General features: G+C 69.8%; 48 protein-coding genes, 2 tRNA genes, 1 pseudogene and 1 riboswitch (1 of these 52 running past the window's edge). Of the genes and pseudogenes, 26 read left to right on the forward strand and 25 right to left on the reverse strand.

Going from position 1 to position 57,671, the window contains the following annotated elements:
- The first annotated feature begins 230 nt into the window (after positions 1–230).
- A complete protein-coding gene (locus ACWDRB_RS00005; RefSeq protein ID WP_397374313.1) occupies positions 231–446 on the forward strand; it encodes a hypothetical protein in 216 nt (71 codons plus the stop codon).
- 147 nt (positions 447–593) lie between these two features.
- Here ACWDRB_RS00005 and ACWDRB_RS00010 read toward each other — a convergent pair whose 3' ends face one another.
- Entirely contained in the window at positions 594–1,415 is an 822-nt protein-coding gene (locus ACWDRB_RS00010; RefSeq protein WP_449891200.1) for an oxidoreductase, read from the reverse strand.
- Between the two features lie 215 nt (positions 1,416–1,630).
- Between ACWDRB_RS00010 and ACWDRB_RS00015 the strand changes: the two are divergent.
- Both ACWDRB_RS00015 and ACWDRB_RS00020 read left to right on the forward strand, forming a co-directional pair.
- Positions 1,631–1,711: pseudogene (locus ACWDRB_RS00015) on the forward strand (helix-turn-helix domain-containing protein); the annotation flags it as partial.
- Between the two features lie 190 nt (positions 1,712–1,901).
- The gene (locus tag ACWDRB_RS00020) at positions 1,902–2,294 is read left to right on the forward strand and encodes a MarR family transcriptional regulator (protein WP_397374311.1); all 393 of its coding nucleotides are present in this window, start codon (positions 1,902–1,904) and stop codon (positions 2,292–2,294) included.
- Positions 2,295–2,309: 15 nt separating this feature from the next.
- Here the strand turns inward: ACWDRB_RS00020 and ACWDRB_RS00025 are convergent, their stop codons facing one another.
- Positions 2,310–2,918, reverse strand: coding sequence for a TetR/AcrR family transcriptional regulator (locus ACWDRB_RS00025; protein ID WP_449891201.1), 609 nt, complete (start codon positions 2,916–2,918; stop codon positions 2,310–2,312).
- Between the two features lie 74 nt (positions 2,919–2,992).
- On the opposite strand from ACWDRB_RS00025, the gene ACWDRB_RS00030 reads away from it, so the two are divergent.
- On the forward strand, positions 2,993–4,180 hold the full coding sequence (locus ACWDRB_RS00030; protein ID WP_449891202.1) for a cytochrome P450: 1,188 nt from the start codon (positions 2,993–2,995) through the stop codon (positions 4,178–4,180).
- Positions 4,181–4,238: 58 nt separating this feature from the next.
- Here ACWDRB_RS00030 and ACWDRB_RS00035 read toward each other — a convergent pair whose 3' ends face one another.
- Positions 4,239–5,198: a PaaX family transcriptional regulator gene (locus ACWDRB_RS00035; protein ID WP_449891203.1), complete on the reverse strand. Its 960-nt coding sequence runs from the start codon at positions 5,196–5,198 to the stop codon at positions 4,239–4,241.
- A gap of 369 nt (positions 5,199–5,567) precedes the next feature.
- On the opposite strand from ACWDRB_RS00035, the gene ACWDRB_RS00040 reads away from it, so the two are divergent.
- On the forward strand, positions 5,568–6,551 hold the full coding sequence (locus ACWDRB_RS00040; protein ID WP_449891204.1) for a cellulose-binding domain-containing protein: 984 nt from the start codon (positions 5,568–5,570) through the stop codon (positions 6,549–6,551).
- A 50-nt stretch (positions 6,552–6,601) separates the two neighbouring features.
- Here ACWDRB_RS00040 and ACWDRB_RS00045 read toward each other — a convergent pair whose 3' ends face one another.
- Positions 6,602–7,276 carry a DedA family protein gene (locus tag ACWDRB_RS00045; protein ID WP_449891205.1) on the reverse strand — a complete coding sequence of 225 codons (675 nt, stop codon included), beginning with the start codon at positions 7,274–7,276 and terminating at the stop codon, positions 6,602–6,604.
- Between the two features lie 123 nt (positions 7,277–7,399).
- Positions 7,400–8,029: a TetR/AcrR family transcriptional regulator gene (locus ACWDRB_RS00050; RefSeq protein WP_449891206.1), complete on the reverse strand. Its 630-nt coding sequence runs from the start codon at positions 8,027–8,029 to the stop codon at positions 7,400–7,402.
- A gap of 100 nt (positions 8,030–8,129) precedes the next feature.
- Here ACWDRB_RS00050 and ACWDRB_RS00055 point away from each other — a divergent pair, with 100 nt between their 5' ends.
- The 5 genes from ACWDRB_RS00055 to ACWDRB_RS00075 are packed head-to-tail and all read left to right on the forward strand — an operon-like array spanning position 8,130 to position 13,186.
- Complete coding sequence (locus ACWDRB_RS00055) at positions 8,130–8,327, forward strand: ferredoxin (protein ID WP_350722003.1); 198 nt, start codon at positions 8,130–8,132, stop codon at positions 8,325–8,327.
- Entirely contained in the window at positions 8,324–9,520 is a 1,197-nt protein-coding gene (locus ACWDRB_RS00060; RefSeq protein WP_449891207.1) for an NAD(P)/FAD-dependent oxidoreductase, read from the forward strand. Before ACWDRB_RS00055 ends, ACWDRB_RS00060 begins: the two co-directional genes overlap by 4 nt.
- Before the next feature lie 17 nt (positions 9,521–9,537).
- Positions 9,538–10,755 carry a cytochrome P450 gene (locus ACWDRB_RS00065; protein ID WP_449891208.1) on the forward strand — a complete coding sequence of 406 codons (1,218 nt, stop codon included), beginning with the start codon at positions 9,538–9,540 and terminating at the stop codon, positions 10,753–10,755.
- A 14-nt stretch (positions 10,756–10,769) separates the two neighbouring features.
- Complete coding sequence (locus ACWDRB_RS00070; RefSeq protein WP_449891209.1) at positions 10,770–11,726, forward strand: SDR family NAD(P)-dependent oxidoreductase; 957 nt, start codon at positions 10,770–10,772, stop codon at positions 11,724–11,726.
- A gap of 41 nt (positions 11,727–11,767) precedes the next feature.
- Positions 11,768–13,186, forward strand: coding sequence for an MFS transporter (locus tag ACWDRB_RS00075; RefSeq protein ID WP_449891210.1), 1,419 nt, complete (start codon positions 11,768–11,770; stop codon positions 13,184–13,186).
- Positions 13,187–13,294: 108 nt separating this feature from the next.
- On the opposite strand, the gene ACWDRB_RS00080 is transcribed toward ACWDRB_RS00075, so the two are convergent.
- Positions 13,295–14,323, reverse strand: coding sequence for an ArsR/SmtB family transcription factor (locus tag ACWDRB_RS00080; RefSeq protein WP_449891211.1), 1,029 nt, complete (start codon positions 14,321–14,323; stop codon positions 13,295–13,297).
- A gap of 113 nt (positions 14,324–14,436) precedes the next feature.
- On the opposite strand from ACWDRB_RS00080, the gene ACWDRB_RS00085 reads away from it, so the two are divergent.
- Positions 14,437–17,412, forward strand: coding sequence for a BTAD domain-containing putative transcriptional regulator (locus ACWDRB_RS00085; RefSeq protein WP_449891212.1), 2,976 nt, complete (start codon positions 14,437–14,439; stop codon positions 17,410–17,412).
- A gap of 59 nt (positions 17,413–17,471) precedes the next feature.
- On the opposite strand, the gene ACWDRB_RS00090 is transcribed toward ACWDRB_RS00085, so the two are convergent.
- On the reverse strand, positions 17,472–18,653 hold the full coding sequence (locus ACWDRB_RS00090; RefSeq protein ID WP_449891213.1) for an MFS transporter: 1,182 nt from the start codon (positions 18,651–18,653) through the stop codon (positions 17,472–17,474).
- Positions 18,654–18,845: 192 nt separating this feature from the next.
- Here ACWDRB_RS00090 and ACWDRB_RS00095 point away from each other — a divergent pair, with 192 nt between their 5' ends.
- Together ACWDRB_RS00095 and ACWDRB_RS00100 are read left to right on the forward strand one after the other, a co-directional pair.
- A complete protein-coding gene (locus tag ACWDRB_RS00095) occupies positions 18,846–19,034 on the forward strand; it encodes a hypothetical protein (RefSeq protein ID WP_449891214.1) in 189 nt (62 codons plus the stop codon).
- A gap of 312 nt (positions 19,035–19,346) precedes the next feature.
- Positions 19,347–20,747 carry an FG-GAP-like repeat-containing protein gene (locus ACWDRB_RS00100; RefSeq protein ID WP_449891215.1) on the forward strand — a complete coding sequence of 467 codons (1,401 nt, stop codon included), beginning with the start codon at positions 19,347–19,349 and terminating at the stop codon, positions 20,745–20,747.
- A gap of 468 nt (positions 20,748–21,215) precedes the next feature.
- Here the strand turns inward: ACWDRB_RS00100 and ACWDRB_RS00105 are convergent, their stop codons facing one another.
- Both ACWDRB_RS00105 and ACWDRB_RS00110 read right to left on the reverse strand, forming a co-directional pair.
- Complete coding sequence (locus ACWDRB_RS00105) at positions 21,216–21,869, reverse strand: TetR/AcrR family transcriptional regulator (RefSeq protein ID WP_449891216.1); 654 nt, start codon at positions 21,867–21,869, stop codon at positions 21,216–21,218.
- A complete protein-coding gene (locus tag ACWDRB_RS00110; protein WP_449891217.1) occupies positions 21,866–22,759 on the reverse strand; it encodes an alpha/beta fold hydrolase in 894 nt (297 codons plus the stop codon). Before ACWDRB_RS00110 ends, ACWDRB_RS00105 begins: the two co-directional genes overlap by 4 nt.
- A 238-nt stretch (positions 22,760–22,997) precedes the next feature.
- On the opposite strand from ACWDRB_RS00110, the gene ACWDRB_RS00115 reads away from it, so the two are divergent.
- Entirely contained in the window at positions 22,998–24,125 is a 1,128-nt protein-coding gene (locus ACWDRB_RS00115; RefSeq protein ID WP_449891218.1) for a suppressor of fused domain protein, read from the forward strand.
- Between the two features lie 30 nt (positions 24,126–24,155).
- Here ACWDRB_RS00115 and ACWDRB_RS00120 read toward each other — a convergent pair whose 3' ends face one another.
- The 3 genes from ACWDRB_RS00120 to ACWDRB_RS00130 all read right to left on the reverse strand — a co-directional run bounded on the left by ACWDRB_RS00120 (position 24,156) and on the right by ACWDRB_RS00130 (position 30,554).
- On the reverse strand, positions 24,156–26,795 hold the full coding sequence (locus ACWDRB_RS00120; protein WP_449891219.1) for an AfsR/SARP family transcriptional regulator: 2,640 nt from the start codon (positions 26,793–26,795) through the stop codon (positions 24,156–24,158).
- A gap of 155 nt (positions 26,796–26,950) precedes the next feature.
- Positions 26,951–28,336: a glycoside hydrolase family 6 protein gene (locus tag ACWDRB_RS00125; protein WP_449891220.1), complete on the reverse strand. Its 1,386-nt coding sequence runs from the start codon at positions 28,334–28,336 to the stop codon at positions 26,951–26,953.
- Between the two features lie 28 nt (positions 28,337–28,364).
- Positions 28,365–30,554, reverse strand: coding sequence for a glycoside hydrolase family 9 protein (locus tag ACWDRB_RS00130; RefSeq protein ID WP_449891221.1), 2,190 nt, complete (start codon positions 30,552–30,554; stop codon positions 28,365–28,367).
- Positions 30,555–30,848: 294 nt separating this feature from the next.
- Between ACWDRB_RS00130 and ACWDRB_RS00135 the strand changes: the two genes are divergently transcribed.
- From ACWDRB_RS00135 to ACWDRB_RS00170, 8 genes are all read left to right on the forward strand, one after another.
- Complete coding sequence (locus tag ACWDRB_RS00135) at positions 30,849–32,132, forward strand: ABC transporter substrate-binding protein (RefSeq protein ID WP_449891222.1); 1,284 nt, start codon at positions 30,849–30,851, stop codon at positions 32,130–32,132.
- On the forward strand, positions 32,119–33,057 hold the full coding sequence (locus ACWDRB_RS00140; RefSeq protein ID WP_449891223.1) for a carbohydrate ABC transporter permease: 939 nt from the start codon (positions 32,119–32,121) through the stop codon (positions 33,055–33,057). Before ACWDRB_RS00135 ends, ACWDRB_RS00140 begins: the two co-directional genes overlap by 14 nt.
- Before the next feature lie 2 nt (positions 33,058–33,059).
- Positions 33,060–33,881 carry a carbohydrate ABC transporter permease gene (locus ACWDRB_RS00145; protein WP_363965129.1) on the forward strand — a complete coding sequence of 274 codons (822 nt, stop codon included), beginning with the start codon at positions 33,060–33,062 and terminating at the stop codon, positions 33,879–33,881.
- Positions 33,878–35,212 carry a GH1 family beta-glucosidase gene (locus ACWDRB_RS00150; protein WP_449891224.1) on the forward strand — a complete coding sequence of 445 codons (1,335 nt, stop codon included), beginning with the start codon at positions 33,878–33,880 and terminating at the stop codon, positions 35,210–35,212. Before ACWDRB_RS00145 ends, ACWDRB_RS00150 begins: the two co-directional genes overlap by 4 nt.
- 17 nt (positions 35,213–35,229) lie before the next feature.
- On the forward strand, positions 35,230–36,201 hold the full coding sequence (locus ACWDRB_RS00155; RefSeq protein WP_449891225.1) for a LacI family DNA-binding transcriptional regulator: 972 nt from the start codon (positions 35,230–35,232) through the stop codon (positions 36,199–36,201).
- The gene (locus tag ACWDRB_RS00160; protein ID WP_350722032.1) at positions 36,198–37,160 is read left to right on the forward strand and encodes an aldo/keto reductase family protein; all 963 of its coding nucleotides are present in this window, start codon (positions 36,198–36,200) and stop codon (positions 37,158–37,160) included. The genes ACWDRB_RS00155 and ACWDRB_RS00160 overlap by 4 nt, the downstream gene beginning before the upstream one ends.
- Positions 37,161–37,242: 82 nt before the next feature.
- On the forward strand, positions 37,243–38,244 hold the full coding sequence (locus ACWDRB_RS00165) for a LacI family DNA-binding transcriptional regulator (protein ID WP_449891226.1): 1,002 nt from the start codon (positions 37,243–37,245) through the stop codon (positions 38,242–38,244).
- A gap of 98 nt (positions 38,245–38,342) precedes the next feature.
- Positions 38,343–39,554 carry a hypothetical protein gene (locus ACWDRB_RS00170; RefSeq protein WP_449891227.1) on the forward strand — a complete coding sequence of 404 codons (1,212 nt, stop codon included), beginning with the start codon at positions 38,343–38,345 and terminating at the stop codon, positions 39,552–39,554.
- A gap of 61 nt (positions 39,555–39,615) precedes the next feature.
- Here ACWDRB_RS00170 and ACWDRB_RS00175 read toward each other — a convergent pair whose 3' ends face one another.
- Together ACWDRB_RS00175 and ACWDRB_RS00180 are read right to left on the reverse strand one after the other, a co-directional pair.
- Positions 39,616–40,761, reverse strand: coding sequence for a sensor histidine kinase (locus ACWDRB_RS00175; protein WP_449891228.1), 1,146 nt, complete (start codon positions 40,759–40,761; stop codon positions 39,616–39,618).
- A gap of 2 nt (positions 40,762–40,763) precedes the next feature.
- Positions 40,764–41,420 carry a response regulator transcription factor gene (locus ACWDRB_RS00180; RefSeq protein WP_449891229.1) on the reverse strand — a complete coding sequence of 219 codons (657 nt, stop codon included), beginning with the start codon at positions 41,418–41,420 and terminating at the stop codon, positions 40,764–40,766.
- A gap of 119 nt (positions 41,421–41,539) precedes the next feature.
- On the opposite strand from ACWDRB_RS00180, the gene ACWDRB_RS00185 reads away from it, so the two are divergent.
- The gene (locus ACWDRB_RS00185; protein WP_449891230.1) at positions 41,540–42,625 is read left to right on the forward strand and encodes a serine hydrolase domain-containing protein; all 1,086 of its coding nucleotides are present in this window, start codon (positions 41,540–41,542) and stop codon (positions 42,623–42,625) included.
- A 182-nt stretch (positions 42,626–42,807) separates the two neighbouring features.
- Positions 42,808–44,379, forward strand: a complete 1,572-nt coding sequence (locus tag ACWDRB_RS00190; protein WP_449891231.1) for an alpha/beta fold hydrolase — start codon at positions 42,808–42,810, stop codon at positions 44,377–44,379.
- A gap of 131 nt (positions 44,380–44,510) precedes the next feature.
- Here ACWDRB_RS00190 and ACWDRB_RS00195 read toward each other — a convergent pair.
- From ACWDRB_RS00195 to ACWDRB_RS00245, 11 genes are all read right to left on the reverse strand, one after another.
- Positions 44,511–44,598: transfer RNA gene (locus ACWDRB_RS00195), tRNA-Leu, on the reverse strand.
- 145 nt (positions 44,599–44,743) lie between these two features.
- Positions 44,744–44,819, reverse strand: a tRNA-Pro gene (locus ACWDRB_RS00200).
- 169 nt (positions 44,820–44,988) lie between these two features.
- The gene (locus ACWDRB_RS00205; RefSeq protein ID WP_449891232.1) at positions 44,989–46,044 is read right to left on the reverse strand and encodes a mechanosensitive ion channel family protein; all 1,056 of its coding nucleotides are present in this window, start codon (positions 46,042–46,044) and stop codon (positions 44,989–44,991) included.
- A 17-nt stretch (positions 46,045–46,061) separates the two neighbouring features.
- Positions 46,062–47,057 (reverse strand): ribonucleotide-diphosphate reductase subunit beta, encoded by a 996-nt coding sequence (locus ACWDRB_RS00210; RefSeq protein ID WP_449891233.1) that lies wholly within the window; start codon positions 47,055–47,057, stop codon positions 46,062–46,064.
- Between the two features lie 10 nt (positions 47,058–47,067).
- A complete protein-coding gene (locus ACWDRB_RS00215) occupies positions 47,068–49,257 on the reverse strand; it encodes a ribonucleoside-diphosphate reductase subunit alpha (RefSeq protein WP_449891234.1) in 2,190 nt (729 codons plus the stop codon).
- Positions 49,258–49,382: 125 nt separating this feature from the next.
- Positions 49,383–49,577: riboswitch (cobalamin riboswitch) on the reverse strand.
- Between the two features lie 4 nt (positions 49,578–49,581).
- Entirely contained in the window at positions 49,582–50,529 is a 948-nt protein-coding gene (locus tag ACWDRB_RS00220) for a tripartite tricarboxylate transporter substrate-binding protein (RefSeq protein WP_449891235.1), read from the reverse strand.
- Between the two features lie 76 nt (positions 50,530–50,605).
- Positions 50,606–51,376, reverse strand: a complete 771-nt coding sequence (locus tag ACWDRB_RS00225; RefSeq protein WP_449891236.1) for an SAM-dependent methyltransferase — start codon at positions 51,374–51,376, stop codon at positions 50,606–50,608.
- 58 nt (positions 51,377–51,434) lie between these two features.
- Positions 51,435–53,255 carry a glutamine--fructose-6-phosphate transaminase (isomerizing) gene (gene glmS / locus ACWDRB_RS00230; protein WP_350722052.1) on the reverse strand — a complete coding sequence of 607 codons (1,821 nt, stop codon included), beginning with the start codon at positions 53,253–53,255 and terminating at the stop codon, positions 51,435–51,437.
- Between the two features lie 13 nt (positions 53,256–53,268).
- Complete coding sequence (locus ACWDRB_RS00235) at positions 53,269–53,544, reverse strand: hypothetical protein (protein WP_394491059.1); 276 nt, start codon at positions 53,542–53,544, stop codon at positions 53,269–53,271.
- Between the two features lie 80 nt (positions 53,545–53,624).
- On the reverse strand, positions 53,625–54,371 hold the full coding sequence (locus ACWDRB_RS00240) for an ABC transporter permease (RefSeq protein ID WP_449891237.1): 747 nt from the start codon (positions 54,369–54,371) through the stop codon (positions 53,625–53,627).
- On the reverse strand, positions 54,361–55,194 hold the full coding sequence (locus tag ACWDRB_RS00245) for an ATP-binding cassette domain-containing protein (protein WP_449891238.1): 834 nt from the start codon (positions 55,192–55,194) through the stop codon (positions 54,361–54,363). Before ACWDRB_RS00245 ends, ACWDRB_RS00240 begins: the two co-directional genes overlap by 11 nt.
- A 58-nt stretch (positions 55,195–55,252) precedes the next feature.
- Here ACWDRB_RS00245 and ACWDRB_RS00250 point away from each other — a divergent pair, with 58 nt between their 5' ends.
- Together ACWDRB_RS00250 and ACWDRB_RS00255 are read left to right on the forward strand one after the other, a co-directional pair.
- Positions 55,253–55,861, forward strand: coding sequence for a TetR/AcrR family transcriptional regulator (locus ACWDRB_RS00250; RefSeq protein WP_449891239.1), 609 nt, complete (start codon positions 55,253–55,255; stop codon positions 55,859–55,861).
- Between the two features lie 64 nt (positions 55,862–55,925).
- On the forward strand, positions 55,926–57,671 hold the 5' portion of the coding sequence (locus ACWDRB_RS00255) for an N-acetylmuramoyl-L-alanine amidase (protein WP_449891240.1). 426 nt of this gene lie beyond the right edge of the window; the window shows 1,746 of its 2,172 coding nt (coding positions 1–1,746); the start codon lies at positions 55,926–55,928; its stop codon lies off the right edge, out of view.

Raw genomic sequence — 57,671 nt, forward strand, 5'->3', positions numbered from 1 at the left:
GGACGCGTCCCGCGGGGATGTGCAGGACGGCGGCGATCGGGGCGGGGGTGTCGAACTTCTGCATCGTGTGCTCCTTGTGCGGTGTTCTTTCGATGCCCCAACGATCGCCGACCGCTCTGATATGGGGCTGTCGCCGTCCTGACGCCGCCGCTGACATCCGGCGGGCCTCTTGCGTTCGTTCAGGGCGAGGCCGGAGGAACTTCGAGAGGGTCAGGGTCGTCATCTCTAACATGGGCGACAAGGAACATAACGATCGGTTCCGGCACCTGCCGGAGCGGCCGGACCCGGCGACGTGGCGGTCTGGTCGGGATGAAGCGCCGTTGCCGCAGGCGATAGCCGAGCCCGCGGATGTGAAGGACACCGGCCTGCGCTGGGTGGCGCCCGAGCTCGAAGCGGCACGGCAGATCAGCGATGCGATCGTACGCCGCCGCGGTTCCCGCGACTGAGCCGCCGCTGTCCACCATCACCGATCTCGATGAGGCCGTCGGTCAACGCCGTAGCGCCAGATTCGGGATGGTCACGTCGAAGCCCACGGCCGGCGACGTGAGCACGAGCGCGATGAGCGCCCACCATCTGCGAGACAGCGTGGCGGCCTACTTCGTGACGTTCGTGAGGAGCTTGTCGAATTCGCGGTCCGGCAACGTCCTGTTGAGCTCCAGGAGCCTTTCGGCCATGTAGCCGACCGCGTAGCGCGTCTCGGGCTTGTCGGCTTCGATGGCCTGCCGGATGGCGGTGGCGACGACACCTGGGTCGCTGGCCGGGGTGTTCTCGCCGAGCTGTGTCTCGGCGCGTTGGGCCATGGCTTCGGCCATCTCCCCGTACGCGGTCGTGCCGGAGATCTCACGGAGGTCCTGTGCCGTGTGGTCTTCGAACTCGGTCTTGACGATGCCGGGCTGGATGATCACGACGTCGATGCCGAACGGCTCCACCTCCATGCGCAGGCTGTCGGAGTAGGCCTCCAGCGCGTGCTTGGTCGCGTAGTACCAGCAGCCGAGCGGCAGCGCGATCTCGCCGCCGATGGAGGAGACGTTGACGATCGTGCCGGACCCCTGCTCGCGCATGTACGGCAGGGCGAGCTGGATCAGCCGGGCCGGGGCGAAGACGTTGACCTCGAACTGGTCGCGTGCCAGGTCGATGAGGATGTCCTCGGCCGCGCCGTGCAGGACGGTGCCGGCATTGTTGATCAGGACGTCGATGCGGCCCTGTTCGGCGACAATGGCGCCGATGACGTGTTCCAGGTCCTCCGGCCGGCGTGCGTCCAGCGCCAGGGCGTGTCCGCCGGCGTCGCGGATGTCGTCCATCTTGTGTACGCGCCGCGCGGCGCCGTAGACGATGTGGCCGGCGCGGATGAGTTCGAGTGCGGTGGCCTTGCCGATGCCGGCGGAGGCGCCGGTGACGAGTACGACCTTTTTCATGGTGGAACCTCCTCTTCGGTCTGGGTGAACGCTAGGGTCGTGTTCTGAGATGAGACAACTTGAAGAATTCATTTGCGCAGGTCAAAGGCCATGTATTGGTGCAATGACTTTGTAGCTGAGTGCAACTGCCTTGCAGCACCGAGGGCTCGACCGGGGAGGATGACATGCCGGGAGACCGGCTGACCGCCGAGGATCGTCGCCGCATCGCCGAAGGCCTGGCGGCCGGCTTGACCTACGCGGAGATCGCCCGCCGGCTGGGACGGTCCAGGTCCACCGTCACCCGCGAGATCGCCAGGAACGGCGGCCCGCACGGCTACCGGGCGGCGCGCGCCCAGCATGCGACGAACTGGCGCGCCCGCCGCCGCAAGCGCGCTCCCCACGCCGGCGTTCCGCACACCACCGACAACCGTGACGTCCGCACAGCCCGGGAGTTCGAAGAACAGTTCGTCGCCATGATGATCGAGGGCGGGATGGCACCCATGACAGATGACAGCCAGGGTGTTCGCCGCGCTGTTCCTCAGCGAGGGCGGCAGCCTGACCGCCACGGAACTCGCCCGGCAACTCCATGTCAGCCCGGCGACGATCTCCAATGCCATCAAGTGGCTGGAGCAGCGGCAGATGGTCGCCCGGGAGCGGGAGGCGCGCCGGGTGCGGTACTTCGTGGACGTGGACGTCTGGTACCACACGTGGGCGGCCAGCGCCAGGTCGATCGCGATCTGGGCCGACACCACGCGACACGGCGTCGGGATCTTCGGCAGCGACACACCCACCGGCGACCGGCTCCGTACCACCACCCAGTTCTTCGAGCTCCTCGGCCACGACATGGGCCAGGCGGCCGAGCACTGGCGGCAGGCCCTCTCCATGCAACGCCAGCGGTGAACTCCGGCGGTCGCGTCAGGAACCGTCGAGGCTCGACAGCCCGTTGACCGCGATCTCGATCCCTCGCCGGCCGGCGGTCAGGACGTCCTCGTTGGAGCCGCCCTGCTGCTGGGCGACGAGCCCCGCCACGGCCAGCGCGCCCATGAAGCTGCCGACCGCCGCTCCCGCCGACACGGGATCCAGCTCGGGGTAGACCTCGCACAGGGCCCCGGCCAGCAGGGGCTGCTCCTGGAGGATGAGCGTCAGCCCGCGTGCCCGCAGCGCGGGCTCGGTGAACACCAGCCGGGCCCGCAGCGGCGACAGCGCGAAGTCCAGCTCGTCGCCCTCGGCCAGGCTGCGCACCAGGGCCTCGAACATCCGGCCCAGCAGATCCCCCAGGGGCTCCCCCGGTTTCCGCCCGGCGATCACCTCGAGCATGATCTGCCCGCGATCCTCGGCGTTCAGGAAGAGCACTTCCTCCTTGCTCGCGAAGTACGCGAAGAAGGTCCGGGGTGCCACGTCGGCCGCCGCAGCGATCTCGGCGACAGTGGTCTGCTCATAGCCCCGTTCACTGAACAGCCGCACCGCGGCCTCCAGCAGCGCACGACGAGTGCGGGCCTTCTTGCGTTCGCGATGACCTTCCACAGCGCAACCCTACAGCATGCCCTGCGTTTATGCATAGCTTGCAATTTCGCAGTCTATGCGCTTTTCTTGCGGGCATGGACATCCTCGAGAGTCTGCCGGTCGAACGGGAGGACCCGTTCCAGCCGCCTGCTCTACTGAAAGAGCTCCACGGACCGCTGCACCCGATGACCTACGCCGACGGGCGGCTCGGCTGGCTGGTCACCGGCTACGCCGAGGCACGCGCGGTGCTCGACGACCCGCGCTTCAGCAACACCCAGCAGGGCGCCGCCCCGCCGATCAAGGAGCTGGCGCCGCCCGAGGGGCTGACGGATCTGGTGATCCCGCCAGGCTTCTTCATCGCGATGGACGACCCTGAGCACTCCCGTTACCGCAAGCTGCTGACCGGGCACTTCAGCATGCGGAAGATGCGAAGGCTGGAGCCCAGGATCCAGGAGATCATCGACGGTCAGCTCGACGAGATGGCCCGCTCCGGGGCTCCCTCGGACCTGGTCAAGACGTTCGCACTGCCGATCCCGTCGCTGGTGATCTGCGAGCTGCTCGGCGTGCCGTACGGCGAGCGTTCACGCTTCCAGGACGCCACCGCGCGGGCGGTGAACCTCGACAACACCATCGAACAGCGGGGTGCCGCGAGCGCCGAGCTGATGGGCTACCTGTCCGAGCTGGTCGGGCGCAAGCGGGCCGAGCCCGGCGAGGACCTGCTCAGCGAGCTGGTCACCGGTGGCGAGCTCAACCACGAGGAGCTCACCGGTGTGGCCACGCTGCTGCTGACCGCCGGGCACGAGACCACCGCGACCATGCTGAGCCTGGGCACGTTCCTGCTGCTGTGCCGCCCCGAGCAGGCCGACCTCGTACGCACGGATCCCGCCGTCGCCGAGACCGCGGTCGAGGAACTGATGCGCTATCTCAGCATCACGCACATCGGCCCGATCCGGGTCGCCAGGGCCGACGTGCCCCTCGCCGGGCAGACGATCAAAGCCGGCGAAACCGTGACGATCTCCCTCCCGGCCGTCAACCGCGACGCGACCCGCTTCCCCGCCCCCGACCGCTTCGACGTCACCCGCCAGGCCACCCAGCAACTGGGCTTCAGTCACGGCATCCACCAGTGCCTGGGCCAGCAGTTGGCCCGGCTGGAGATGCGGCTGGCCTATCCGGCGCTGCTGCGCCGCTTCCCCGGGCTGCGACTGGCCGTGCCCGCGAAGGAGGTGCCGCTACGGCCTCGGGCCGCCATGTACGGCGTGGCCGCCCTGCCGGTCACCTGGTAGTGGCGCCCGCCGGCAGCCTCCTCCGGCGCTCCGACTGACCCGCGGCGCCGGACAGGGTTCATCCCGGCCGTCCGCTGATGCGTTCCCACTCACGCATCCCGTCCGGCTCCCACCTCGCGTGTTGCCGCTGGAAGAGCGTCGCGGCGCGAGCGCCGCTCCACTGGGGAGGCAGCAGCTCGGCGGGCAGCGCGGGATCGACCAGCGCAAGCCGGCGCCACGCGTGCACCAGTTGCGTCAGCCTGACCAGCGGATCGTTCGAAGGCGGCCGCGTGAACTCAGCCAGGAACGCCTCGTACTGCCGCGCGACCTCGTCAAGGTCCCACGCCTGGCGGACAAGCGTCGACACCTCACCGCCGGCGAGGTACTCCGACAGGAAGACCTGCGCCTCCTCGCGAACCCCCGCTTCGTCAAGGACGAACTCGGCCTCGCCGACCCGGTCGGTGTGCGTGCTGACCCACACCCCCGGCGCCGGGTTGCCGAACCCCGCCCATCGCAGTCGCGTGCGCAGCAGGTGGCGTCCGGCCCGATTCGTTTCCGCGGCTCGGGCCAACACCACCAGCCACCGGCCGTCCCACTCCGGCTGAGTCGCGGTGAAGCCGAAGATCCGTTCAGCGCCAAGGTCGAGGAACTGCGTGAACGCCGGGCTGAGGTGCCACCACGTGTATCGCCCTTCACGTTCGGGAGTGAGCCAGCCGTCCGCGGAGGCACGCGCAAGGGCCTGCCGGCAGGCTTCCTCCTTCACGTCGAAGCGGCCCAGCGCATCGACGAAGGCCGAAGTGGGCGCCGGCAGCCCCGTCGGCCTCACATGATTGCCGAGAACCGTGATCAACAGTCCCCGCGCACCGCCCGTGCCTGCGGCGTAGCGGCGGGACAGGACGAACCTCTCCTCGGCGGCGTCGTCGAACGGGCCGGCCGGCGTCGTTTCGTCCCGAGGCTCAGACATGCCGGTGCCGTGGATCAGCTCTGCGGCTGCGGGCGACGTCTGAGCGCATGGGCGGATTGTAGTGCGGTCGGCCACTCGATCACCGATCGGCCGCGCCTGGCAGGGAACCATCCTGAAGATCGCGCCGGCACCACTGTGGAACTTTCATCGTCACAGCTTCGCGACCAGGCCGCCACCAGCCGAAATGCCCTGAACGTATGACGCAGACATTGACCACCGTCGCGCAAATGTCTTACGTTCGTCCGCGTACGGCAGGTGTCGGTGGAGGCAGAGATGGCTTCGATCACGGGCGGGCTCGCCGTTGCCGCAGGTGCCACGCTGATCGGGCCGACCGCCGATCTCGAGGCGGAGTCCGCCGATGACAGATCGCTCCCGCGCCGTAACTGTTGACGCCCACCTGTGATCGCAAGCCCACCACGGAAGTACGCAGTTGAGGGAGAAGCGATGCACCTATCTCGGTTACGTCTCCTCGTCGCCGTCATCGTCTCAGCAGCGGCGACCGCCGCCGTCAGCGGGGTTGTGACGAGCGCGCATGCCGCGACCGGTTGCCGCGTCACCTACTCGGTGGCCTCTCAGTGGACGGGAGGTTTCACCGCCAACGTGAGCCTGACCAACCTGGGTGATCCCATCACCGGCTGGACGCTGACCTGGTCGTTCGGCGCCGGCCAGCAGGTGACCCAGGCATGGAGCGCCACGGTCGCCCAGAGCGGTACGCAGGTGACCGCTCGCAATGCCGGTTGGAACGGCACCCTCGCCACCGACGGCAATGCGAGCTTCGGTTTCAACGGCTCGTGGAACAACAGCAGCAACCCCGTACCGTCCGCCTTCGCCCTCAACGGCGTGACCTGCACCGGCGGTACGGGCGAACCAACGCCGACGGTCACCCCGACCGGCCCTCAGCAAGCCAACTCGATGGGCTTCATCGGCTGCTCCATGGCGGAGAACGTCGCCCAGGGATACGTCGCGGTCGGCGGCAAGCGCATGTGGGGCCCGTACGGGACGGGCGGTCTGGTCGTGCAGTCGTGGACCGACCCCGACTCCAGCGCCTGGCAGAAGTTCGACCAGCAGGTGAGCAGGTTCGGCAGGCCGACGGCCGTGTGGGTGCAGATCTGCGTGTTCAACGCCAACGCGACCTATGACGAGGTGAAGCGGCTCATCGCCAACGCGCGCCGGCACGCCGCCTCCGGCGCCAAGATCTACATCACCGGTCAGCCCCTCTACGATCCCGGCCAGACGTGTTTCCTGGCAGGCGCCACCGGCCCGCAGCTGACCGACAGCCTCGCCAGGCAGGCGGCCGCCGACCCGACGCAGAACGTGACCTACTCCGGGACGTTCCGGCTCAGGAGCAACGAGGTCGCCGACGGCTGCCACGCCAACACGGCAGGCCAGCAGTCGCTCGGCAGGCAGGCCCAGGCGTTCTGGGGATAGCCGACGAGCCAGGTCGGCGTATCCGCAGGCGCGAAGGATTCGGCGACCTTTCAGCGCCTCGCCTCGAGATCGGGACCCGGGTCCTCCGGGCCGCTGGGCACTGTGGTCATCGCCGACGTCTTCGCGCGGGCATCCTTGCGGAGCTTGCGGATCACGATGACCACGGCGACCACCAGGAGCAGCCCGCCCAGGATGATGAGCATCAGGTTGTCGGCGTTCTTCAGGCCTGCGGCGACCGCGATGCCGACCAGCAGGGGCATCGCCGTCGAGCAGGCGGCGCCTGCGGCCACCGGTGGCAGGAATGTGCGGTAGGGCATGTGCGCCGCTCCGGCGACGGCGGGTACGAAGCTGCGGACGAGCGGTATCAGCCGGCCGGTGAACACGGCTTGGCGACCGTGTCTTCGGAGCAGGGCCGAGGCTCTGTCCCAGCCGTCCCCGCCGTACTTGCGGATGAGCTTGGTATTACGCAACGGAGGGCCGACGCGGCGGCCGAGCTCGAACCCGATCACATTGCCGACCAGGGCGCCGACCGTGACCGCCGCCCACATGAGCAGAAACTCCGGCACCGAGTTGATGGTGGCCGCCGCGATCAGCAGCGCCGCCTCCCCCGGAAGCAGGAACCCGACGCCGATGATGGCCTCTCCCAGCGCGATCGCTCCTGCTCCCGCCAGCATCGCGGGCTCGGGCAACGACTGCAACCACTCAAGCACATTGAAGAACGCCATGACCGGCACCTCTCAGATGGATCTCTCCGGAATCAACTGGCAGCATGCTGACAATTATTTAAGCGCACATCAGGGTTCACCCTGATATCAACCCCGACATTGACTACCGATGGAGAGGGAGGGTCAGCCGAACAGGCTGCCCGCCCGTGGCTTCTTCACCACGGGCGCGGCCGGCGGCTGGACGGTCGCCGTGGCGGGCGAGAGGCCGTCGAGGACGAAGCCCAGGTAGCGGCGCCAGCCCTCGGTCTCGGGGTCCATGGTCCAGAGCACGCTGGTGAGCATGGCCATGATCCGGCCCAGGTCCTCCGGGACGAGGTCGGCCCGGAGCAAGCGGGCCTGCTGGGCCCGGCGCATGAGCACGATCATGGCCTCGAAGAACGCGGTGGACAGGTCGGGCGTGAGGGAGTCGGCGCTCTTGGCGGCGGCGAGCGTGCTCATCTCGCGGGTCACCATGGCGAGCGCGGCCTCGATCAACGTGGTCAGGCCCTGCAGCGGGTCCTCGTCGTCGAGCGCCCGCTCGATCGCCGGCATGAGTTCCTCGGCCACCCGCTGATCGAGAACGGCCTTGATCAGGTCACCGCGGCGCGGGAAGTGGCGGTAGAGCGTCCGGATGCCCACCCCGGCGCGGCGGGCGATCTCCTCGAGTGACACCTCAGGGCCGTCGTCGGTGAAGGCCGCGTGGGCAGCTCGCACGATGCGTTCGACGTTGCGCGCGGCGTCGGCCCGCAGGTGCCGCTCAGTCTCTGTGGCCATCAGCAGAGCATATCAACTGGCAGGTTCCTGCCAGTTGTGCTAGCTTCTGCCCCACGAGGGGAACTGGCATCACACTGCCAATTGCTCGGGGAGGAGTCCGATGAAGGTGAACGTGGCCGCCGACAAGTGCGTCGCCGCAGGTCAGTGCGTGCTGCTCGCGCCGGACGTGTTCGACCAGCGGGACGAGGACGGCGTCGTCGTCCTGCTGGACGAGACTCCCGGCCCGGAGTCGCACGACGCGGTCCGGGAGTCGGCCATGGTGTGCCCGGCCGCGGCCATCCACCTGGCGGAGTCGTGAACCGGTTGGTGATCGTCGGGGCCTCGGCCGGCGGGCTGGCGGCGGCGGAGTCGTTGCGCCGGGCGGGATTCGAGGGCGTGATCACGCTCGTCGGTGACGAGCCTCGGCCGCCCTACGACCGGCCGCCGCTGTCCAAGCAACTGCTGACCGGGCAGTGGGCGCCGGCCAGGCTCGCGCTGCGTTCGGCTGACGACCTCGACGCGCTGGGGCTGGAGCTGCGGCTGGGCCTGCCGGCGACCGGGCTGGACCCGGGCCGGAAGAACGTGATGCTGGCCGACGACACCCGCGTCCCTTACGACGCTGTGATCATCGCGACCGGCGTCCGTGCTCGCCTCCTGCCCGGCGCCGATGGTCTGGCTGGAGTGCACACGCTGCGCACCCTGCCGGACGCGCTGGCGCTGAAGGAAAGACTCCGGCCGGGACGGCACCTGGTGATCGTCGGCGCCGGGTTCGTCGGCGCCGAGGTGGCCGCCACCGCCCGCGCTCTCGGGGTCCGGGTGACGTTGCTGGAAGCGGGGCCGACGCCGCTGGGACAGGCCGTCGGCGAGGAAGCCGGACGGTTCCTGACCCGGCTGCACCATGACCACGGCGTTGCCGTGCGCACAGGAGCCGTGGTCACCGAGATCCTCAGCGCCGAGGGCACGGTGACCGGCGTGCGTCTGTCCGATGCGACCGTCCTGCCGGCCGACGACGTGCTGGTGGCCATCGGCTCGGTACCCAACACCGAATGGCTGGCAGGCAGCGGTCTGGCCGTCGACGACGGACTGGTATGCGACCAGTTCTGCTCCGCCGCGGAGAACGTGTACGGGGTAGGTGACGTGGCCCGCTGGCACAACCCGCTGTTCGGCACCGCGATGCGGATCGAGCACCGCACCAACGCCGCCGAGCAGGGTATGGCCGTCGCCCGCAACCTCCTCGGCGAACCCCGCCCGTTCGCCCCCGTCCCGTACTTCTGGTCCGACCAGTACGACGTCAAGATCCAGGCCTACGGCCACCTGCGCGACCATGACGAGGCACTCGTCATGGACAGCGACTTCTCCCGGCGGCAGCTCCTCGTCGCCTACCGCAGAGGCGAGCGCGTCGCCGGCGTGCTCGCCATCGGCAAATCGCCCAAGATCCTGCGCGCCTGGCGCTCCCTCATCGCGGCCGGCAGCCCGTGGACCGCCGCTCTCACCAGCCCGACCGCCGCATGACCCAACAGGAGGTTTCCATGAGCACCGCGACCGATGCCAACGCCGCGGACCTTCCGATCTTCCCTGGCGATCGTGAAGCCCGCTGCCCGTTCAACCCACCCGCCGAGTACACGCGCTGGCGCGAGGAGGAGGGCCTGCGCCAGGTGAACTGGAACGGTCACACCGTCTGGGCGGTGAGCCGGTACGAGGACATCAAGACCGCCATGGCCCACCCGGCGATCAGCGCGGAGGTCCTCGGTGTGCTGCAGGGCCACGGGAAGCACGAGGGCCCCAACGCGCCGGAGACCTTCCCGAGGATGGACGATCCGGAGCACGCGCGGCTGCGCCGCATGCTCACCAAGGACTTCACGGTCAAGCGGGTCAACGCGATGCGCCCGGACATCGAGGCGATGGCGAACGAGTTCATCGACGCGATGGTGGAGAAAGGGCAGCCGGGTGATCTCGTCCAGGACTACGCGCTGCCCATCCCGTCGCTGGTGATCTCGCTGCTGCTCGGGGTGCCGTACGCCGACCACGGCTTCTTCCAGGGCATCACCGGCAAGCTGATGAACATGAACACCCCGCCCGAGGAGAAGCTGAAGGCCTCCCGGGAGTTCTTCGGCTACATGATGGAGCTGGTGGCCCGCAAGGAACGCGAGCCGAGCGATGACCTGATGAGCCGGGTGATCCGCGAGCACGTACAGACCGGGGAGCTGCGCCGGGAGACCGCGGCGATGAACGGGGTCATCCTGCTCAACGCCGGCCATGAGACCACCGCCAACATGATCGCGCTCGGCACGGTCGCGTTGCTGCAGAATCCGGACAAGGCGGCCGTGCTCCGCGACACAGACGACCAGAACGTGATCGCGAACGCCGTCGAGGAACTACTGCGCTACCTCACGATCGTGCACAGCCTCATCGCCCGGATCGCCAAGGAGGACGTCGAGATCGGCGGCACGCTCGTCCGGGCCGGCGAAGGACTGATCATGAACCTGCCGGCGGGCAACTGGGATCCCGCGTTCACCGACCGGCCGGAGGTCCTCGACCTCGACCGCCCTGCACGGGGGCACATAGCTTTCGGCTACGGCGTGCACCAGTGCATCGGTCAGACCCTTGCCCGCGCCGAGCTCCAGATCGCGCTGCCCACCCTGCTGCGCCGGCTTCCCGACCTTCGCCTCGCCGTCCCGATCGAGGAGATTCGCTTCCGCAACGACATGAGCATCTACGGCGTCCATGCGCTGCCCGTCGAGTGGTGAGGAGGAGGCGCGACATGACCGAACTCACCTTCGACGGCAGGACCGCCATCGTCACCGGTGCCGGCGGCGGGCTCGGCCGGGAGTACGCGTTGCTGCTGGCCGCCCGTGGCGCGAAAGTCCTGGTCAACGACATCGGCGGCTCGGTGACCGGCGACGGCCGCGACGTCGGTCCGGCCGAGACCGTCGCCGCCGAGATCCGCGCCCGCGGCGGCGACGCGATCGCGGACACCGGCGACGTGGCGACGCCGGACGGCGGCGCGGCACTCGTCCGCGCCGCGCTCGACACGTACGGCAGGATCGACATCCTCGTCAACAACGCGGGCATCCTGCGGGACGCGCTGCTCGAGGACACGACTCCCGACGTGCTGGACCCGGTCCTCGACGTGCACGTCAAGGCTCTGTTCCACGTGACCCGGCCGACGTGGAAGGTCATGCGCGAGCAAGGTTACGGCCGAGTCGTCAACACCACCTCGGCCGCCGGACTGCTCGGCAGCCCGCACAAGAGCAACTACGGCACCGCGAAGGCGGGAGTGGCCGGCTTCACCCGCGTCCTCGCCGTCGAGGGCGCCGAGCACGGCATCAAGGTCAACGCCATCGCCCCCATCGCCGCCACCCGCATGCTCGTCAGGCACCTCGGCGAAGGCTCCCGGCTCGACCCCGCGAACACGGCCATGGTCAACGCCGTCCTCGGCAGGCTCGATCCCGCGCTGGTGGCGCCGGTGGTGGCGTTCCTCGCGCACGAGGACTGCCCGGTCACCGGCGAGATCTACACCGCGGGCGCCGGGCAGGTCGCTCGCTTCTTCATCGGCAGGACACCCGGCTACCACCACCCGGACCTGTCCGTCGAGGACGTCCGGGACCACCTCGCCGAGATCCGCGACGAGACCGGCTACACCGTCCCGGCCGGTCCCGGCGAGGAGATCGCGCAGTTGCTGCGGGCCGTCACCCAACCGGGCCTCGTGCCCGAGTAGCGATGCGTACCGACGTAACCCTTGGGGAGGAGCCGACTCCCGTGCTCCCCCGGCGCACGAGGCCCACGCTCGTGCTCGCGTTCCTGGCGCTGGCCGGAGTGGTGTTCGCGATGCTGCAGTCGCTCGTCGCTCCGGCCCTGCCCGTCATCGCAGGCGAGTTGTCCGTGTCAACGGCGGACATCAGCTGGCTCGTGACCGCCTACCTCCTGGCCGCCGCGATCGCGACCCCGGTCGCGGGCCGGCTCGGCGACATGTTCGGCCGCCGCCGGGTACTGCTCATCGTCCTCGGCGTGCTCGCCGTCGGCACTCTGGTCGCCGCGCTGGCCGAGACTCTCGCTGTCCTGGTGACCGGCCGGGTACTGCAAGGGGCCGGGGGCGCGATCCTGCCGCTGGCGTTCGGCATCGTCCGGGACACGCTGCCGCCCAAACGGGTCGGCATCGCCGTCGGTCTGCTGTCGGCTCTGCTCGGCACGGGCGGTGGCCTCGGCACGGTGCTGGCGGGACCGATCGTCGCCACCCTGAACTGGCACTGGCTGTTCTGGTTCCCGCTGATCCTGATCGGTCTCGCCATGGCGGGGGTGGCGTTCGGTGTCCCGGCACTCCCCGTTCGCGCTCCGGGCCGCATCGACGTGCCGGGGGTGCTGCTGCTGTCCGCCGGTCTGGTCTGCCTGCTGCTGGCGCTCAGCAAGGGCGGCGGCTGGGGGTGGGCGAGCGGCCTGACGCTGGGCCTGTTCGGCGGGGCCGCCGTGACCCTGGCCATATGGGTCGCGGTCGAGTTGCGAGTCCGCGTCCCGCTGGTGGACATGCGCATGTTCGCCGGCCGGGGCGTGTGGACGACCAACCTCGCCGGCACCGCCTTCGGCGTCGTGACGTTCGGCTCGTTCCTCCTCGTGCCGCTGCTGCTCCAACTGCCCACCGCGACCGGCTACGGCCTCGGCAAGTCCGTCAGCGAAGCCGGCCTGTTCCTCCTGCCCGCGACCGTGGCGATGGTGGTGTTCGCGCCGCTGTCCGGTGCCCTGAACCGCCGCTTCGGCGCCAAACTCCCACTGGTGACGGGCATCCTCATGGCGACGTCCTCGTTCGCGCTGCTCGCCGTCGCTCACGACGCGGCGTGGCACATCCTCACCGCGGTCACCCTCATGGGCATCGGTATCGGTCTGGCGTCCGCCGCCATGACCAACGCGATCCTCGCCACCGTCCCGCCGTCCCAGACCAGCGTCGCCACGAGCATCAACACCCTCGCCCGCACCATCGGCGGCAGCATCGGCACCGCCGTCCTCGCCGCGGTCCTCTCCGCGAACACCTCCCAGGGCATCCCCACTGAGGCCGGGTTCACCGTCAGCTTCTGGATCTGCTCGGGTGTGCTCGTCCTCGCGGTCCTCGCCGCCCTCGCGCTTCCCACTCGCCGGCATCGTGACAACCCTGGACCTCGATCAGCGACACCCGTCGAATCGACATGACAACGAGGACGAGAACGGCGCGGTGGAGATGTTCGCATGGGGATGGCTGACCCGGACTGGCCGATCACGTCCGCAGTGGTACGGCGGCGATGCCGCCGCCGGAGCCGATCACCAGCGCGGGCGCCGATCTCCAGCGGGCCTGTCGGCCGTGGCGCCCGCCAGCAGGGCCGCACCCAAGGGGGTGATGGTGTGGAGGACCTGGGCGCCCGTCCTCCGGCTGACGATCAGGCCCGCCTCACGCAACACCTGGGTGTGCTGGCTCACGCCGGAGGCGTGGATCCGCTGGCGCCGAGCGAGCTCGCCGGTCGTCGCTCCGTCGACGGTGGCACGGAGGATGGCGGCGCGGGTGGGACCCAGCAGCCGGGCGACAGGAGCACCGGACGTCGGCAGCTCCTTCGTCGCCGCCGACGGCTGAAACCGCTGGATCGGATAGACCAGCACCTGCGGCAGTTCGGGATCCGCCAACGGCACGGGCGCCCCCCAGCAGAAGTACGAGGGGATCAGCACCATCCCTCGTCCCCCGAGATGCACGTCCCGGTCCACCGGATGATCCATCGACAGCACGGGCGGCTCCCAGCGCATGATCGGCCGGAAACCGGCCAGCATGCCGCCGGCCCCGCCGTCCAGGAACGCGCGTCCGCGTACCGCCCGGTCGGCATCCACCATGCTGTGGATGTCGGGCCAGTACGGGGCGATGGCCGTGTCGAAGTAGGTGTGCAGTCCGTGCTGCAGGTCGTGGAAGGCATCCCGACGGCCGTCGGCCAGTCCCCAGGCCCATGACGGCGTACCCGTCCTGCCCGCCAGCTTGTCCAGCTCCCGGCGGAGCAGTCGCCGTGGTGTGCTCAGTACGGCGTCCACCCCCGCGTCCAGCCCGAGAACGCCGTCAGGCGGGGTGAGGAAGTCGGGGAAGTAGGAGGAGGTGCTGGGGAAGAGCGGCGCGAGGACCCGTCGCACCGCGGCCGTGCCGCCCGTCCTGGCCAGATCGTGCCGGGTACGGCTCCGCCAGACGGCGAACGCGCTTCCGCCCCTGCGCCCCACCAGGCGGTACATGCTCAGCGCGATCTCCCACAGTGGATCCGCCGTCGTGGCGATCCGCGTCCGCGCAAGGTCCTCACTCGTGAAATGGATCCGCAACATTCGACTTCGCTGTTCACGCTGGGCTTTTCAGTCATGACTGCAGAGCGTGGACGCTTGTCACACCCACGAACATGATTATTGACAAACGGGGTGAAAATCGTAAAGGGCCATCCATGACCGTGCGGTTCCATGTTCTCGGGCAGATCGAGGTGACCGTGCACGGGGACGTGGTGGATCTGGGCTTACGCCAGCGCGATTCGCTCGCGCTGCTGCTGCTTCGTGCCAACCGCACGGTCACCGTGGACCAGCTGGTCGAGGTGTCCTTCGCCGATCCGGTGCCCGAGTCGGCCTGGCGGCAGGTCCGGAACACCGTGGGACGGCTGCGCAGGACCTTGGCCGCGGCCGGCTGCCCCAGCGTGATCAGGACCAGGCCGGGCGGCTATCTGCTCGAGACCGGACCGGAAACCCTTGACCTGCTCGAATACGCCGGCCACGTCGAGGCGGGCCGCCGCGCCGCCGCCGAGGGCCGGCATGCGCAGGCTGTCACGTCCCTGCGGGCGGGGCTGGCGCTGTGGCGGGGTCCCCTCCTTTCCGGCATCGACGCCACCGTCCTGGAGGCGGAGAAGACCGGCATGGAGGAGGCCCGCCTGGCCGTTCTGGAGGAGTGCCTGGAGCTGGAGTTGCGCCTCGGCCGGCACCGCGAGCTGCTGTCTGAGCTGGCCACGCTGACCGGCGAGCACCCCATGCGCGAGCGGATGTGGGAGCTGCGCATGCTGGCCCTCTACCGGTGCGGCGCCAAGGCCGACGCGCTGGCGCTCTACCAGGCCGCCCGCCGAACCTTCGTGGAGGAGCTCGGACTCGAGCCCGAGCCACGCCTGGCGCGGTTGGAGCAGGCCATTCTCATCGGTGATCCCTCGCTCGACCTCGACCGGAAGCCCGATCGGCCCCGCCCGGGTCAGTTGCCGCCCGACGTACCGGACTTCACCGGGCGGGATCGGGCTGCGGCCGAGTTGGAGGCGGCGCTGCGGCCGGAGGTCGGGCCCGCGGTGGCCGTCCTGATCGTCACGGGCAAGGCCGGGGTGGGCAAGACCACACTGGCCTTGCACATCGCGCACCGCGTGCGGGCGCGGTTTCCGGACGGCCAGCTGTTCGCCCGGCTGCGTGCCGTACAGGATCGGCGGGTGGTGCCCGGGGAGGTTCTCGCGCAGTTCCTGCGCGCGCTGGGTGAGCCGGTGCAGGACCTTCCCGCCGACGTGCACGAGCGTGCGGCCAGGTTCAGGGAACTCCTGTCGGAGCGGCGCGTCCTGGTCGTGCTGGACGACGCCGTCGACGAGGCGCAGGTGCGGCTCCTGCTCCCGGGCGGCGCGGGCTGCGCCGTGCTGGTGACCAGCAGATCGAGACTGTGCGCCCTGCCCAGCACCGGCCGCGTGGAGCTGGGGGAGCTCGAAGCCGCCCAGTCCGTACGGTTCCTCGCCAAGGTCACGGGCACTCACCGTCTGCGGGCCGAACCGCAGGCCGCGGACGAACTCGTGCGGCTGTGCGGGAACCTGCCCCTGGCGCTCAGGATCGCCGGTGCCCGGCTCGCCGGCCGGCCGCACTGGCGGATCGGTCACATGGTGGAGCGGCTCAGCGACGGGCGGCGGCGGCTCGACGAACTCGCGCACGGCGATCTGGAGGTGCGCAGCAGCATCGCGCTGTCGGCTGAAGGGCTCGACCCGGCCGCGCTCCGACTACTCTCGGGACTCGCGCTGACCGACACCCCGGACCTGCCCGGCTGGACCGCGCTCGCCGCGAACGGGTCGCCCGACCTCGTCGACAGCCTGGTCGACGCCCAGCTCCTGCAGGTCGCCGGGCCCATGCGGTACCGCTTCCACGACCTGGTCCGCCTGTACGCCCGTGAGCTCGGCGAGCCCGAGGCCGTCCCCCGCGTGCTCGCCGGCTGGCTGGCGCTGGTCGAACGGGCACATCGCGCGGTCTACGGCGGCGACTACGCGGTCCTGCACGGCACCGCCGCCCGATGGCAACCACCGGGCCAGGACATCGTCGACACCGAACCCCTGGCCTGGTACGAAACCGAACGCCCGAACATCGTCGCCGCCGTCCGCCAAGCCGCCGCACTCGGGCTCGACGAACTGTGCTGGGACCTGGCGGTCAGCGCGGCGTCGCTGTTCCAGACCCGCGGACACTACGACGAATGGGAGGAAACTCACCGCGTCGCGCTCGCCGCCACCCGCGCGGCCGCCAACACCCGCGGCTCCGCCGCCCTGCTCACCGGGATCGGCCTGCTGGAGGCGTACCGGCACCGGTACGGATCGGCCGCCGCCGCCGTGGAGGAGGCCCTGGAGCTCTTCGAAAGCTGCGGCGACCGGCACGGCTGGGGCCTGGCGAACGGGGTGGCCGCGTTCACCGCAGGCATGCGAGGCCTGTACGCCGAGGCCGTCGAGCAGTGCGAGCGCGCCCTCCACGCGGTACGCCAGGTCGGCGACGCCGGGGCGGAGATCCTCGTGCTGCGCCTGCTGGGCCAGCTCCTGCTGGACGTCGGCCACCTCGACTCCGCCCGCCCGTACCTGGACAAGGCCCTTGCCGCGAGCCGGGCCGTCGACCCGCACATCCATCCAGAAGTCGCCTACCGGATCGGCGAGCTGCTCCTCGCCTCAGGACGGCTGGAGGAGGCGGAGCAGGCGTTCACCGACCTGCTCGCCACCGTCATCGGCCTCGGCGACCAGCGGGGCGAGGCTTTCGCCCGCTACGGCCTGGGCTGTCTGCACATCGAGCGGGATCGTCTCGCCGCAGGTGAGGAATACCTCCATCACGCGATCGAGCTGGCCGGTGTCGTCGACGAGCCTCTGGCAGAGGCCAAGGCGTGGCTGGCGCTCGGCGCGGCGAGCAGGTTGCGCCGTGACCACGAAGGGGCGCTGCACAGGTTCGGCCAGGCCGAGCGGCTCGCACAGGCCATCGACTCGCCGATCTGGCAGGCCCGCGCCCTGCACCAGGTGGCCGAGGTGCACGACGAGCGTGGCTGTGAGCCGTCGGCCGCCGCGGCCCGTTCCCGGGTACGCGATCTCATCGCCGCCGTCGGGGGCGTTGCCCCCGACATCGAAGCGGGAGTCCCCGCCCGGCGGGTCCATCGGACACGCCGGGCGGGCTGAGCGAACTCACTACCACTCGACCGGCGCGTGCCAGTCCGTTGCGGGTCTGAATTCCATGATCACTCCTCCTTTCCTGCGTACTCGTAGGTGTGCCGGGTCGCCCGCCGCCAGGCGACGCCGGCAGGAACGGCGGCCAGCACTCCGACCGCCGCGAACGTCACGATGCTCGCCGCAGGTCCAACCGCCTCGGCGAGCAGGCCGGAGCCCAGGATCCCGAGGCCTTGCGCGGCGAACAGCCCCGACGCCGCGATTCCGACCGCTTGACCGCGGTACTCGACGGCAACTGCCATGACGAACGTCGCGTTCGCGACCACCTGGTAGGCGGCGAAGACCCCGGACAGCACGAGCAGCACCAGCGACGACCAGACCGGCGGCTCGAACACCATCGCCAGCAGAGGCACACCGGTGAGCACCGTCAACGGGCCCAGTAACCGGGACCGGAGCTCGGCCGCCACCAGGCGGGTGAGCAGCAGGCCGCCGACTGCCGAGCCGACCGACTCGGCGGCCAGGAACAGGCCGGCGGCCACCGTTCCCGCGCCGATCTGACCCGCGTACGGGACCGCGAGGCCGAGCGGCGCGACGTAGAAGCCGTAGGTCCAGGCCAGCGACACCAGCGCGCGTAGCTTGCAGTCGCGCCGGACGAGCCGCATCCCTGCCCGGGCCGAGCTCAGCATCGTCGCGTCCCGCCTGCTCGCGGGGCGCGGCCGGAGGCCGAATCGGAACAGCAGCGCGGAGACGGCGAACGTGCCCGCGTCCACCAGCAGCGCCATGTGCGGCCCAGCCGCGCTCACCAGCACACCGCCGAGGGCGAATCCGCCGAAGTAGGAGATCTGCGCGGCCGTGGACATCACCGCGAGCCCCATCGTGTAGCGATCGCCGGTGAGCATGACCGACATGTTCGCCGACCGCGCGGCGCGCGCCGGCGCGTTCGCCGCCTGCACCAGGAACACGAGCAGCCACAGCACGGGCAACGGCACACCGGGGATCGCGACGGCGGCGATGAGCGCGGCCCGGACGAGGTCGCACGCCACCATCACCTCCCGTCGCGGATACCGGTCCGCGAGCCCGCTCAGCAGCGGGCCGCCGAGCAACTCGGGCACGTACGTGAGCGCGACGCTGATCGCGGTGAACACCGGCGAGCCGGTGCCGGCGTAGACGAGGATGGCGAGAGCCAGCCGCGCGACCTGATCGCCCGCGGTCGAGAGACTCTGGGCCGCCAGCAGCACGCGGAACTCCCTCACCGCGAACACCTCACGAAAACCCGGCGGACGCTGTCCCATGTTCGCCTGCCCCCAAACGCCGATGCGCTCCGAGCGGCAGCATCGCCCGCCGCTGTCATATCGGCGTCATAACCCTGCGGCTATGACGCGGCTATGACGCCTCCCGACGACTCTGGGCAGCAATCCAGATCCGCTCCAGACAGGGGGAGAAACATGCGAATCGTCACCGGAATTGTCGCCGCAGCCATGGGTGTCGCGCTGCTGATCGGCCCGACGGCTCAGGCCGCGTCCGCGGCCTCGGACAGGGGCGGGCTCGGCGGCAGCAGCGGGCTCGGTCCGAGCAGCGGAATCGGCGGGGGCAAGGGGTACAGCCGGGGCAACGCGGGCAGGTTCGGCGGCTAGTCATTGCTCCATCGTGCGGCCCGTTGTGAGTGGCGGGGGCGGGCAGCCATCCCGCTCCCACGACGCAGGGATCCCAGCGGGCCGCACAAGTAGCCCGGTAACCGGCGGTGCCGGGGAGCCCGCCTGGTCACGCCTCTGAAGCCGAGCCCGGGATCCGAGTCTCGGCCTGCCTGCGTGGAGCTGGCCGTGTCGACCATGACGTCCGCCCCTGGCTCCGACGCATGGGCATTACGGGGACCATCGCCGGCGTGATGAACACCTTCCGAAGGCGTGTCTCAAAACTTCCGAACCTCTCCACAGAAAGGGTTACGCATGCGTATCCGATTGTCGGCCCGTCGCGCTCTGGCACGGGTGCTGGCCGTCACGGTCGCCGCCACTTCCGGTCTGGTCATCGTGTCTTCCAACGCCGCGGCTCCTGCTCAAGCCTCCACCATCAGACAGCGGATGGTGGAGATAGGGAACCGCGAATACAAGGACGACAGCAGGAATCACGAGATCGGCGGTCACAACTGCAACTTCTATTCGGGTCAAATGGGCGCGGGTGACCCCTGCGGCACGCAAGGCTGGCGCGCGACCGACTGGTGCGCGCATTTCGTCAAGTACATATGGCGCGAAGCGGGCGGCGTCGAGGACGTCGAGACGATCGGCGGCCGCGTCATCAATTTCAAGGAGTACGGCGAGCAGCATGGGACATGGCATCCGATCGGTGACGGATACTCGCCCCGGCCCGGCGACGCCGCCGTATATCCGGACACCGACAATAATGGTTTTCCAGAACACATCGGCATGGTCCTCGCCAACTCCGGCGGAGTCGTCACCACCGTCGAGGGCAACATCCCCGACCGGATCGGCCTGCGGGAGAACTCGCGGCTCATGGGATACGTGTCGCCTGTCATCCCCGACGACAAGAACAGGATCCCGGACGTGAGCGGTGACGGCTTCGCCGACATTCTCGCGACCAGGCAGGACGGCACGCTGCACTATTTCGCGAACAACTTCAACGTCTCACAGACGGCCCCGTACGGAAACAGCCGTCAGATCGGCAGCGGCTGGACCGACATGAAACATGCCGCACTCGGTGACGTCAACGGCGACGGCTACGCCGACATCCTCGCGATCAAATCAGACGGGACCCTGCGCTACTACGGCAACAACTTCAAAGCCTCCCCCACCGCCCCTTACGGCAACGGCTACCAGGTCGGCAGCGGCTGGGCCGGCATGACCCACTTCGCTGCCGCAGACGTCAACGGCGACGGCTACGCCGACATCCTCGCCGTCGACGAAACGGGAAACCTCCGCTACTACGGCAACAACTTCAACGTCTCCCCCACCGCGCCCTACGGCAACGGCTACCAAATCGGAACCGGCTGGGCCGACATGAACCACCTCACCGCCGCAGACGTCAACGGCGACAGCTACGCGGACATCCTCGCCATCAAACCAGACGGGACCCTGCGCTACTACGGCAACAACTTCAAAGCCTCCCCCACCGCCCCTTACGGCAACGGCTACCAAATCGGAACCGGCTGGGCCGACATGAACCACCTCACCGCCGCAGACGTCAACGGCGACAGCTACGCGGACATCCTCGCCATCAAACCAGACGGGACCCTGCGCTACTACGGCAACAACTTCAAAGCCTCCCCCACCGCCCCTTATGGCAACGGCTACCAAATCGGCAGTGGCTGGAGCGCCATGACCCACGTCCTCTGACCGACCTGGGTCGGCATCGGTGGTGCCTTACAAGGTGATACCGGTGAGGTTTCATGAGTGGCTGGGCGGCGCAAACGGTCGCGTTTTCGCCGCCCAGCGCGCTCCCGTAGGACGGATGGATGGCGAAGTTGCGGGTGGCGGGTGTGCCGACGACCGCTGGGGATGGCGGGCTTCGAGGACGCCCCTGATTTCGTCCAACGCCTGAGCGCTTGCCTCCGCCGAGGGTCCCTGCTCGAATTCGCCGGCCTTCGACGCCTCCTGCCGAGCTCGACCGTACCGCCCTCGGCCTTTCGCTCGGCGCGTAGCTCCGGCTCGTCCTCTGCGGCGGCGGCCAAGACCGCGAACATGAACCGGCCTTCCTCGGTGTCCAGGTCAAAGTCCTCGGTCAGCGAGACGACCCAGCTCGGTGACCACGGTCGGCACGCGCGCTGCCGAGCGGCCCCACCGGTGATCTTGCTGGTTGCCTGGTCAGTCGGCGGAGTGCTGGAAGCCGCGCAGCATCGCGGTGACCCCCATCTCGAAGTGGTCGTCGAGGGTGGTGGCGTCGGCGGCTTCGGCGAGCACGTTGTAGTCGGGACTGCCGGGCCGCGGTTTGCGGCTGCGCCGCTCCGCGCCGAGCCGGGTCACGGCGATGGCCAGGGCGTGGCCGATGGTGAACTCGCGCAGGCAGCGTGCTATGCGCAGGGCGAGCGCCGGGGGGATGCCGTCGGCATGGAGTTTGGTGAGCATCTTGACGCCGGTGTCGATGGAGGCGGGCGAGCGCACCGGCCGGGTCGCGAACACCTGCACGGCGTGGGGGTGGCGCAGGAGGGTGTCGCGCAGCCGCAGGCAGTATTCGCGCGCCAGGTCCTGCCAGGGGCCGTCCCAGGGCAGGGTGTCGACGTCGATCTCGGTGAACAGCGCCTCGGCGACGCCGTCGAAGAGCGCCTCCTGATCGTCGTAGTAGCGGTAGGCGGCCATCGGGTCGAAGCCGACCGCGGTGCCGAGCTTGCGCATGGAGAACTTGCGCAGGCCGTGGGCGTCGATGAGGGCGAGAGCGGCGACGGCGAGGTATTCGCGGGTGAGAGTGGGCCGGGTGGGCGGCTCCGGCAGCGTACCCGGCGGTCTGGGGTCGGCCGTCATGCTGCGAAGCCCTCCAGGATCGTGGTGAGTGTCTTGGTGAATTCCTCCGGGTGCTGCATGTACGGGACGTGGCCGCCGGGGAACTCCTGGCAGAGTATGCCAAGGCGCTCGGACAGCACGTGCGCGGGAGTGTAGTAAGGCTTGCCGACGCTGTCGCGCCCGGTGGCCAGGCACCACGGCGCCGTGGTGGCGGCCAGCGCGGACAGGTCGGGCTGGTAGTCGAAGCAGAAGGCGGGTAGCTCGCGGCGCAGCATGAGCTCCGCGTTGTGGAGTTGACGGGTCATCGCATCCGGTTCGCGCCGGGTGAGCCTCCGCGCCAGGTCGCCGGCGGCGAGCATGAGTTGGGTGCCGGCGGCGATGACGGTCTGGCCGGTGGGCGACAGGAAGATGCGCGGGGGGTCGGGCAGCGTCATCGCGCCGAAGGCCGCGAAGGCCCGCATCAGGTGCCCGTCCTGGCCGAGGCGGCCGATGTGGTCGATTTCCCGCCGTTCGGCGGAGTCGGCCGGCAGGAGCTGGACCAGCGGCGCCTCGTGCACGACGGCGCCCAGCAGGCGGCCGGGATGCCTGATCACCATCTCCAGGGCGATGATCGCGCCCCCGCTGTTGCCGAAGACGTAGGCGCGTTCGAGGCCGTGGTGGTCGAGGACGGCGACCGCGTCGTCCGCCTGCGTTGCAGGCGTGATCGAGGCGTCGGGGTAGGTGAACGGGCTGCGTGAATTGCCGCGCCGATCGTAGGTGATCACGGTGTACGTCCGCGTCAGCAGCGGGACCACGTCCGCATACATCCCGGCATCGCCTCCGCCGCCGGAGATCAGCAGCAGCGGGGGCCCGTCACCGGCAAGTTCGACGTGTAGCCGAGCTCCGGGCACCTCAACCGTGTCGCTCGTCATGGCTCTCCTTCCTGATGACGCCAAGCACGCGTCTACACTGTAGCGCGTGTCTACACCGTAGACAGATGGGACAGCCGAGAGCACCGCCGCGATCGCCCTTGCCGGGCCGCTGCTGACCTGCCCGATCTCGCGGCGAACGACAGGAGGGCTGCCGTCGTGTTCCAGGGATTCAAGGCGAGTGGGACACCGCAGCACTACGATCTTGATGGTCTCCCACCCCCTGTGAAAGAGGCCACCAGTGGTCACGCGCTCCGAACTCGTCCGGGTCTTCGGCACGGACGGCATCGTCACGCTCGACCGCGACCAGGTGGAGGAGCGCGGCTTCCGGCCAGCGGACGTTGAGCTGCTGTGCGAGGTCGGCCTGCCGGTCACCGCCGACATTCTCTTCACGATGCACGTGGACGGTCCGTTCGATGCCTTCACGGTCTTCGATGCCGAGACCCCGAACCGACCCGCACGCTTCATGATCCTCGGTAAGGGCCGTACCGACGACCGGATCCGCTACGCCGTGGAGCTGGAGAGCAGCAACGTCTACCTGCTCGCGCTGGAGGACGGCGTGCCCACTCCCGAGCCCGAGACCATCAACACCTCGCTCGGCGCGTTCGTGGAGTTCCTGTACCGAATCGAGCTGTGCGCGCAGGAAATGGGCGGGGCGGACCTCGAAGAGTCGCGCGCGTACCTCGAGAAGCTCGTCGCCGACCTGAGGACACATGACGAGCGCGCTCTCGCGCCGGACACGTTCTGGGGCGGGCTGATGGACGCCTACCTTCACGGCGGTGTCCCCCGATGGCGCAAAGGCAGCCGACAGGCGATCGTCACCGCGTTGGAGGCGCACCTCCCCGATGACGAGCCGCTGCGCTGGGCGACCAACATCCCGGTGGGTGAGGGCGTCCAAGAGCTGAGCGCGCACCGCGCGGACGGCTACTGGCTGCTCGTCACGTGGGGTTTCAGCGACCTGGACGGTCTGCTCGACGTCGACCCCGAACCGGGTGCCGGCGGCCTCGGTTTCGAGCTGACGATGCGCGTCCCGCGCGACGAAGGCGACGAACTGCCGCCTAGCTGGGCACTGGCGACACTGCAGAATCTCGGCACGTACGTGTTCGGCGAGGGCTACCCGTTCGCCGATGGGCACCGGATGGGTGTCGGCGGGCAGCTCGGCCCCGAGACCAGCAGACTCAACGCGCTGGTCTTCGTCACCGACCCGCACCTGGGCGTGATCGATGCCCCTGACGGCCAGGTCGCGTTCATCACCGCCGTGGGCGTCACCCGCGAGGAACTCGCCGAAGCGAAGGCCACCAGCAACGACGCGGTGCTCGCCCGCCTCACCGGGGCGAACGGTGTCCCGCTCACCGACGTCACTCGGTGAGCCACGATCGACGTCGATGGCGACCCTTCATCATGAGGAACCGCCGGAGTCCCCAAGCGGCCCTCCGAGAAGTGGATCCGGCCTGCCCCAGCGCAAGACGGTGACCTCGGTGCTCGGGTCGCCGGCCCGCGACAGGCCCTCGGCCGCCTGGCCGCGGACGTCGCCCGTGGCCGGCGCGCAGCGTAACGCGATCTCGTGCGTGGTGTGCCATTCGTCGTCGAGGCCGCGGGTCTCGAACAGGTGCATGGCGGTGGAGGCCAGCTCCCGGCACAGCGGGCCGGCGCCCAGGGCGGCGCTCTGTCGTACGGCGGCGACGATGCCGGCGCGCTCGGCGTCCACCCAGTCGAGCGGGTCGCGGCGGACATGGCGGTCGGCGGCCTTCGCCTCCGGTGACCCGAGCGGGCCGCGGCCGTGCGGCAGCCGGTGGTCGCCGCCGCACAGCCGGATGTGCGCTTGCCGGGTCAGGGCGAGCCAGGCGCTCAGCGCGCGGCGCAGGGCGGCGTCGCGCTCGTGTTCGCTCTCGTCGGCTTCGGCGCACTCGCGGGCGTAGACGCGAGTCAGGTCGTGGAAGCGGAACCGGGTCCGGCCGGAGGGGTCGCGCCGGGCGTCGAGCAGGCGTACGTCCACGAGCTCCTCGAGGAGGTCCTCGGCCTCGGCGTCGGGCAGGTCGAGCAGGGCGGCGGCCACCCAGGCCGCGAAGTCCGGCGCCTCCAGCGTGCCGAGCAGGCGGAACAGCCGCCGCGCCGGGGCGGTCAGCCTGTGGTGGCCGACCGCCAGGCTGGCGCGTACCGTCTGGGAGCCGTGCGAGAGCTGGCTCAGCCGGTCGCGGGTGTCGCTCAGCCGCGTGACGAGCTGGGCCAGGGCCCAGTGCGGGCGGGCGGCGAGCCGGATGCCGGCGATGCGCACCGCCAGGGGCAGCCCGCCACACCATTGGACGAGCAGGTCGGCGTCCGCGGGCGCCCCGGCTGCGCGCTCGGCGCCGATCAGGCCGCGCAGCAGTTCGAGCGAGTCGCCGGGCGGCATCACCGGCAGGTCGATCAGCCGTGCCGCGGGCAGGGCGGTCAGCCGGCGCCGGGCGGTGACCAGCACCGCGCATTCTGGCGTGCCCGGCAGCAGCGGCTGGATCTGGCTCTCGTCGGCGGCGTCGTCGAGCACGACCAAGTAGCGGCCTTTGGCGAGGATGCTGCGGTACAGCTCGGCCCGCTGGTCCAGACCCGCGGGGATGGCGGTGCCGTCCACGCCGAGCGCGCGCAGGAACCGGCCCAGCGCCTCCTCCGGATCGACGGGACGGGCGTCGCCGCCGCGCAGGTTGACGTAGAGCTGCCCGTCGGGGAACTCCGGGCGGACCTGATGCGCGGCATGTACGGCGAGGGTGGACTTGCCGATGCCGCCCTGACCCGAAACCACGCACAGCGGCAGGGGCGTTTGATCGCCGCCGGGGCACAGTGCCTCGACCGCCGCCGCCAGCTCGTCCTGCCGGCCGACGAAATCGGCGATGTCCGCCGGCAATTGGCAGACACCTCCTTCGATCGGCGCGCGGTCAGGCTCGCCGCCCAGGACCGCGACCCGCAGCCGCCGCGGATCCCGGCCCGGCCCGATGCCCGGCTCCTCCACCAGCACGCCCCGCGCCCGCTGCTCTTCCTGCGCCAGGGCGAGCATCAGCAGGTCCCCGGCCTGCTCCTCCCACGGCTGGTCGCCGATGACCTCTTGGGCATGACCGAGACCAGGCGTCGTCTCGGCGCGGTCGAGCCGGTCCTGTGTGCCGCGGCCCGGCGCCCCCTCCAAGGGCGCGGCGGCAGGCTCCGGCCCGCCCTTCTCGGCCGCGAACCGGGCGAGCCGCGCTTCCTGGTCGATCGTGAGCGGATCGGCTTCTTCGGCGTCGCCCGAAGAGTTGAGCTCCGGGGGAGCCTGGCCCATCGGCGATGCGCGCCTGGCCGTAGGTTCGGTGCCTGCGAGGACCGCGACGTGGAGCTGCTGGAGTTCTTCACCCGGCTCCACACCGAGCTCGTCGACGAGCACCGATCGGGCGCGCCGAAAGGACTCAAGGGCTTTGTCGCGTTGCCCCGCTCGTGCGTACCCCAGCATGAGCAGCCACCAGGCGTGCTCGTTCATCGGCTGCTCGGCGACAAATGGACGCAGGTCCTCGATCACTTCCTTGGGCCGGCCGAGGGCGAGTTTCGTCTCGGCCCAGTCGAGTCTCGCGATGGCAAGTCGCTCCTCCAGTCCGGTGACCTGAGCGGCCAGGAAACCGGCGAGCCAGGTATCTTCCGCGGGCCTCCCACGCCACAATGCGAGAGCTCTGTGAAACTGCCGGTCCGCGGCGTGCAACTCTTCCTGTGCGGCATGGCTGCGGGCCGCACCTATCGCCTCCTCGAACTGCAGGAAATCCACTTCCGCGACGTCCGCCTCGAGAAGGTATCCATGCTCTTTGGTGAGCAGTCTCGAGCCGAATGGCGCCACTCTTCGTAACTGAGCGATGTAGGTGTGCAAGTTATGGACGGCCGAGGCGGGAGGGGTGTCCCACAACGCCTTCACCAGCCGTTCCTTGGACACCCGGGTGTTGACGTTGATGACCAGAGCGGCGAGCACCGCCCGCTGCTTGCCGTTGAGATGGACCGGCCGCCCGTCGGCCCCGCACACCTGTACCGGCCCCAGAACCTTGATCGTCATGTCCACCTAGGTGATTCCTCTCCAGCGGCAGTTTTACGCGAAGAGCGGGTGGATGAATAAGCGTGGTTTGCGCAGGCAACTCGGCGTTCCCGGACGACCCGTCGGCGGGTGGGCCGGGAAACCCCGGCCCACCCCCGATGGGAATGGCGGCTTGCTCAGATTCCGTCGATCAGCCGGATGGCGATGTCCGGGCTGAACGTTCCGGCGGGCACGTTCGGCGCGATGCCGCAGTTGCCGTCCGAGTCGCCGGGGACCTTGACCCAGAGCAGCATCTCGGCGCCGCCGCCGACCTGCGCGGTGGTGCCGAGCTTGCGGCCCGACGGGTTGCACCATTCGCCGTTGGAGCCGTTGCCGTTGCGGCTGGTGTCGATCACGAATTTGGCGGTGCCGCCGAGCGCGGAGTTGATCGCGTTGGCGTAGGTGGTCGACTGGCTGGTGGTGTAGTAGTTGGAGACATTGACCGAGAAGCCGCGGACGTTGGCGACGCCCACGCTCTGCAGCCGGGATGCCATGGTCGCCGGTGCCGTCCAGCCGGCGTTGCCGGCGTCGAGGTAGGCCCAGGTGTTGGCGGCCTTGTCGCGGAACTGCTCGGTGGCGTAGGTCAGCATGCGGATGCGTTCCTGCCGGGCCGTCTCGCTCATGCAGTCGAAGTCGCCCAGCGAGTCGGGCTCGATGACGACGACCGCGGGGCGGTTGCCGATGCCGGAGGCGAACGCGGAGATCCACGTCTTGTACGCGGCTTCGGTGCCGGCGCCGCCGCCGGAGTGGCCGCCGCACGCGTCGCGGCCGGGGATGTTGTACGCGACCAGGACCGGCAGTTTGTCGGCGCTGTCGGCCGCGCCCACGAAGCTGGAGACGGCGGCGGCGATGTCACCGCTCCAGTTGCCGAACCACCGGGCCATCGGCTTGGAGCCGATCGAGGACTGGATCCGGGCCGCCCGGGAGTCGCCGGAGTTGTTCCTCACCCAGACCGCGGGGTTGGAGTTGGGGTCGACGTAGAAGCCGCTCGTCATGCTGATCGGACCGGACCCCGACGTCGTCTCGGTGAGGGAGACGTTGTCGAGGTAGACGGTGTGGGCGGCGTTCTTGCCGAGCTGGAACGACACCTGTCCGGCCGCCGTGCTCAGGCTGGAGGTGAAGGGGAAGCTGAAGCGCTTGCTCGTCGTGGTGAGCGCGATCGGCTGCGTCAGGGTGTTGGTGTACGGGCTGTCGGCCAGTTGCACGGTGGTGACCGCGCTGACCGAGGCGGAGGCGGTGGCGTCGAAGGACAACGTGTAGGACTTGCCGCTGGTCAGGGCGATGTTGTTCTGGGCCACCATGGCGTCCCACGGGTTGGCCGTGCCACCGGTCACGTTGACGCGCAGCCGCCCCGTGTCCACCGCCATGGAGGTGTTGGCGGAGTTCCACCATGGCGTGGTGCCGGAGCTGAAGGTGCCGTTGACCACCAGCTCGGTCGCGGCTGTGGCGGGCGTCGCGACGGCCACCGACAGGGCGGTCACCGTTGCGGCCGTGATGGCCGCCAACCGGGTTAATACTCGCATGTACTGCTTTCCTTTCTGGGATCCCCTGTCACAGGGAGTCGGCGAAGGCGGCGATCCAGGCGAGGGATGAGTTCCAGTTGATCGCCACCTCGTTGGTGGACCAGGAGCCGATGTCGTCGATGTAGCACTTGGCCGGTGCGCAGCCGGCGAGGTTGCGCTGGGCGACCGGGTCCTGGAGACCGGAATTGGGGCCTCCGGCCAGGGAGCCGGGGGCGGGGTTGGGCAGGCTCGGGTCGATCTGGTGGGCCCAGAATCGGTGGTGCTGGTTGTGGCTGGCCCGCTCGCCGTACCCGGTGACGTAGGACTGGTTGAGCGCGTTGCGCCCGAGCAGGTAGTCCATCGACTCCAGGACCGCTTGGCGGTAGCGGCGGTCGTGGGTGAGGTCGTAGGCCGTCGCCATGATCACTGCGCTGTTGGTCGTGGCGCTGGTGGAGCCCCAGACGTACGTGCCGTCGGCCGGAAGGTAGGGGTTGGCGTACCCCTGGGCGTTCATGTCGCGCACGTAGCCGTCGGCCACGGACAGCACCCGCTTGCGCGCGGCGGCGAACATGGCGGAGGGGAAGCGGCCGGGCAGCCGGGCGACGGCCAGGTCGGCCAGCGCGCCGGTCGACTGCCAGGAGAACCCGTCCGCGGTCAGTTTCGTGGTGACGAAGGGCAGGTAGGAGCGCTTGCCGGTGGTCGCGTACAACTCGGCGGCGGCCCAGGAGAACTCGTCGGAGACGTCGGTGTCGTCGTAGGCGCCCCCGCCCTCGCCTCCCGGTGGTGCGAAGAGGTCGGGATGCGCGCGGGCCGCACGCCAGGCGGTCTCGGCGGCCTCAAGGCAACGCCGGGCGAACGCGCGGTCCCATGCCTTCCAGATCCGGGCACACTGGGCGCCGGCGGCGGCGAGGTTGAGCGTCGCGGCGGTGGAAGGCGGATAGAGGTAGCGCGGCTGTGCGTCCAGATGCGGGATCGTCGGGTGTCCGGTCCACGCGGCGTCGTGCACCTTGTGGTGGACCAGGCCGCTGCCGGGCACCTGCATGCGGAGCAGGAACTCCATCTCCCAGCGGGCCTCGTCGAGCACGTCCGGGACGCCGTTGCCGGCCTCGGGGATGCGCAGCAGGCCGTCGCGCATCCCCTCCCGGTCGCCCTGCCCGCGCGAGCGCTCGTAGAGATCCATGAGCTGCCAGGCGGCCAGAGCGCCGTTCACGACGTATTTGCCGTGGTCGCCCGCGTCGTACCAGCCTCCGCGCACGTCCAGCGTGTGGTCGCAGGCGCCGGGCAGGCACGGGACGCGGGTGTCCCCCTGGTTCGGTGCGACGCCGAGGTGCCCGGCGGGCCTGGCGTAGGCGTCGCCGACGTACTCGGCCTCGATCGGGATGCCGCTGCGGTTGTGGTAGAAGTACGCCAGCGCGTCCCTGCGCAGCCCGTCGTACACGTCGTCGCCGATCTCGAACGGCAGGCTGACCTGGTCGCCGACCGCGAGCGTGTAGCCGGTGCCCGCCTTGCGGACCGACGAGAAGTCGGCCACGTGCACCTGGTCGCCGGACATCGCGTCGGCGCCGTGCACCCGGGTGCGGCCCTGGGCCACGGCGGCGCCGCTCGGGTCGAGCAGGCGCCAGTCCAGCGGCTGCGTCCCGGGGTTGACGATCGTGGCGCGCTTGGGGCCCGAGATCGCGTAGCCGTGCTGGTTGACCCGCACCGGCGAGCCCAGGTCCCGGACGCCACCGGGTGGGAGCACCCCGCCGACCAGGGAGATCTCGTCCAGGCAGAGCGTGTACGGCTCCGTCGCGCCGCCCATCTGGAAGGTCACCTGTCCGTGCGCGTCCGAGACGTTCGACGTCGCGGTGTACTCGAACGTCCGCGGCGTGGCCGTCAGCTCGGGCCGCCGGTCCAGAGGCGTGGTGTACGGCGGGCCGGCGAGCTGGACGGTGGTGCGGATGGTGACGTCCCGGCTGGCGGAGGCGGTGAAGCGGAGCGTGTACGGCTGGCCGTCCTCCAACGGGACGTCGTTCTGGCCGATCATGGAGTCCCACGGGTTCGTCGTTCCGGCGGGGACGTCGGCGCACAGCCGGCCCGATTCGATGCGTGACGGGGTGTTCTGGCCGCTCCACCAAGGGTCCTTGCCGGCATCGAAGCCGCCGTTGAGTAACCGTTCGTAGGAGTCGGCGTGCGCGGGGGTCGCGAGGCCGGCGAGGAGGAGGACACAGGCTGCGGACAGCCTGAGTATGGCGGACATACCGGGACCTTTCAGGTCGCTGGACAGATCGTCCCCGGCACACCGCGGCGTCAGTGCCGGATCTTCCGCCACGGCATCACAAGCTGTCAACCGTTTCGCGGAGATTGATCCTTGTTCTCTTCGCCCTCTTCTCAGCCGTGCGACAATCCCCTAACATCGGCTGGGAGCGCTCCCAATAATGCACGGATTTCGCACAGGAACACCGGCACAATCCGCGGCGTCAACGCAGGTAGTCGAGTGTATCAAGCGGATCAGTCCCCACTGGAACCGCTCCCGGAAGCAGGGAGATATGACATGACGACAAGGCTGGCGCGGCCGCTGCTCGCCGCCACCCTCACCGGCCTGCTCGCGGCGTGCGGCACCGGCGCACAGACGCCGGACACCGCGACCCAGGGAAAGATCACCCTGGTGGTCAAGACCTTCAGCGAGTTCGGCTACGAGGAGCTCTACAAGCAGTACGAGGCCGCTCATCCCGGGATAACGATCAAGCAGGAGAACATCGCCCAGCTGGGCGACTACCTGCCCAAGCTGCAGCAGTGGATGGCCTCGGGCAGCGGCGCCGGAGACGTGGTCGCGCTGGAGGAGGGCATCCTCATCCAGTTCATGGCCAAGCCCGAGCAGTTCGTGAACCTTCTCGACCACGGAGCCGGGTCGCTGAAGGCCGACTTCCTGGAATGGAAGTGGAAGCAGGCGCTCACGAACGACGGCTCCAAACTCGTCGGGCTCGGCACCGACGTCGGCGCGCAGGGCATGTGCTACCGGACGGACCTGTTCGCCAAGGCCGGGCTGCCCACCGACCGCGAGAAGGTCGGCGAGCTCTGGCCGACCTGGGACGCCTACCTTGCCACCGGGCAGAAATTCGCTCAGGCCAAGACGGGAGGGCACTTCTTCGACTCGGCCGGCGGCATCTATCAGAACATCCTGATGCAGCAGGGCGACCACACCTATTACGACACCTCCAACAACCTGGTGATCGACACCAATCCCGGGGTGAAGGCGGCCTGGGACCAGACGGTCAAGATGATCCAGGGCGGGCTGTCGGCGAACCTCGCGCAGTGGAGCCCGCAGTGGAACGCCGGGTTCAAGAAGGGCACGTTCGCCACCATCCCGTGCCCGTCCTGGATGCTCGGCGTCATCAAGGAGCAGGCGGGGCCGGAGAACACCGGCAAGTGGGACGTGGCGCGCGTGCCCGGCGACGGAGCCGTTCGCGGCGGCTCGTTCCTGGCGGTGCCGACGCAGAGCAAGCACCAGAAGGAAGCGGCCGAGCTGGTGAAATTCCTCACCAGCCCGAAGGGCCAGATCGCGGCGTTCAAGGCCAAGAGCAACTTCCCCTCGTCACCGCAGGCCATCGACGACCCGGCGGTGCAGGGCTTCGTCAACGACTACTTCAACAACGCCCCCGTCGGGAAGATCTTCGGATCGAGCGCGAAAGCGCTCAAGCCGGTCTACCTGGGGCCGAACAACAACCCGGTCGGTGACCGCGTCGGCAACGCGCTGATGGCCGTCGAGCAGGGCAAGCTTCAGCCGGCCGAAGCCTGGACCAAGGCCGTCGAGGACGCCAAGCGTGCTGCGAAGTAGCAAGGTGCCATCCGCCGCGCACGCGAGGTCGCGGGCGGGGCTGCTGTCCCGCCTCGACCTGGTGGGCTCGCCCTACCTCTTCGTGGCGCCGTTCTTCGTGATCTTCGGGGTCTTCGGGCTCTTCCCGCTGCTGTACACCGCGTGGGTCTCGCTGCACGACTGGGACCTGGCGGGGGACACGGGGTTCGTCGGGCTGGCGAACTACGCGGATCTGTTCGCCGACCCCGACTTCTGGAACGCGGTCGTCAACACACTCGGCATGTTCGTGCTGGCCACGGTCCCGCAGTTGCTCCTGGCGCTGGTCGTGGCGAGCCTGCTCAACCAGCGGCTGCGCGCGCTGACGTTCTTCCGGATGGGGGTGCTCGCGCCGATCGTCACCTCGGTGGCGGCGGTGGGCATCGTCTTCAGCCAGATCTTCGACCGCGACGCCGGCATGGCCAACGGCCTGCTCGCCCTGCTGGGCGTGGACGCGGTGGACTGGCGGGCGGACAAGTGGTCGTCCTGGCTGGCGATCTCGGTCATGGTCGACTGGCGATGGACCGGCTACAACGCGCTGATCTTCCTGGCCGCGATGCAGTCGGTGCCGCGCGACGTGTACGAGGCGGCGGCCATCGACGGCGCCTCCAAGGTCAGGCAGTTCTGGGGCATCACGGTGCCGCTGATCCGGCCGGCGATCCTGTTCACAGTGATCATCTCGACCATCGGCGGCATGCAACTGTTCACCGAGCCGCTCATCTTCGGCCAGGGCGGCTACGCCATCTCCGGGGGCAGCCTGCGGCAGTTCCAGACCGTGGCCATGTACATGTTCGAGAAGGCCTTCAAGGACTTCGACTACGGCTACGGCTCGGCGGTCGCCTGGATGATCTTCCTGCTCATCGTGGTCTTCGCCCTGGTCAACTTCCTGGTCACGCGGAGAGCGAGATAGCCGTGCGAAACTCCGGACCCCTGGTCTACCTGACCCTGCTGGCGGCGATCGCGCTGTCGGTCTTCCCGCTCTACTGGCTGTTCGTCGTGGCCACCAGGGCCAACGACGTCGTCGGCGACTGGCCGCCGCCGCTCACCCCGGGTGGCAACCTGGGCGAGAACGTCACGCGGCTCTTCGCGGCCGAGGACGCCAATTTCCTGCTGGGGATGGTCAACTCCGCGATCGCCTCCGGCACCGTGACCGTGTCGGTGGTGTTCTTCTGCTCGCTGGCCGGCTTCGCATTCGCCAAGCTGCGCTTCCGCGGCAGGAACGCGCTGCTGCTCGTCATCCTGGCCACGATGATGATCCCGGTCCAGATGGGCATCATCCCGCTCTACATGATCATGGTGGAGCTCGGCTGGCAGAACCGGCTGCAGGCGGTCATCGTGCCGTTCCTGGTCTCGGCGTTCGGCGTCTTCCTGATGCGGCAGTACGCCGAGCGGGCCGTCCCCGACGAGCTGGTCGAGGCGGCGCGGGTGGACGGCTGCTCGACCTTCGGCATCTTCTGGAAGGTCGTGCTGCCGGCCCTGCGGCCGGGCGCCTCCGTGCTGGGGTTGTTCACCTTCATGGGCACCTGGAACGACTTCCTGTGGCCGCTGGCCGTTCTGGAGGCCGACAACCCGACCGTCCAGTTCTCGCTCAGTCAGCTGTCCAGCACTTACTACACGGACTACACGCTCATGTTCTCCGGAACGCTGATCGCCACGCTGCCGCTGCTGGCCGTGTTCCTCGTATTCGGCCGCCAGATCATCGGCGGCATCATGGAAGGAGCCGTCAAGGCGTGAACACGTTCGATCCTGGCTTTCTCTGGGGGGCCGCCACCTCGAGCTACCAGATCGAGGGGGCGGTCGCCGAGGACGGACGCGAGCCCTCGATCTGGGATGTCTTCTCCGCGCAGCCCGGCAACGTGCGCGAGGGCCACACCGGCGACGTCGCCTGCGACCACTACCACCGCTACCCCGACGACGTCGCCCTCATGGCCGAGCTCGGCCTGCGCGCCTACCGCTTCTCCGTGGCCTGGCCGCGGGTGCAGCCGCTCGGATCCGGGGCCGTCAACCAGCGCGGCCTGGACTTCTACCGGCGTCTCGTGGACGAGCTGCTGGGGCGCGGGATCGAGCCGTGGCCGACGCTGTACCACTGGGACCTGCCCCAGCCGCTGGAGGACGCCGGCGGCTGGCCCGTGCGGGAGACGGCCCTGCGCTTCGCCGACTACGCCGCCGCCGTACACGACGCGCTGGCCGACAGGGTGACGCACTGGACCACGCTCAACGAGCCCTGGTGCTCGGCCTACCTCGGGTACGCCACCGGAGAGCACGCGCCCGGCCGGCGCGAGCCCGCCGCCGCCATCCGTGCCGTGCACCACCTGCTGCTCGGTCACGGCCTGGCGGCGAGCGCCATGAGCGGCTCGCGGGTCGGCATCACGCTGAACCCCACCCAGGTCAGCCCCGCGACCGGTTCGGCCGAAGACCTGGAGGCCGCGCGCCGCATCGACGGCGTGGCCAACCGGATCTTCCTGGACCCGCTGTACCGGGCCGCGTACCCGGCGGACGTCATCGCCGACCTCGCCGCCGTGACCGACTTCGAGCACGTCCATGACGGCGACCTCAAGACGATCGCCGCGCCGCTGGACTTCCTCGGCGTCAACTACTACACCCCGGCCATCGTCTCTGGCGACGGTCTCGCTCTCCCGCCGGACAAGCCGACCCCGTACGTCGGATCGGAGACGGTGCGGTTCGTGGACGGCGGGCGGCCGCGGACCACCATCGGATGGGAGATCGACGAGAGCGGGCTGTCCGACCTGCTCCTGCGGCTCGCCCGCGACTACCCCGTGACCGCCCTCTACGTCACCGAGAACGGGGCGGCCTACGACGAGGAGGCGCACGACGCCGACCGGATCGCCTACTTCGACGGCCACCTGCGCGCCTGCCATGACGCCGTGGCGCAGGGAGCGCCGCTGCGCGGCTATTTCGCCTGGTCCCTGCTCGACAACTTCGAGTGGGCACACGGGTACTGCCAGCGCTTCGGCCTGGTCCACGTCGACTTCGCCACGCAGCGCCGTACCCCCAAGGACAGCGCGCGCTGGTACGCCGAGGTGATCAGGCGCGGTGGGCTGTGAGGCCCACGATCGAGCAGGTGGCCACACGCGCGGGGGTCGGCCGGAGCACGGTCTCCCGCGTGGTCAACGGCTCCTCCAAGGTGGGCCCGAAGACCAGGCTCGCCGTGCAGAAGGCCATCGAGGAGTTGCGCTACACCCCCAACCGGGCCGCGCGTTCGCTGGTCACCCGGCGCACCGACACGGTCGCGCTGGTCATCTCCGAGTCTCCCGAGCGGGTGTTCAGCGACCCGTTCTTCGCGGGAGCGGTACGCGGCATCGCGGCGCAGCTCACGACGTCCGGCAAGCAGTTGCTGATCACCATGGCCCGGTCGGGCAGCGAGCGGCCGGCCTTGGAGGCCTATCTCGGGGGCGGCCACGTGGACGGGGTCCTGCTGCTCTCGCTGCATCACGAGGATCCACTCCCTGCCCGCCTGGGGGAGCTCGGCGTCCCGGCGGTGGTGGGTGGCAGGCCGCTCGATCCCGCTCTCGCCGCCCATGTCGTGGACGTGGACAACCAGGCCGGAGCGTACCTGGCGGTACGGCACCTGATCGAGCGGGGGCGGCACCGGATCGCGACCATCACGGGGCCCATGGACATGCTCGTCAGCGTCCACCGGCTGGGAGGCTACCGCGACGGCCTGATCGCCTCCGGGCTCGAGGAGAATCCCGATCTCGTGGCGGGCGGGGACTTCAGCGAGCAGAGCGGCGCCGAAGCCACGCGGGAGCTGCTGGCCCGCAGGCCCGACCTTGACGCGGTGTTCGCCGCCTCCGACCTGATGGCCCTGGGCTCGCTGCGGGTGCTGCGCGAGGCAGGCCGCGCCGATGTGGCCGTCGTGGGCTTCGACGACTCGCCGTTCGCCGAGCAGGCCGGGCTCACCTCGGTCCATCAGCCGGTCGAGGACATGGGGCGGGAGATGGTCCGCCTGCTGCTCATGCTGATCGACGGCGGGACGCCGAGCCGATCCGTCCTCGTCCTCACCCCACACCTCGCGATAAGGGAGACTTCATGAAATTTCGCCATCTGGGGCGCAGCGGGCTCATGGTCAGCGAGATCGCCTACGGCAACTGGCTGACCGAGGACACCGTCGAACCCTGCGTGCACGCCGCCCTCGACGCCGGGATCACCACGTTCGACACCGCCGACGCCTATGCCGAGACCCGCGCCGAGGAGGCGCTCGGCCAGGCGCTGCGGGGCGTCCGCCGCGATTCGGTGGAGATCCTCACCAAGATCTACTGGCCGACCGGCACCGGCCCCAACGACCGCGGCCTGTCCCGCAAGCACATCATGCGCTCGATCGACGGCTCCCTGCGCCGCCTCGGCACCGACTACGTGGATCTCTACCAGGCGCACCGCTACGACTACGCCACCCCTCTGGAGGAGACCCTGCGGGCCTTCGACGACCTGGTGCGAAGCGGCAAGGTCCTGTACGTCGGCGTCTCCGACTGGACGGCGGAGCAGATCGCCGACGCGCTGCGGATCGCCGACGACCTGGGCCTGGACCGGATCGTGTCCAACCAGCCGCAGTACAACCTGCTCCGCAGGGTCATCGAACCGGAGATCCTCCCGCTGTGCGCCAAGGAGGGTGTCGGCCAGCTCGTCTACCAGCCGATGGCCCAGGGCGTGCTGGCCGGGCGCTACTCCCCCGGCCAGGCGCCGCCCGCCGAGGCGCGCAGGGAGTTCGTGGGCCGCCTGCTCACCGACGACGTCCTGACGCGGGTGGAGCGGCTCCGCCCGATCGCGGCGGACCTCGGGCTGACCATGGCGCAACTGGCGATCGCCTGGGTGCTGCGCGGCCCCGGGGTCTCGGCCGCGATCGTCGGCGGCTCACGGCCCGAGCAGGTGCGCGACAGTGCGGCGGCGTCCGGGGTGCCCCTCGCGGACGACGTGCTCGGTACGATCGACCAGATCGTGGACGACGTGGTGGAACGTGTGGCCGACGGGCCGTTCAGCCCGCTCACCAGGCCCTGATCAAAATTGGGAGCGCTCACAGACTGGAAGCCTGGTACGCTCCGCATGACCAGCAGGTACACACTTGGGAGCGCTCCTAAAAATGACGGATCGGCAGCCGACGCTGGACGAGGTGGCCAGGCGGGCGGGAGTGTCCAGGGGCACGGTGTCCCGGGTGATCAACAACGCCCCGCATGTCAGCCGGGCCGCTCGGCAGGCCGTGGAACGAGCCATCAAGGATCTGGGCTACGTGCCCAACGTCGCCGCCCGCTCGCTGGCCACCCAGCGCAGTGGCGCGGTCGTGCTGGCGGTCTCCAGCGACGACCAGGCCCTGTTCACCAACCCCTTCTTCGCCGAGGTCATCGTCGGGGTGAACGCCGTCCTGGAGGAAACCGACCTTGAGCTGCTGCTGATCCTGGCCGCCTCCGAGCGCGGCCGCAACCGGCTGGCCCGTGTCCTGCAGTCACGCAGGGCCGACGGTGTCATGCTGCTGGCCCTGCGGGAGAACGACCCCCTGGCGAAGGTGGCCGCCCAGGGCGGCGTCCCCGTGGTCTACGGCGGACGCTCCCTCGGCGGGTCCAACGACTGGTACGTGGACGCCGACAACCGCGACGGCGCTCGCCAGGCGGCCGAATACCTGATCTCCACCGGCCGCACCCGGATCGCGACCATCACCGGGTCGCTCGACATGCACGTCGGCGTCTCCCGCTACCTGGGCTTCCGCGACGCGCTGGCGCTGGCCGGACTCGGAGACGAGCGGGTCGCGCACGGCGACTTCACCGAGGCGAGCGGAGCCGCTGCCATGGCTCACCTCCTGAAAGAGCACCCGGACCTCGACGCCGTGCTGATCGCCTCCGACGAGATGGCCGCGGGCGCGCTCGGCGTGCTGAAGGAGCACGGCCGGGCCGTGCCCGACGAGATCGCGGTCGTGGGGTTCGACGACGTGGTGACCGCCCGGCACACCCATCCCGCCCTGACCACGGTGCGCCAGCCCATCAAGGCCCTCGGCCGCGAGATGACCCGCATGCTGCTCGCCCTGATCCGCGGCGAGGAGCCCACCCCGCTCATCCTCCCCACCGAGCTGGTCATCCGCGAATCCGCTTGAACGCCTGTCGCGGCACGGCATGCGACCGCCCGAACATCCTTACCGGGCCGCACGTCCATGCCGAACTGGAATCATCCACGCAATGAAAGGACCGGTACGTGCTCAGGAAGTTACTCGGGGTCGCCGTCGCGGCCGCCATCGCGATCTCCACCGTCCCCGCGGTCGCATACGGTGACACACCGGACCCCGAGGAGGAGACCGCCATCGAAGACCCCGCGGTTTCCGAACTGGAGGACATCCGGCAGACAGCGGCCGAGGAAGGCATCACGCTCGAGGAAGCCACAGCCCTCTATGGCTGGCAGGACGACTTCGCCGCGGCAGCCAACCAGGCGAGGGACTCCTACCCGGACACGTACGCCGGAGCGGTGATCGCCGAGGACGGCCGAAGCGCGTGGATCGCGTTCAAGGGCGAGGCTCCGGCGGCAATGGCCGACCTGACCAGGACCGTGCCTGTCCCTGTGCGGGTCATCGGCGGCCGCGCCTACTCCGAGGAGGAGCTGAGGCAGACGCTCAAGACCACTCACTACAGCATCCTCGACCGGCCCGACGTCGCCACCAGCGCGGGCGAGTACGACATCGAGACGGGTGTCGTGACCATCGAGACCCAGCCGAAAGAGCCGCTCACCGACCCGGCGGCCAAGGAGCGTTTCCGAGCTCGGTTGCAGCCCGTGCAGGCCGCGAACTCCGCCGTCAAGGTCGAGGTCAAGGTCGTCGACCAGCTGGAACTCGTACCCGAGGCGTACATCCGCGGCGGCGGATACCTGGACGACGACGACAAGATCTGCACCACGGCGTTCACCGTCAAACAGGGCAGCGTACGCGGGGTCGCCACGGCCGCCCACTGCGCCGGCAGCTCCACGGTGCAATACCTCAACCACGGCACGTCCAGCTTCAACACCATCACCCGTCAGCGTCGCCACGAGGGCGGCCACGGTGACATGGCCTGGTACTCCCGCGGCAGCTACACCGCGGCGCGGACGTTCTACTGGAACCACAGCAAGACCCGGTACGTCGACGACACCCGCTGGTCCGTGCAGGGCCTGGCCGTCTCCAACTTCGGCCGGAGCACCGGCTACAAGGGCAGCCCGAAGGTGTACCGGATCAACATATGCGTGGACCGTCTGTGCGACATGGTCGCCATGGACAAGCACTACACCAAGGGCGGCGACAGCGGCGGCCCGTGGTTCCGCGGTAACACGGCCTACGGCATCCACATGGGCTGGACGCGCATCGGCGGGAAGAAGCGGTCCGTGTACAGCGAGGTGAGGTATCTGCCGCAAGCGCTGGACATCTCCGTGTTCGAGCGCTGAGCGGACTCGGGCGGTGGGCGCCCCCGCCGCCCGAGGACAGGTCGCGGCGCGATCGAATTCATCACTGCGGGAGGTCGATGGTGATGTCGAGGCCGCCGTCGGTGCGGGCGGTAACTGCGATGCGTCCTCGGTGGGCGAGGGTGATCGCGTGGACGATCGACAGTCCCAGCCCCAGGCCGTCGGTGCGGACGCGGGTGCCTTGCCCGTGCACGAACGGCTCCAGCAGCGTCTGCGCCTCGCCGGGCGGGATCTTCCGGCCGGTGTTGGAGATCCGCAGAACGGCGCGTCCGCCTGCCGTGCCGGTGTCGACGCTCAGGTGCCCGCCCGTCCGGTTGTAGCGGATTGCGTTGTCGACCAGGTTGCCGATCATGCGTTCCAGCAGGACAGGTTCGCCGGTGACCGGTGCCGGCCGGAGCCTGGGGCGGACGGCGAGGTCGGCGGCTGCGCCCCGTGCCCGGGCGGCGTCGAGGGCGGCGGCCGCGATGTCGGCCAGGTCGGCCGGGTGCCGCGCTGCGAGCCCGGCCTGGCTGCGGGCCAGCAGCAGCAGGCCGTCCAGGACACGCTGCATGTGCTCGACGGCGTCGCGGGCGTCGCCGGCCATCGCGAGCAGCTCAGCGCGGCTGGGGTGTCCGTCCAGGGTGACGTCGATCGCGGTGCGGGCGGTGGCCAGCGGAGTGCGCAGTTCGTGGGCGGCGTTGGCGGTGAACAGCCGCTGGCTGTCGAGTATCCGGTCGCGCTCGGCGATGCCGCGCTGGATGCGGTCCAGCATGTCGTTGACCGTGCCCGCCAGCGCCGACAGCTCGTCGGCGGGGGTGGTGACCGGGACCCGTTCAGTGAGGTTCTCGGCCGACAGCCGCCGGGCGGCAGAGGAGATCACGCGGATCGGCCGCAACACCCGCCCGGCCACCAGCCAGCTCAGGACGGCGGCCAGGGCGGTCACCACGACGAGCGCCAGAGCGGCCTGGGGCATCAGCGCGGACAAGGTGTCGGCCTGCACCCGGTCGGCAAGAGCGCGCGCCCCGTCCCGCGCCGTCATACCCGGCGGAGAGGTGCCGGTCGGGTCCAGCTGGGTGAAGAACACGCGGCGCCGCATCAGCAGGTACGTCAGCCCGGTCAGCGCGGCCCCGGCGGCCAGCACCAGGGCGGTCTGCAGCAGGGCCAGCCGGGCCCGGGCGGTCAGCCGGGCCCGGGCGGTCAGCCGGGCCATTCTCAGGCGCCGATCCGGTAGCCGGCGCCGATGACGGTCTCGATCACCGGCGGGTCGCCGAGCTTGCGGCGCAGCGTGCCCACGGTGATCCGGACCGCGTTGGTGAACGGGTCCGCGTGCTCGTCCCACACCATCTCCAGCAGCGTCTCCGCGCTGACCACGTCTCCACCGGCGGCGAGCAGTTGCTCCAGCACGCCGAACTCCTTGGGCGTCAGCCGCAGCAGCCGCCCGTCCCGCTCGGCGCTGCGCCGGGCCGGATCCAGCGCCACATCGCCGGCGCGCAGCACAGGCGGGCGGGCCGGGGCGCTGCGCCGCACCAGGGCGTGCACGCGGGCGACCAGCTCGGAGAACGCGAACGGCTTGCCCAGGTAGTCGTCCGCGCCCAGCATCAGCCCGCCGACCCGGTCCTCTACCGCGTCGGACGCGGTCAGCATCAGCACCCGCGACTCGCCCCTGTGGGCGAGCCGGCGGCACACCGCGTCGCCGTGCACGACCGGCAGGTCCCGGTCCAGGACCACCACCTCGTACGGCGTGAGCTCGCACTTGTCCAGCGCGCTCTGGCCGTCCAGCGCGACGTCGACGATGAAACCGTGCTTGCGCAGCCCCGCTTCGATGTACCCGGCCAGGGGCTGCTCGTCTTCGACCAGGAGCACACGCATCCGGGCAGTATCGCAACACCCGCATATGGACCACATATGGTCCGCCGATCGCCCGCCGATAAGCGCCGCCCGATAGATGTGATCACCCTCAAAGTCCCACAGAGAGAGGATCACAAGAAGTGAGCCGTTCACGAACGGCCGGCCTGACCGGGCTGGCATCCGCCATGCTGGCGTTGAGTCTCCAAGCACCCGCAACCGCCGCCGACGAGGTCAAGCTGGGAGACGTCCAGCAGGCGATGACGAACGTGGCGAAGACCGCCGGTGTGGTGGGCGCCATCGGCGAGGTGTACATCGACGGCAAACGAATGGGCCAGGGGACGGCGGGATCACGCCTGTTCGACGGCAAGGGCGGGCGTATCCCCCCGAACTCCCGTTACCGCATCGCGTCCCAGACCAAGCTCATGGAGGCCGCGATCATCCTGCAACTGGTCGGGGAAGGCAAGCTCAGCCTGGACGACAAGCTCAGCGACGTCCTGCCCGAGGTGGCCGAACACGACTATGTGGACCGGGCCGGCGAGATCACCGTGCAGCAGCTGATCCGCCACACCTCCGGCATCCCCGACTTCATGGAAAGCGGGAAGTTCGACGTCTTCGACTTCACCACCGCCTACAAGCCGATCGACCTGGTCAAGGCCGCACGTACCGTCCCCCGCCAGGGCGAGCCGGGACAGTATCGCTACTCCACTACCAACTACGTCCTCCTCGGCATGATCATCGAGAAGGTGACCGGCCATGACCGGGCCGCCGAGTTCAAGCGGCGCCTGTTCGCCCCGCTCGGTATGAGGCACACCTATCTGGCCACCAAGATCTCCGACCAGATCAAGGGCCCGCACGGACACGGCTACTACCCCGACGCCAAGGGCGTACCACGCGACGTCGACCGGCTCAACGCCACCATCGGCGCCGAAGGAGCGATCTCCACCGCGCACGACGTCAGCGCCTTCTACCGCGCGCTCAACCAGGGCAAATTGGTGCCGTCGGACCTGCAACGACAGCTGCCACGGCCGTTCCCCGAACTGTGCGGCGGAACAGTCGCTTCGGCATCGGGCGGCATGCCCGGAATCAACTCCGTCACCTTCTCCTCGACCGACGGCCGGATCCAGTTCGCGGTGGCCGCCACCCTGAAGATCGATAACGAGAAGGCCATGGCCGTCGGTGACGCCATCAAAGAGGCCGCGGAAGCCGTGCTCTGCCCCGGCCAGTAACCGAAGCCCTCCACGGCGGGCCGACGGGGCACCACGTCATACGGCGCGACCTCGCATGTGCCCAGAGCACACGCGTCCGGGCAGTATCGCAACGCTCGCATGGGGACGCGTACGGTCCGCCGATCGGTGCCGGCCGGTGGATGTGATCGCCCTTGAGAACCCCGAAAGAGAAGACCATGACAATGAGCCGTGAGAGAACGAGCGGCATCGCCGGGCTGGCAGGCGCGGTGCTGGCATTGAGCCTCTCCGCACCCGCTACCGCCGCCGAACCTGCCGCCGCGAGCGCCATGACGAACTCCGATGTGTCGTCCGTTCAGTGGAAATCCTGCCCGTCCTACTCCGATGAGGTGGTCCGGAGCCTGCGCGTGGCGCAGGAGCGGCTTCCGGCCTTCCGCACCCAGTTGAAGCGCCTGCGGTGCGGGACGGTCAGCGTCCCGCTCGATCACCGCGACCCCGCCGGGCGGACGATCGACATCGCGGTGACGCGGCTGGCCGCCACCGACGAGGCGCACCGGCTCGGCGCCCTCGCCGTCCTGCCGGGAGGACCTGGCCAGAGCGGCTATCTGGACCCGATCTTGCGGGCCGCGCTCAACAAGGAGACGGCAGCGGTCAACGGGCGATACGACATCATCGGCTTCGACCCGCGAGGGGTGGGCTACAGCACCAAGGTCGCCTGCCCCACCTGGCCCGGAGGCCCGCAGCAGCCGGGCGCGGTGACCAAGGAGGCGGCCAGGAAGGGCTACGACGCCCAGGTCGCCGCCAACCACAAGTGCGGACGCTCCGACCCCGCCTTCCTCGGCCGGCTCACCACCGACAACGTGGCCAAGGACCTGGACCTGGTGCGGGTCGCCCTGGGTGAGCGCGAACTCAACCTGCTCGGCCTGTCCTGGGGCACCTCTTTGGGCATGGTGTACCGCAGCCTGTTCCCCGAGCGCACCGGGCGGGCCTTCCTGGACAGTACCGCGCCGCCGTGGACCGATCTCATGAAGCACACCGAGGGCAGCGCGCAGGCGGCCGAGCGGAACTTCGGGCGCCTGGCCACCTGGCTGGCCCACCGCCATGAGACCTACGGTCTCGGCGCAACCCCCCGGCAGGTGCGCGAGCGGGTGGCGAAGCTGGTCCGCGACTACGACAACGGCCCCAAAACCTACGCCGACCTGCCGCGGCCCATTGACGGCTCGGCTGTCGCCGACCTGGCCAAACGCGTCTCGACCGAGTGGGCACGCGCGGGCAAGGCACTGGCTGAACTGCGGACGGCGACCGGCACCACCGCCCCGCCCGCCGTCAAGGAGATGCTCGGCGGCGGCCAGATGATGGGGACGCCCCTGCCCGGCGCACCGGAAACGCTGAACCTGACCATGAACTGGGCGGTCAAGTGCAACGAGGACCGTAGCCGGCCCGACTTCACCACCGCCTGGCGCGCCTACCAGCAGCTCGTCAAGCGCCATCCGGCGACCGGCCGGTCCTGGGGACTGGGAGGCGCCATGTGCCAGGGATGGCCGCTGCCCGTGCAGCAGCCCACGCTGAAGCGGGACGGCGGGTCACTGGTGCTGGCCGGGCACCTGCATGAGTTCATGTCCGTCTACGACTGGACGCTGCAGAGTCGGCGCGCCATCGGCGGCACCGTCTACACCGTCGCCGACGACGTACACGTCTCGGCCGCTCGAGTGCCCGAGTGCGCCGCCGACGTGGTGAAGTACTTCGAGACGGGCCGGATCGACAAAGGCTGCAAGGGCAGCGGAACCCCGGCCTGACCATCGATGCACGCCCCGGTTGCCGGCGACGATTCTCCTTCCCTTGACGAAAGGCTGACCCATAATCCGCAGGTCCCGATCGCCACCGGGCTCGCTGACGGACCCTGAACCCCCGCCTCCTGGGTCGTGCGTGCGCTCGGGGGGAGTCGAACCCCCACGCTCCTTGCGGAGCACTGGATCCTGGGTCCAGCGCGTCTACCGAAGTTCCGCCACAAGCGCTTGAACCGGCCTACGCCGGCCTTGCCGGTTGGGCCCCGGGCTTGGCTGGCGTGGGCCGGCCCGGGGCGGGGGCCGGGTCCGGCCGGGGGGCGCCATTCCCGCCGGTCAGGCCGTGGCCCGCGGCCCTCTTCTTTCAGGGCCGCTGTCCGAGTGGCAGGATTCGAACCTGCGGTGCTCCTGCTCCCAAGGCAGGCGGGCTGACCAAACTGCCCCACACTCGGTCGTCAACAAATAAGCCGCCCCGGTGCACTCCGAGACGGCTTTCCGATAATCGGCTCGGTTATCCGGAAAGCCCTTGCCACAGTCGGGGGTAGCTCATTTCGCTGCCTTTCTTTCGTGCGGCTGGACAATGTCCACGGTAAAGGAGTGATCGGCGGCGGTGCCACACATTTATTTCTGCGCGCGCGATTCCGGGGTTTCCACGCGGAAGTGGGGCAGGGACTCGGGGTAGTTGTCCCTGACGTGATTGACCAGGAACTCACGTACGTCGCACTTGAGGTCCCACGAGGACGGCGAGTCCGCGGCGCTCATCAGGGCGCGCAGTTCCACCAGGCCGTTCGGCAGCACGTCGGTGACCTGGAGCGTCCAGTCCTTCTGGTCCCACAGCGGGTTGCCCTGCAGGAACTCGTACAGCGCCTCCCGGAGTTTGGGCACCGGCACCGACCAGTCCACGCGCAGGAACACGACGGCGAGGACGCGGCTGCCGTGCCGGGTCCAGTTCTCGAACGGGTTCTGGGTGAAGTACGACACCGGCAGGACCAGGCGGCGCTCGTCCCACAGGCGCACGACGACGTAGGTGAGCGTCAGCTCCTCGATCCGGCCCCATTCGTTCTCCACGACGACCACGTCGTCGAGCCGGAGCGCGTCGCTGAAGGCCAGTTGGAGGCCGGCGAGGGCGTTGCCGATGGTGGGCTGGGCGGCGATGCCGACGATGGCGCCGGCGATGCCCGCCGAGGCCAGGATGCCCGCGCCGAGCGCGCGGACCTGCGGGAACGAGAAGAGCATCGCGCCGATCGCGATCACGATGATGACCGCGGCGGCGATGCGGCGGACCAGCCCGATCTGCGTCATGATCCGCCGCGCCCGGCGGTTGCGCTCCCCTTCGACCAGCACCAGCCGGTCGAGCACCACGTCCGTCAGCGCGTACGTGGCCTGCACGATCAGCCAGGTGACGGCGGCGATGGTGGCCAGGCCGAGCACCCGGTTGACGGTCGCCGCGACGGCCTTCGCGTCCGCGCTCGTGCCGAACATGTCCGGCGCGAATGCCAGGTTGAAGGCCGCCACGACCGCCACGGTGAAGGCGGACCACGTGCAGTGCTCCACCAGGTGCCGGGGGAACGCCCATTTGCGTCCGACCCTGTTCAGCACCCTCCGGACCAGCTCAACCAGGAGGATCGAGCCGATCACCGAGATCACGAGAATCGGCCAGCCTGCTGGAGACTGCACGCCTATGCCCCCTATGTCTAGAAAGACTCGTCAAAGGTCACATTGCCCTCAACTGCCACTTGATACGCAGAGACACGCCGTTCGAAGAAGTTGGCCAGCTCCTGCACGTCCTGCAGCTCCATGAACGCGAAGGGGTTGGCCGAGCCGTACCTCGTGGGCAGGCCCAGCCTGGCCAGCCGCTGGTCGGCGACGTATTCCAGGTATTGGCGCATCTGTGCGACCCCCATGCCGGGCATGCCGTCCCCGCAGAGGTCCTCGGCGAAGGCCAGCTCGGCGGCCACGGCCTCCTCCACCATGAGAGTAACCTGTTTGCCCAGCTCATCGTCGAAAAGGTCTGGCTCCTCGGCCCGCACAGTCTCCACCACGCTGAAGGCGAACTCCATGTGCATGGACTCGTCGCGGAAGACCCAGTTCGTCCCGGTGGCCAGGCCGCCGAGCAGGCCCCGGGAGCGGAACCAGTAGACGTACGCGAAGGCCCCGTAGAAGAACAGGCCCTCGATGCAGGCGGCGAAGCAGATGAGGTTGAGCAGGAAGCGCCGGCGGTCGTCCCGCGTCTCCAGGCGCTGCAGCTCGTTGATCGAGTCGATCCACTTGAAGCAGAATTCCGCCTTGTCGCGGATCGAGGGGATGTGGTCGATCGCGGCGAAGGCCTTCACCCTTTCGGCGGGATCCGGCAGGTACGTGTCCAGCAGCGTCAGATAGAACTGGACGTGCACGGCCTCCTCGAACAGCTGCCTGCTGAGATAAAGGCGTGCCTCAGGGGCGTTGACGTGCTGGTAGAGGTTGAGCACGAGGTTGTTGGCCACGATGGAGTCGCCGGTGGCGAAGAACGCGACCAGCCGGTTGATCAGGTGCCGCTCCTGCGGCGTCATCCTGGCCAGGTCGGCGAGGTCGGTGTGGAGGTCCACCTCCTCGACGGTCCACGTGTTGCGAATGGCCGCGCGGTAGCGCTCGTAGAAGTCCGGGTAGCGCATGGGCCGCAGCGTGAGGTCCATACCTGGGTCGAGCAGCACAACAGTCTCCTTACTGGCAGGCTTCGCAGGTCTCGGGGTTCTCAAGGGAGCAGGCGATCGCTTCTGCAGAGGCCGCCGGTGCCGCCTGGACGGTGGTCTGGGCGATGCGGGTGGCGGGCCGGGAGCGCAGGTAGTACGTGGTCTTCAGGCCCCGCTTCCAGGCGTAGGCGTACATCGACGAGAGCTTGCCGATGGTCGGGCTGGCCATGAAGAGGTTCAGGGACTGGGACTGGTCGATGTACGGCTGGCGCGCGGCGGCCAGGTCGATCAGCGCCTTCTGCGGCAGCTCCCAGGCGGTGCGGTAGAGCACCTTGAGGTCGTCGGGGATGCCGGGGACCGTCTGGACCGAGCCGTCGGCCCGCTTGATGTCGTCCCGCAGCTGCTGCGTCCACAGCCCGCGCGCCTGCAGATCGGCCACCAGATACCGGTTGACCTGCAGGAACTCGCCCGACAGCGTTTCGCGCTTGAACACGTTGGACACCTGCGGCTCGATGCACTCGTAGCAGCCGGCGATGGAGGCGATCGTGGCGGTGGGCGCGATGGCGATCATGAGCGAGTTGCGCAGGCCGGTGCGGGCGACCTTCTCCCGCACGGCGTCCCAGCGCGGCGTGCTCGTGACGTAGTGGTCCGGGTGCAGCACTCCCCCGGCCGCCCGCGTCTCGGCGTACGACGGGTGCCGGCCGCGCTCGGCCGCCAGGTCGGCCGAGGTGTCGTACGCGGCCAGCGCGATCTCCTCGGCGATCCTGGTGGACAGCTCCAGCGCCTCGGGCGAGTCGAACGGCAGCCGCAGCGTGAAGAACACGTCGGCCAGGCCCATGACGCCGAGCCCGATGGGCCGCCAGCGTCTGTTCGCCGCCTCGGCCTCGGGCGTCGGGTAGAAGCCCAGGTCGATGGTCCGGTCCAGGAAGCGCACGGCCGTTCGCACGGTGCCGCGCAGCCGGTCCCAGTCCAGGTCCCAGTCCAGGTCACCGGCCAGGTCACCGGTCAGGAGGTGGGCGGCCAGGTTGATCGAGCCGAGGTTGCAGACCGCGGTCTCGGCGTCGCTGGTGACCTCCAGGATCTCGGTGCACAGGTTCGACAGGTGGATGACGTTCCCGGGGCGGCCGGTCTGGTTGGAGGTGCGGTTGGCGGCGTCCTTGAAGGTCATCCAGCCGTTCCCGGTCTGGGCGAGCGTGCGCATCATCCGGCCGTACAGGGTCCTGGCCGGGATCTGCCGGACATGTCGCCCGGCGGCCTCGTACGCGCGATACGCCCGCGTGAACGCGTCACCGTACAGATCGGTGAGGTCGGGCACCTCCTTCGGGTCGAACAGCGACCAGACCTCGTCCGCCTCCACCCGGCGCATGAACTCGTCGGGCACCCAGTTCGCCAGGTTCAGGTTGTGGGTGCGGCGGGCGTCCTCGCCGGTGTTGTCGCGCAGCTCCAGGAACTCCTCGATGTCGGCGTGCCAGGTCTCCAGGTAGACGCAGGCCGCGCCCTTGCGCCGCCCGCCCTGGTTGACGGCCGCGACGGACGAGTCGAGCGTGCGCAGCCACGGGACGATGCCGTTGGAGTGGCCGTTGGTGCCCCGGATCAGGGAGCCGCGCGAGCGCACCCGGGTCCAGGCGATGCCGATGCCTCCGGCGTACTTCGACAGCCGCGCCACCTGCCCGTACCGGTCGTAGATCGCCTCCAGCTCGTCGCGCGGCGAGTCGAGCAGGAAGCACGACGACAGCTGCGGGCGGCGCGCGCCCGAGTTGAACAGCGTGGGCGAGCTGGGCAGGTACGACAGCGTGGACATGAGCGCGTAGAGCTCGGCGGCCTCCGCCACCGACTCCGACAGCCCGCAGGCCACGCGGAGGAAGAAGTGCTGCGGGCGCTCCAGCACCGCCCGCGTCTCGGGGTGGCGCAGCAGGTAGCGGTCATAGACGGTGCGCAACCCGAAATACTCGAACCGGTCGTCCGCCTCCACGGAGACCAGCGCGTCCAGCTCGGCGGCGTGCGCGGCGACGAACTCCGCCAGCCCGTCCTGGATCAGCCCGGCCGCGTGGGTGGCGGCGATGGACTCGGAGAACGTCCGCACCCCGTGCGCGGCGGCCTCGTCGGCGATCTCCTCGGCCAGGAGCCGGGCGGCGACCCGGGAGTTGGCTGGGTCGGTGATGACCCGGGCGGCGGCCTCCTCGATGGCCAGACGGCGATCGACCTCGATGATCTGCGTCACGTGCTCTCTCCTCGCGAGCTCGTCCCCCGTGAGGGCGCGCGAGAGCACGGCGGCACGGATCATCCCCCGGCCGTTTCGCTCCCCGGCCCTCCCGCGAGGCCATGGTCACTTCGTGCCGGGCGGGCGGCCCGGGCACGCCGCTGGCAGGTCTTCGGGCTCGCGGGCGCGCGCATCGCTCCTACTGGCCGTCGCTTCCCAGATCGCTCCAGTGCACCTGACGGCGGTCGTTCCCGCTCACCGCTGCGGGGCAGCCCCGGAATCACACCGGGTTCCCTTTTGCTCCGCCTCCGGAGAGGCGAACCAGCGACGAGCAGGATCCTACATCTAGTGGCCGTTCCCGCAACTACCCCAGCATGTTGTGGCCTTGGTGGTGCCGAGCAGACCGAGATCCCGCAGGACGGCGCGGGTGCGCTCGACCTCGGAGCCCAGCCACTGCTTGAAGTCGGCGCCGCTGAGCGGGATCGAGATCCAGCCCGCGGACCGGCAGGCCGCCTCCCAGTCGGCCGTGCCGGTCACGTCCTCGCACATGCGGATGGCCGATTCGCGGCTCTCGTCCGTCATGCGCTCGGGCCCGAAGGCCGCCGCCCAGTCCACGAAGTCGACCCGTACGCCGGACTCCAGCAGCGTCGGCGCGTCGAGGCCGGGCACCTGCCTGGCCGAGGACACCGCGAGCGCCTTGACCTGGCCGGCCTTGATGCTCGCGCGCCAGTCGGCCAGCGGGCCCGCGGCCGCCGCGGCCTTGCCGGACAGCAGCGCGGTGACGGCCTCCTGACTGCTGGGGTAGCCGGTGTAGTCGAGCTGGCGGGTGTCGGCGCCGAGCCCCCTGGCGATCAGGCCGAACAGCAGGTGGTCGGGCTCCCCCTGGGGCCCGCCCGCCAGCTGCGTCTGGCCCGGACTGGCGAGCAGGTGGGCGCCGAACGCCTCGAAGTCCCCGAACGGCGAGTGGACGGGCACGACCACGACCTCGACCTCACCGGTGAGCCTGGACAGGGGGGTCGCCGTGTCGAGGAGGGTCTGGGCGTTGTTCAGCTCGGCGGCGGCCAGCGCGGGCAGCCCGCTCACCATGATCCTGATGCCCGCGCCGGTCTCGTATCCGGCCGCCCGGGCCGCGTCGGCGAACGCCTGCCCGACACGCTCCCAGCGGCGCCCCTGAGGGCCGATCGAGTATCGGGCGCGCAGGCCCGCCGCGCTCCCGGTGAAGCGCTCCGTCCCGCAGCCGGCCGCGCACGCGGCCAGGCCCAGCCCCCATGCGAAGAACCGCCGACGGCGCATGTGCCTCTCCCCCGAGCATCGCGAGTCATCGCTCACTCTAAGTTATCGACACAATACACAGAGATACACATATCTCTCATAGTGACTTTTTGCCGACCCCTGCCATCAGGGACGACGGCAGCGACCAGTCCCCCACCAGCTTGGGCCGGTCGGGACGCCAGTCGACGGCCTGTACCAGGCCCGGCGGCTCCAGCGGGAAGTCGCCGAAGAAGGCGCGGATCTCGGCGGGCGTGCGGTCGGTGCCGCCGCTCGGATCGTCCGAGGAGGCGCCCCGGTAGCGCTGCCCGTCCTCCAGGCGGCCCATCGAGGTGGCGTGGGTGATCACCAGGTAGCTGCCCGGCGCCAGCCGCTCGCGCAGGGTCGCCAGAGCCTGCCGCGGCCGCGCCGAATCCGGCAGGAAGTGCAGGATCGACACGAGCAGCACCCCGACCGGCCGGCGCAGGTCCAGGAACCCGCCCGCCCCCGCCAGCACCGCGTCGGGATCCAGGAGGTCCGCCTCGACGAGCGCGGCCCTGCCCGAGTGTCCGAGCAGGGCCGTGGCGTGTGCTGCGACGACCGGATCGCGATCGACGTAGACGACCCGGGCCTCGGGCGCCACCTCGTGCGCGCTGCCCTGGGTCGGCAGCCCGCTGCCGAGGTCGAGGAACTGCCGTACCCCGGCGGCGGCCACGTAGCGCACGGCACGCTGGAGGAAGGCCCGGTTTGCGCGGGCCAGCGGGACCGCCTCCGGGATCAGCTCGGCGAGCTGCTCGATGGCCTGGCGGTCGACCGCGAAGTTGTCCTTCCCGCCGAGCATGTAATCGTACATGCGTGCGAGATTGGGCCTCTCAGCGTCGAACTGCCGCACGTATCGAATTTATGTCGTCCGCAGCAAGATAACGAGGTTTGAGGCCAAATTAGCCTGTTTATTCAACCGTGACGCTCTTGGCGAGATTGCGAGGCTTGTCCACATCCCGGCCGAGCGCCACCGCGGCATAGTACGCGAGCAGCTGAAGCGGGATCGTGAGCAGGATCGGGTCCAGCTCGATCTCGTTCTTGGGGATCACGATCACGTCGTCGGCCAGCTTGACGTCGGGCTCGCGGTGACCGACCATGAGCACCTGCCCGCCGCGCGCGCGGATCTCGCCCAGCGTGGTGAGGTTCTTGTCGAGCAGCTCGTCGTCGGGGACGATGGCGACCGTCGGCATGTCGGGGCCGATCAGCGCGAGCGGCCCGTGCTTGAGCTCGCTGGCCGGATACGCCTCGGCGTGCACGTACGAGATCTCCTTGAGCTTCTGCGCACCCTCCCTGGCCACCGGGTAGCCGCGCACGCGGCCCACGAACATCATGCTCGGGTGCTTGGCGTACTTCTGCGCCAGCTCAGCGATCTTGTCGCTCTGGGTGAGGATCTCCTCGATCTGCCCCGGCAGCCTGCGCAGGCCGTCGACGATGCGCCGCCCGTCGGCGGGCGACAGGTCGCGCACCCGGCCCAGGTGCAGCGCGAGCAGCGCGAACGCCAGCGACGTCGAGGTGAACGCCTTGGTCGAGGCCACCGAGACCTCGGGACCCGCGTGCAGGTAGATGCCGCCGTCCACCTCGCGGGCGATGGCGCTGCCGACCGCGTTGACGATGCCGATGACGCGACCGCCCTTGCGCTTGAGCTCCTGCACGGCGGCGAGCGTGTCGTACGTCTCGCCCGACTGGCTGATGGCGACGTAGAGCGTGTCGGGGTCGACGACCGGATTGCGGTAGCGGAACTCGCTGGCGGGCTCGGCGTCGGACGGGATGCGGGCCAGCTCCTCGATGAGCTGTGCCCCGATCTGCCCCGAGTAGTACGCGGACCCGCAGCCGATGATCTTCACCCGGCGGAAGCCCCGCGTCTCGCGGGCGTCCATGTTGAGCCCGCCCAGGTGGGCCACGTGGAAGCGCTCGTCGAGCCGGCCGCTCATCGTACGGGTGATCGTCTCGGGCTGCTCGGAGATCTCCTTGAGCAGGTAGTGCTCATAGCCGCCGGTGTCATAGTGGCCGGCGTCCCAGTCGACGGTCAGCGGCTCCTTGGCGGTCTCGCGGGCGTCGCTGGCGAAGGTGTGGAAGCCGTCGGCCTTGAGCACGGCCAGCTCGCCGTCCTCCAGGTGCACGACCTGGCGCGTGTAGCGGACGAGCGCGGCCACGTCGGACGCGGCGAACATCTCCTTCTCGCCGATGCCCAGCACGATCGGGCTGCCGTTGCGCGCCACGACCACCTCGCCGGGGCGTTCGCGGTCGATGACCGCGATGCCGTACGTGCCGACGATGCTCTTGAGCGTCTTCCTGACCGCCTCCTCCAGGGAGTCGTTCTCGTCGGCGGCGCGCGCGATCAGGTGCGCGAGCACCTCGGTGTCCGTCTCGGAGGCGAACACCACGCCGTCGGCCTCCAGCTTCGCGCGCAGCTCGCCGGCGTTCTCGATGATGCCGTTGTGCACGACCGCGATGCGCTCGTCGGAGGAAAGGTGGGGATGGGCGTTCTCGTCACTCGGCACGCCGTGCGTGGCCCAGCGGGTGTGCCCGATGCCCAGGGTGCCCTTGAACCTGGCCGGCACGACCTTGGCCAGGTCCGCCACGCGGCCCTTGACCTTGCGTAGCTTGAGCCCCCGGTTGGACACCACGACCCCGGCCGAGTCGTACCCCCGGTACTCCAGACGCTGCAGGCCCTCCAGCAGGATGGGCGCCGCGTCCCGTGGGCCGACATAGGCCACGATTCCGCACATCGAGGTCTCCTCTTCATCCGTAGACGATCCTGCGCAGCTGCCGCAGGGACAGCTCCGGTGCCGCGACCCGCCGACCGCGTAATTCGGCGGCGATCCTGGGGAAGATCTCGTCGTTGGTGTGGCCGACCGTTTTCAGCTCGGCGTGCCGGCGGCGGACGTACTCCTCGACGGACTCGGAGAAGTACGACAGCACGTCGGCGATCACCTTCGCCGCCTCACCCGGGCCCAGCGGGCTCGTCTCGGTGAGGTGGACGATGAGGTCTTCGTAGGGATGTCGTGCCGGGGACACAGACGAGGACACTACGCATCTGGAACGAGACACTTCAACATCCTGCCCGAAATCGGGCAGGAATTAACTCGAACGCCTGTCTAGAGCAGGCTGCCGCGGCCCCAGCCCTTGCCGAAGCGCCACCAGGCGAAGGCTCCGGCGACGAGACCGAGCCCGACGAGGACGGCCGCGGGACGGACCGTGCCCGCGACGTCACCCCTGACAGCGGCCTGGAGCATGGTGGTCGCCCAGTATCCGGGCGAGATCGGCGCGATGGCCTGCGCCCAGGCGGGCATCATCGCGTACGGCACCAGCGCACCGCCCAGCGCGCTGACCGACAGCGCCGCGATGTTGCAGAGCGTGCTCAGCTCCCCCTGGCTGCGCACCACCCCGGCCAGGGCCGTGCCGACGCCGAGCAGCGCGAAGCACCACGCCGCCACGGCCAGGCCCAGGGCCGGCGGCCACGCCGTCCCGGCCGGCCGCAGCCCTACCGCGATCATCCCGTACGCGAGCAGCACGACCTGCTGGAGGACCAGCACGGCGAACACCGGCAGGGCCTTGCCGATCATGATCTCCGGGACGCGGGCCCTGGTGGCCTTGAGGCGGTCCCAGGTGTGCCAGGTGCGTTCGGCGAGGCTGGCCGTGGCCACGTCGGCCATCGACAGCACCGAGAACATGACCAGCAGTCCCGTCACGACCTGGGCGGGCTCGCGCAGCATCGACTTGAAGACGAGCATGAGGACCATGGGCATGACCAGGTAGCTGACCAGGTGAGCCGGGTCGCGCCGGCGCAGGAGCACGTTGTGCGCGGTCAGGACGGCGATGCGGTGCAACGTCTCACGCGGCATCCGCGGGCTCCTTTCGGAGATCCTTGTAGAGGTCGTCGAGCGACGGCTGGCGGATGTCGATGCCGCGCACCGGGCGGTCGAGGTCGCGCAGCAGGGTGGCCAGGGTGGCGGTGGGGTCGGTGGTCGCGACCGTGATCTCGTCGTCGTCCAGGGTGACGCGGACCTCGCCAGGCAGCCCCTTGAGCAGCTCGGCGCCCGTGCCCCTGGCGATCACCCGCCCGCTCCGCGCGACGGCGATCGTGGCCTTCAGCTCGGTGAGCTCGGGGAGGTAGTGCGTGCAGTAGACGACCGCCGCGCCGCCGTCCGCCCTGCGGCGCACCGCCGCCAGGAGGGCGCTGCGGGTCTCGGGGTCGGCGCCCGCCGTGGGCTCGTCGAGCAGGAGCACGTCCGGGTCCGGCAGGAGGGCGGTGGCCGCCTGCGCGCGGCGCTGCTGGCCGCCGGAGAGCACGCTCACCCGCCGGTCGAGCACCCCGGTCAGCGCCAGCTCCTCCGCCACGGCTTCGACGGCCCCGGCCAGGGCGCGCCGCCGCAGCCCGGCCAGCCCGCCGAACAGCCGCAACGTCTCCCGTACGGTGACGCTGGGGTAGAGGGCGAGCTGCTGGGGCGCCATCCCCACCTCGCCCCGCACCACGACACGCCCGGCGTCCGAGCGTGCCAACCCCGCGGCGATCTCGAAGAACGTCGTCTTGCCCGCGCCGTTGTGGCCGACCAGCCCGACGATCTCGCCCGGCTCCACCCGCAGGTCGAAGCCGTCCAGCGCGGCGACGTCGCCGTACCGCTTGACCAGCCCGGCCGCCTCCACCTGCCCGCTCGTGCGCGCCATCAGCCCATGCCCCTTCCCAGTCTACGATGTAGACTGCTCTACACTGTAGACTGACGCGGTGCGGAAGCTCAAGACCTCCCGGCAGCCGGAAATCCTCGACGCGGCCCTCGCCATCGCCGACGAGCGCGGCCTCGAAGCCCTGTCCATGCGGGCCGTCGCCGAGCGGGTCGGGGTAACACCCATGGCCTTGTACGGATATTTCCGGAACAAGGATGAGCTGCTCGACGGCCTCGTCGGCCGCCTGCTCGACCGGCTCGCGCCCGGCGATCCCGGCCAGACCTGGCAGGAGCGCCTGGGCGCGATCGCCTGGGCCACCCGGCGACTGGCCCGCGAGCACCCGTCGGTCTTCCCGCTCCTGCTGCTGCGCACCTCGGCGACGCCCGACGGGGTCCAGGTGGTCGACCAGCTCTACCAGGCGCTGCTCGACGCCGGCGTGCCGGAGGCGGACGTCCCCCGGATCGAGCGGCTGGTGAGCACGTTCGTGATGGGGTTCGCGCTCTCCGAGGTGAGCGGGCGTTTCTCCGACGCCTCCCGGGAGATCAGGCTCAGCCGCGGCGCCGACGCGCCCGCCCACCGCCGTTTGGCCGGGCATCTGACGCCCGATGACTGGGATGCCGAGTTCGCAGCCGATCTGGCGGATCTCATGCGTATCATCCGACCCGTCTGACCCATCCCTTTCTGGGAAAGGTTACGGTGAGTAGTCGTATCGTGACCTTCCTGGGGGAGATGTCATGCGCCTCTGGCTCGCCGCCGCCCTGACCGCCGGCACGTTCACCGCGCCCGCGGACATGCCCGCACCCGGCTCTGCCCCAGGTCACCCGCCCGGCCTCTTCTCTTGGGGCGCGCCCGGACGCCGGACCGGCGCCCTCCCTCCCGCGAACCCTTCCGGGCGGCAGGCCGAGTTCGCCGCGGCCGCCCGGGAGTTCGGGGTGCCGGAGAGCGTGCTGCTCGGCGTCTCGTACCTGGAGTCCCGCTGGGACGCGAACGGCGGGTCGCCGAGCACGGCGGGCGGCTACGGGCCGATGCACCTGGTGGACGCGTTCCCCGCCGACACGCTCAGCCCTTTGAGCGCCGCCGCCCCATCGACCGGGGGTGGGCACGCGTGGCCGATCGGTGACGCGCTGGGTGACGCCCGGGGGGACGACGCCCGCCCGCTGCCCCGTACGTTCGCCGAAGCCCCTGCCATGTCGGCGCCGAGCGCGGCGCTGCCGCCCGCCACGCTGCCCGAGGCCGGGCGCCTCATCGGCGCGGACCCCGCCCGGCTGCGCACCGACCCGGCCGCCAACATCAGGGGCGGCGCCGCCCTCCTGGCCTCGTACCAGGACCGCCCGAGCGGCAACCCGGCCGACTGGTACGCGGCCGTCGCCCGCTACTCGGGCGCGGAGGACGCGGCCGCGGCACGTGAGTTCGCCGACGAGGTGTTCTCGGTGATGCGGGAGGGCGCGCGGCGGCGTACCGACGACGGCCACCTGGTACGCCTCGTACCCGTGCCCAACCTCCCCCACCCCGTCGCCGCCACCGCCAAGGACCCCGCAACCGCCAAGGACTCAGCCGCCGCCCCGCCCGTGGTCAACGAGCAGACCGGCAACGACCCACCGCCCCCGTACGACGACCAGTACGACACCTTCTTCGGGGAGGAAGCCGGGACGGACGATCAGACCGACCCGGACGGGAACTGGACAGAGCCCGGAAATGTGGAGAAGACCGGAAGCGGCGGGCAGGTGGAGTGCCCCGGCTCGCTCTCCTGCGAATGGATCCCCGCCGCCTACGAGCGCTTCGGCAGGAAGAAGAACCGGGACTACGGCAACCACGACCGCCTGAGCCGGTCCCGTTCCGTCGACTACATCGTCATTCACGACACGGAGGGCTCCTACCAGGGCATCCCGTCCTTGATCCGCAACCCGAGGTACGTGAGCTGGCACTACACGATCCGCTCCCGTGACGGACATGTCGCCCAGCACGTGGCGACCAACGACATCGCCTGGCACGCGGGCAACTGGGACGTCAACACCCGTTCGATAGGAATCGAGCACGAGGGCTACCTGGCCAAGGGCACCTGGTACACGGAGGCGATGTACCGTTCGTCGGCCAAGCTGGTCAGATACCTGGCCGGCAAGTACCGCATCCCGCTCAACCGGGCCCACATCCTCGGCCACGACAACGTCCCAGGCACCACCCCGAAGATGGTCTCGGGCATGCACGAGGATCCCGGACCGTACTGGGACTGGTCCCACTACTTCGACCTGCTGGGCAAGCCGCTCAAGGGGGTGCAGAGCGGTAACTCCATCATGATCCGCCCCTCGTACGACACCAACCGGCCCCGCTTCACCGGCTGCGTCGCCGTCAAGCCGGACAAGGCGTGCCCGGAGCACGGCGCCGCCACGGTCTGGCTGCACCAGGAGCCGCGGGAGTCGTCCCCCCTGGTCAACGACCAGGGCAAACATCCGGGCAAGCCCAGCACGTACAGCGTGTACGAC

Source organism: Nonomuraea sp. NPDC003707, from assembly GCF_053587055.1.

Excerpts from the sequence above, each read along its gene's own strand:
- ACWDRB_RS00005 (WP_397374313.1), top strand. The coding sequence starts at position 231 with ATGGGCGACAAGGAACATAACGATCGGTTCCGGCACCTGCCGGAGCGG.
- ACWDRB_RS00010 (WP_449891200.1), bottom strand. The coding sequence starts at position 1,415 with ATGAAAAAGGTCGTACTCGTCACCGGCGCCTCCGCCGGCATCGGCAAG.
- ACWDRB_RS00020 (WP_397374311.1), top strand. The coding sequence starts at position 1,902 with ATGACAGCCAGGGTGTTCGCCGCGCTGTTCCTCAGCGAGGGCGGCAGC.
- ACWDRB_RS00030 (WP_449891202.1), top strand. The coding sequence starts at position 2,993 with ATGGACATCCTCGAGAGTCTGCCGGTCGAACGGGAGGACCCGTTCCAG.
- ACWDRB_RS00040 (WP_449891204.1), top strand. The coding sequence starts at position 5,568 with ATGCACCTATCTCGGTTACGTCTCCTCGTCGCCGTCATCGTCTCAGCA.
- ACWDRB_RS00045 (WP_449891205.1), bottom strand. The coding sequence starts at position 7,276 with ATGGCGTTCTTCAATGTGCTTGAGTGGTTGCAGTCGTTGCCCGAGCCC.
- ACWDRB_RS00050 (WP_449891206.1), bottom strand. The coding sequence starts at position 8,029 with ATGGCCACAGAGACTGAGCGGCACCTGCGGGCCGACGCCGCGCGCAAC.
- ACWDRB_RS00055 (WP_350722003.1), top strand. The coding sequence starts at position 8,130 with ATGAAGGTGAACGTGGCCGCCGACAAGTGCGTCGCCGCAGGTCAGTGC.
- ACWDRB_RS00065 (WP_449891208.1), top strand. The coding sequence starts at position 9,538 with ATGAGCACCGCGACCGATGCCAACGCCGCGGACCTTCCGATCTTCCCT.
- ACWDRB_RS00070 (WP_449891209.1), top strand. The coding sequence starts at position 10,770 with ATGACCGAACTCACCTTCGACGGCAGGACCGCCATCGTCACCGGTGCC.
- ACWDRB_RS00080 (WP_449891211.1), bottom strand. The coding sequence starts at position 14,323 with ATGTTGCGGATCCATTTCACGAGTGAGGACCTTGCGCGGACGCGGATC.
- ACWDRB_RS00085 (WP_449891212.1), top strand. The coding sequence starts at position 14,437 with ATGACCGTGCGGTTCCATGTTCTCGGGCAGATCGAGGTGACCGTGCAC.
- ACWDRB_RS00095 (WP_449891214.1), top strand. The coding sequence starts at position 18,846 with ATGCGAATCGTCACCGGAATTGTCGCCGCAGCCATGGGTGTCGCGCTG.
- ACWDRB_RS00100 (WP_449891215.1), top strand. The coding sequence starts at position 19,347 with ATGCGTATCCGATTGTCGGCCCGTCGCGCTCTGGCACGGGTGCTGGCC.
- ACWDRB_RS00105 (WP_449891216.1), bottom strand. The coding sequence starts at position 21,869 with ATGACGGCCGACCCCAGACCGCCGGGTACGCTGCCGGAGCCGCCCACC.
- ACWDRB_RS00110 (WP_449891217.1), bottom strand. The coding sequence starts at position 22,759 with ATGACGAGCGACACGGTTGAGGTGCCCGGAGCTCGGCTACACGTCGAA.
- ACWDRB_RS00120 (WP_449891219.1), bottom strand. The coding sequence starts at position 26,795 with ATGACGATCAAGGTTCTGGGGCCGGTACAGGTGTGCGGGGCCGACGGG.
- ACWDRB_RS00125 (WP_449891220.1), bottom strand. The coding sequence starts at position 28,336 with ATGCGAGTATTAACCCGGTTGGCGGCCATCACGGCCGCAACGGTGACC.
- ACWDRB_RS00130 (WP_449891221.1), bottom strand. The coding sequence starts at position 30,554 with ATGTCCGCCATACTCAGGCTGTCCGCAGCCTGTGTCCTCCTCCTCGCC.
- ACWDRB_RS00135 (WP_449891222.1), top strand. The coding sequence starts at position 30,849 with ATGACGACAAGGCTGGCGCGGCCGCTGCTCGCCGCCACCCTCACCGGC.
- ACWDRB_RS00160 (WP_350722032.1), top strand. The coding sequence starts at position 36,198 with ATGAAATTTCGCCATCTGGGGCGCAGCGGGCTCATGGTCAGCGAGATC.
- ACWDRB_RS00165 (WP_449891226.1), top strand. The coding sequence starts at position 37,243 with ATGACGGATCGGCAGCCGACGCTGGACGAGGTGGCCAGGCGGGCGGGA.
- ACWDRB_RS00175 (WP_449891228.1), bottom strand. The coding sequence starts at position 40,761 with ATGGCCCGGCTGACCGCCCGGGCCCGGCTGACCGCCCGGGCCCGGCTG.
- ACWDRB_RS00180 (WP_449891229.1), bottom strand. The coding sequence starts at position 41,420 with ATGCGTGTGCTCCTGGTCGAAGACGAGCAGCCCCTGGCCGGGTACATC.
- ACWDRB_RS00190 (WP_449891231.1), top strand. The coding sequence starts at position 42,808 with ATGAGCCGTGAGAGAACGAGCGGCATCGCCGGGCTGGCAGGCGCGGTG.
- ACWDRB_RS00220 (WP_449891235.1), bottom strand. The coding sequence starts at position 50,529 with ATGCGCCGTCGGCGGTTCTTCGCATGGGGGCTGGGCCTGGCCGCGTGC.
- glmS (WP_350722052.1), bottom strand. The coding sequence starts at position 53,255 with ATGTGCGGAATCGTGGCCTATGTCGGCCCACGGGACGCGGCGCCCATC.
- ACWDRB_RS00240 (WP_449891237.1), bottom strand. The coding sequence starts at position 54,371 with ATGCCGCGTGAGACGTTGCACCGCATCGCCGTCCTGACCGCGCACAAC.
- ACWDRB_RS00245 (WP_449891238.1), bottom strand. The coding sequence starts at position 55,194 with ATGGCGCGCACGAGCGGGCAGGTGGAGGCGGCCGGGCTGGTCAAGCGG.